43 protein-coding genes, 3 pseudogenes and 2 other annotated features (1 of these 48 running past the window's edge) are annotated in these 57,671 nt (G+C 47.2%); of the genes and pseudogenes, 30 read left to right on the top strand and 16 right to left on the bottom strand.

Annotated elements, in window-relative coordinates:
• Nucleotides 1-2,064 carry the 5' end (the start) of a glutamate synthase large subunit gene (gene gltB / locus PUN32_RS09015; RefSeq protein ID WP_274722795.1) on the bottom strand. Its footprint begins 2,481 nt before the window's first position, so 2,064 of the gene's 4,545 nt are visible here — the first part of the coding sequence; it begins with the start codon at nucleotides 2,062-2,064; its stop codon lies beyond the left edge, outside the window.
• 574 nt (nucleotides 2,065-2,638) lie between these two features.
• Between gltB and PUN32_RS09010 the strand changes: the two genes are divergently transcribed.
• Both PUN32_RS09010 and arcB read left to right on the top strand, forming a co-directional pair.
• Nucleotides 2,639-3,571 carry a TIGR01212 family radical SAM protein gene (locus PUN32_RS09010; RefSeq protein WP_274722794.1) on the top strand — a complete coding sequence of 311 codons (933 nt, stop codon included), beginning with the start codon at nucleotides 2,639-2,641 and terminating at the stop codon, nucleotides 3,569-3,571.
• Between the two features lie 91 nt (nucleotides 3,572-3,662).
• Nucleotides 3,663-6,014 carry an aerobic respiration two-component sensor histidine kinase ArcB gene (gene arcB, locus PUN32_RS09005; RefSeq protein WP_274722793.1) on the top strand — a complete coding sequence of 784 codons (2,352 nt, stop codon included), beginning with the start codon at nucleotides 3,663-3,665 and terminating at the stop codon, nucleotides 6,012-6,014.
• A gap of 87 nt (nucleotides 6,015-6,101) precedes the next feature.
• Here arcB and arcA read toward each other — a convergent pair whose 3' ends face one another.
• Nucleotides 6,102-6,818, bottom strand: coding sequence for a two-component system response regulator ArcA (arcA, locus tag PUN32_RS09000; protein ID WP_274722792.1), 717 nt, complete (start codon nucleotides 6,816-6,818; stop codon nucleotides 6,102-6,104).
• Between the two features lie 399 nt (nucleotides 6,819-7,217).
• Between arcA and PUN32_RS08995 the strand changes: the two are divergent.
• From PUN32_RS08995 to thrC, 6 genes and pseudogenes are all read left to right on the top strand, one after another.
• A pseudogene (locus PUN32_RS08995) lies at nucleotides 7,218-7,334 on the top strand (DUF3293 domain-containing protein); the annotation flags it as partial.
• Between the two features lie 147 nt (nucleotides 7,335-7,481).
• Nucleotides 7,482-7,967, top strand: coding sequence for a putative 4-hydroxy-4-methyl-2-oxoglutarate aldolase (locus tag PUN32_RS08990; protein WP_274722791.1), 486 nt, complete (start codon nucleotides 7,482-7,484; stop codon nucleotides 7,965-7,967).
• Nucleotides 7,968-8,145: 178 nt separating this feature from the next.
• Nucleotides 8,146-8,272 (top strand): annotated as a pseudogene (thrL, locus tag PUN32_RS14125) (thr operon leader peptide).
• Nucleotides 8,208-8,327, top strand: a sequence feature (Thr leader region). It overlaps the preceding pseudogene by 65 nt.
• 30 nt (nucleotides 8,328-8,357) lie before the next feature.
• Nucleotides 8,358-10,817 (top strand): bifunctional aspartate kinase/homoserine dehydrogenase I, encoded by a 2,460-nt coding sequence (thrA, locus tag PUN32_RS08980; protein ID WP_274722790.1) that lies wholly within the window; start codon nucleotides 8,358-8,360, stop codon nucleotides 10,815-10,817.
• A gap of 20 nt (nucleotides 10,818-10,837) precedes the next feature.
• On the top strand, nucleotides 10,838-11,794 hold the full coding sequence (gene thrB / locus PUN32_RS08975; protein WP_274722789.1) for a homoserine kinase: 957 nt from the start codon (nucleotides 10,838-10,840) through the stop codon (nucleotides 11,792-11,794).
• A complete protein-coding gene (gene thrC, locus PUN32_RS08970) occupies nucleotides 11,791-13,080 on the top strand; it encodes a threonine synthase (RefSeq protein WP_274722788.1) in 1,290 nt (429 codons plus the stop codon). The genes thrB and thrC overlap by 4 nt, the downstream gene beginning before the upstream one ends.
• A gap of 139 nt (nucleotides 13,081-13,219) precedes the next feature.
• Here the strand turns inward: thrC and grcA are convergent, their stop codons facing one another.
• The gene (gene grcA, locus PUN32_RS08965; RefSeq protein WP_166014424.1) at nucleotides 13,220-13,597 is read right to left on the bottom strand and encodes an autonomous glycyl radical cofactor GrcA; all 378 of its coding nucleotides are present in this window, start codon (nucleotides 13,595-13,597) and stop codon (nucleotides 13,220-13,222) included.
• Nucleotides 13,598-13,942: 345 nt separating this feature from the next.
• On the opposite strand from grcA, the gene nfo reads away from it, so the two are divergent.
• From nfo to PUN32_RS08950, 3 genes are all read left to right on the top strand, one after another.
• Nucleotides 13,943-14,791 (top strand): deoxyribonuclease IV, encoded by an 849-nt coding sequence (gene nfo, locus PUN32_RS08960; RefSeq protein ID WP_274722787.1) that lies wholly within the window; start codon nucleotides 13,943-13,945, stop codon nucleotides 14,789-14,791.
• 367 nt (nucleotides 14,792-15,158) lie between these two features.
• Entirely contained in the window at nucleotides 15,159-15,839 is a 681-nt protein-coding gene (ung, locus tag PUN32_RS08955; RefSeq protein ID WP_274722786.1) for a uracil-DNA glycosylase, read from the top strand.
• Between the two features lie 88 nt (nucleotides 15,840-15,927).
• Entirely contained in the window at nucleotides 15,928-16,476 is a 549-nt protein-coding gene (locus PUN32_RS08950) for a hemerythrin domain-containing protein (protein ID WP_274722784.1), read from the top strand.
• 34 nt (nucleotides 16,477-16,510) lie between these two features.
• Here the strand turns inward: PUN32_RS08950 and PUN32_RS08945 are convergent, their stop codons facing one another.
• Nucleotides 16,511-16,690, bottom strand: coding sequence for a DUF3545 family protein (locus tag PUN32_RS08945; RefSeq protein ID WP_166014428.1), 180 nt, complete (start codon nucleotides 16,688-16,690; stop codon nucleotides 16,511-16,513).
• Between the two features lie 689 nt (nucleotides 16,691-17,379).
• On the opposite strand from PUN32_RS08945, the gene PUN32_RS08940 reads away from it, so the two are divergent.
• The 8 genes from PUN32_RS08940 (at nucleotide 17,380) to deoD (ending at nucleotide 26,709) form a co-directional block, all read left to right on the top strand.
• Nucleotides 17,380-18,810 (top strand): alanine/glycine:cation symporter family protein, encoded by a 1,431-nt coding sequence (locus PUN32_RS08940; protein WP_274722783.1) that lies wholly within the window; start codon nucleotides 17,380-17,382, stop codon nucleotides 18,808-18,810.
• A 192-nt stretch (nucleotides 18,811-19,002) separates the two neighbouring features.
• A complete protein-coding gene (gene yaaA / locus PUN32_RS08935; protein ID WP_274722782.1) occupies nucleotides 19,003-19,776 on the top strand; it encodes a peroxide stress protein YaaA in 774 nt (257 codons plus the stop codon).
• Between the two features lie 7 nt (nucleotides 19,777-19,783).
• Entirely contained in the window at nucleotides 19,784-20,563 is a 780-nt protein-coding gene (locus tag PUN32_RS08930) for a TatD family hydrolase (protein WP_274722781.1), read from the top strand.
• Between the two features lie 204 nt (nucleotides 20,564-20,767).
• Nucleotides 20,768-22,024: a NupC/NupG family nucleoside CNT transporter gene (locus PUN32_RS08925; protein ID WP_274722780.1), complete on the top strand. Its 1,257-nt coding sequence runs from the start codon at nucleotides 20,768-20,770 to the stop codon at nucleotides 22,022-22,024.
• A gap of 425 nt (nucleotides 22,025-22,449) precedes the next feature.
• On the top strand, nucleotides 22,450-23,229 hold the full coding sequence (gene deoC / locus PUN32_RS08920) for a deoxyribose-phosphate aldolase (RefSeq protein ID WP_274722779.1): 780 nt from the start codon (nucleotides 22,450-22,452) through the stop codon (nucleotides 23,227-23,229).
• A gap of 87 nt (nucleotides 23,230-23,316) precedes the next feature.
• The gene (deoA, locus tag PUN32_RS08915; RefSeq protein WP_274722778.1) at nucleotides 23,317-24,663 is read left to right on the top strand and encodes a thymidine phosphorylase; all 1,347 of its coding nucleotides are present in this window, start codon (nucleotides 23,317-23,319) and stop codon (nucleotides 24,661-24,663) included.
• A 19-nt stretch (nucleotides 24,664-24,682) separates the two neighbouring features.
• Complete coding sequence (locus PUN32_RS08910; protein WP_274722777.1) at nucleotides 24,683-25,903, top strand: phosphopentomutase; 1,221 nt, start codon at nucleotides 24,683-24,685, stop codon at nucleotides 25,901-25,903.
• Between the two features lie 80 nt (nucleotides 25,904-25,983).
• Nucleotides 25,984-26,709 (top strand): purine-nucleoside phosphorylase, encoded by a 726-nt coding sequence (deoD, locus tag PUN32_RS08905; protein ID WP_166014436.1) that lies wholly within the window; start codon nucleotides 25,984-25,986, stop codon nucleotides 26,707-26,709.
• A gap of 115 nt (nucleotides 26,710-26,824) precedes the next feature.
• Here deoD and PUN32_RS08900 read toward each other — a convergent pair whose 3' ends face one another.
• On the bottom strand, nucleotides 26,825-27,448 hold the full coding sequence (locus PUN32_RS08900; protein ID WP_166014437.1) for a YtjB family periplasmic protein: 624 nt from the start codon (nucleotides 27,446-27,448) through the stop codon (nucleotides 26,825-26,827).
• Nucleotides 27,449-27,550: 102 nt separating this feature from the next.
• Between PUN32_RS08900 and serB the strand changes: the two genes are divergently transcribed.
• Entirely contained in the window at nucleotides 27,551-28,543 is a 993-nt protein-coding gene (gene serB, locus PUN32_RS08895; RefSeq protein WP_274722776.1) for a phosphoserine phosphatase, read from the top strand.
• A gap of 98 nt (nucleotides 28,544-28,641) precedes the next feature.
• Here the strand turns inward: serB and PUN32_RS08890 are convergent, their stop codons facing one another.
• Nucleotides 28,642-30,984: a PilZ domain-containing protein gene (locus PUN32_RS08890; protein ID WP_274722775.1), complete on the bottom strand. Its 2,343-nt coding sequence runs from the start codon at nucleotides 30,982-30,984 to the stop codon at nucleotides 28,642-28,644.
• A 128-nt stretch (nucleotides 30,985-31,112) separates the two neighbouring features.
• Between PUN32_RS08890 and radA the strand changes: the two genes are divergently transcribed.
• On the top strand, nucleotides 31,113-32,489 hold the full coding sequence (gene radA / locus PUN32_RS08885; protein ID WP_274722894.1) for a DNA repair protein RadA: 1,377 nt from the start codon (nucleotides 31,113-31,115) through the stop codon (nucleotides 32,487-32,489).
• 314 nt (nucleotides 32,490-32,803) lie between these two features.
• Nucleotides 32,804-34,891, top strand: coding sequence for an elongation factor G (gene fusA, locus PUN32_RS08880; protein ID WP_274722774.1), 2,088 nt, complete (start codon nucleotides 32,804-32,806; stop codon nucleotides 34,889-34,891).
• A gap of 113 nt (nucleotides 34,892-35,004) precedes the next feature.
• On the opposite strand, the gene murQ is transcribed toward fusA, so the two are convergent.
• On the bottom strand, nucleotides 35,005-35,931 hold the full coding sequence (gene murQ / locus PUN32_RS08875) for an N-acetylmuramic acid 6-phosphate etherase (RefSeq protein ID WP_274722773.1): 927 nt from the start codon (nucleotides 35,929-35,931) through the stop codon (nucleotides 35,005-35,007).
• Between the two features lie 17 nt (nucleotides 35,932-35,948).
• Nucleotides 35,949-37,079: an anhydro-N-acetylmuramic acid kinase gene (locus PUN32_RS08870; protein ID WP_274722772.1), complete on the bottom strand. Its 1,131-nt coding sequence runs from the start codon at nucleotides 37,077-37,079 to the stop codon at nucleotides 35,949-35,951.
• Nucleotides 37,080-37,184: 105 nt separating this feature from the next.
• Between PUN32_RS08870 and nagZ the strand changes: the two genes are divergently transcribed.
• From nagZ to tyrA, 3 genes are all read left to right on the top strand, one after another.
• Entirely contained in the window at nucleotides 37,185-38,174 is a 990-nt protein-coding gene (gene nagZ / locus PUN32_RS08865) for a beta-N-acetylhexosaminidase (protein WP_274722771.1), read from the top strand.
• A 204-nt stretch (nucleotides 38,175-38,378) separates the two neighbouring features.
• Nucleotides 38,379-39,452, top strand: a complete 1,074-nt coding sequence (locus tag PUN32_RS08860; protein WP_274722770.1) for a 3-deoxy-7-phosphoheptulonate synthase — start codon at nucleotides 38,379-38,381, stop codon at nucleotides 39,450-39,452.
• Between the two features lie 12 nt (nucleotides 39,453-39,464).
• Entirely contained in the window at nucleotides 39,465-40,592 is a 1,128-nt protein-coding gene (gene tyrA / locus PUN32_RS08855) for a bifunctional chorismate mutase/prephenate dehydrogenase (RefSeq protein WP_274722769.1), read from the top strand.
• 67 nt (nucleotides 40,593-40,659) lie between these two features.
• On the opposite strand, the gene PUN32_RS08850 is transcribed toward tyrA, so the two are convergent.
• Together PUN32_RS08850 and ettA are read right to left on the bottom strand one after the other, a co-directional pair.
• On the bottom strand, nucleotides 40,660-41,028 hold the full coding sequence (locus PUN32_RS08850) for a PilZ domain-containing protein (RefSeq protein WP_274722768.1): 369 nt from the start codon (nucleotides 41,026-41,028) through the stop codon (nucleotides 40,660-40,662).
• A 227-nt stretch (nucleotides 41,029-41,255) separates the two neighbouring features.
• The gene (ettA, locus tag PUN32_RS08845) at nucleotides 41,256-42,923 is read right to left on the bottom strand and encodes an energy-dependent translational throttle protein EttA (protein WP_274722767.1); all 1,668 of its coding nucleotides are present in this window, start codon (nucleotides 42,921-42,923) and stop codon (nucleotides 41,256-41,258) included.
• A gap of 378 nt (nucleotides 42,924-43,301) precedes the next feature.
• On the opposite strand from ettA, the gene sltY reads away from it, so the two are divergent.
• Nucleotides 43,302-45,236: a murein transglycosylase gene (gene sltY / locus PUN32_RS08840; protein ID WP_274722766.1), complete on the top strand. Its 1,935-nt coding sequence runs from the start codon at nucleotides 43,302-43,304 to the stop codon at nucleotides 45,234-45,236.
• A 54-nt stretch (nucleotides 45,237-45,290) separates the two neighbouring features.
• On the top strand, nucleotides 45,291-45,602 hold the full coding sequence (trpR, locus tag PUN32_RS08835) for a trp operon repressor (protein WP_274722765.1): 312 nt from the start codon (nucleotides 45,291-45,293) through the stop codon (nucleotides 45,600-45,602).
• Nucleotides 45,603-45,681: 79 nt separating this feature from the next.
• On the opposite strand, the gene yjjX is transcribed toward trpR, so the two are convergent.
• The 6 genes and pseudogenes from yjjX to PUN32_RS08805 all read right to left on the bottom strand — a co-directional run bounded on the left by yjjX (nucleotide 45,682) and on the right by PUN32_RS08805 (nucleotide 52,747).
• Nucleotides 45,682-46,200: an inosine/xanthosine triphosphatase gene (gene yjjX, locus PUN32_RS08830; RefSeq protein ID WP_274722764.1), complete on the bottom strand. Its 519-nt coding sequence runs from the start codon at nucleotides 46,198-46,200 to the stop codon at nucleotides 45,682-45,684.
• Nucleotides 46,193-48,524 (bottom strand): annotated as a pseudogene (locus tag PUN32_RS08825) (putative bifunctional diguanylate cyclase/phosphodiesterase). Before PUN32_RS08825 ends, yjjX begins: the two are co-directional and overlap by 8 nt.
• Nucleotides 48,508-49,548, bottom strand: coding sequence for a polyamine ABC transporter substrate-binding protein (locus PUN32_RS08820; RefSeq protein ID WP_274722763.1), 1,041 nt, complete (start codon nucleotides 49,546-49,548; stop codon nucleotides 48,508-48,510). The pseudogene PUN32_RS08825 and the gene PUN32_RS08820 overlap by 17 nt, the downstream one beginning before the upstream one ends.
• A 251-nt stretch (nucleotides 49,549-49,799) precedes the next feature.
• Nucleotides 49,800-50,975, bottom strand: a complete 1,176-nt coding sequence (pheA, locus tag PUN32_RS08815) for a prephenate dehydratase (RefSeq protein ID WP_274722762.1) — start codon at nucleotides 50,973-50,975, stop codon at nucleotides 49,800-49,802.
• Nucleotides 50,976-50,986: 11 nt separating this feature from the next.
• Nucleotides 50,987-51,103 (bottom strand) — a sequence feature (Phe leader region).
• 153 nt (nucleotides 51,104-51,256) lie between these two features.
• On the bottom strand, nucleotides 51,257-51,583 hold the full coding sequence (gene hpf / locus PUN32_RS08810; RefSeq protein ID WP_274722761.1) for a ribosome hibernation-promoting factor, HPF/YfiA family: 327 nt from the start codon (nucleotides 51,581-51,583) through the stop codon (nucleotides 51,257-51,259).
• Between the two features lie 438 nt (nucleotides 51,584-52,021).
• Entirely contained in the window at nucleotides 52,022-52,747 is a 726-nt protein-coding gene (locus tag PUN32_RS08805; protein ID WP_274722760.1) for an outer membrane protein assembly factor BamD, read from the bottom strand.
• A 154-nt stretch (nucleotides 52,748-52,901) separates the two neighbouring features.
• On the opposite strand from PUN32_RS08805, the gene rluD reads away from it, so the two are divergent.
• The 3 genes from rluD to clpB all read left to right on the top strand — a co-directional run bounded on the left by rluD (nucleotide 52,902) and on the right by clpB (nucleotide 57,378).
• The gene (rluD, locus tag PUN32_RS08800; RefSeq protein ID WP_274722759.1) at nucleotides 52,902-53,876 is read left to right on the top strand and encodes a 23S rRNA pseudouridine(1911/1915/1917) synthase RluD; all 975 of its coding nucleotides are present in this window, start codon (nucleotides 52,902-52,904) and stop codon (nucleotides 53,874-53,876) included.
• Between the two features lie 2 nt (nucleotides 53,877-53,878).
• On the top strand, nucleotides 53,879-54,601 hold the full coding sequence (pgeF, locus tag PUN32_RS08795; RefSeq protein WP_274722758.1) for a peptidoglycan editing factor PgeF: 723 nt from the start codon (nucleotides 53,879-53,881) through the stop codon (nucleotides 54,599-54,601).
• Between the two features lie 203 nt (nucleotides 54,602-54,804).
• A complete protein-coding gene (gene clpB, locus PUN32_RS08790; RefSeq protein ID WP_166014458.1) occupies nucleotides 54,805-57,378 on the top strand; it encodes an ATP-dependent chaperone ClpB in 2,574 nt (857 codons plus the stop codon).
• The last annotated feature ends 293 nt before the right edge of the window (nucleotides 57,379-57,671 follow it).

The following is a 57,671-nucleotide window of genomic DNA, read 5'->3' as shown; positions in this document are numbered from 1 at the left end:
ATTGGCGCCATAACCGAGCAGAGTGGCAAAGTGATGGGTTTCACGCGCATCACCGGTTTCGACCACAATGCCACATTTGGAGCGCAGACCTTTGCGGATCAGGTGATGGTGTACCGCGCCGACCGCCAGCATGGCCGGAATGGCAGCATGGTTTGAGTTGGCAGCACGGTCGGTCAGCAAAATAATCGAGTAGCCATCAATTACCGCATCTTCTGCGTATTGACAGATCCGCTTGAGCGCGCGCTCAAGTTTGCCCGATTCATCACTGGCGCGAAATACGATATCTAAGGTTTTGGCTTGCAAGTGCTCGTTATCAATTGCGCGCAGTTTTTCCAACTCAGTGTTAGAAATGACCGGCGATTCAAGCTCGACTTTGCGGCAGTGGGCTGGGGTTTCCGCCAGCAAGTTTTGATCGCGACCAATGTAAGTGTTGAGTGACATCACCATGCGTTCACGGATCGGGTCGATCGGTGGGTTAGTCACTTGCGCAAACAGTTGCTTGAAGTAGTTGGCCAAATGCTGCGATTGATGAGACAACACGGCTACTGGCCAGTCGGCTCCCATTGAGCCAAGTGGTTCATAGCCGGTTTGCGCAAGCGGTAGAATGATGTCATTGACCTCTTCACTGCTCACCCCAAACGCTTGTTGGCGGTGCAGCAGACGCTCTGGCGATGGCTGGCTATGTACGTTGTCAGCCGCCGGCAGTTTTTTCAAACTGAGTAGGTTTTCTTCGACCCACTGTTCATAAGGCTGAGCTGAGGCGATGCCATCTTTGACTTCTTCATCGGAGATGATACGCCCTTGCTCAAGATCAGCGACAAAGATCCGCCCCGGCTGCAGACGACCACGGTACTCGACGTTGGCCGGATCAATTTCGACCACACCAGATTCAGAGGCCATGATCAGAAAATCATCTTTGGTTACGGTATAGCGTGATGGACGCAGGCCGTTACGATCTAATGTGGCACCCACTTGTACCCCATCGGTAAAGCACACCGAGGCTGGGCCATCCCAAGGTTCCATCACGTTTGCGTGATATTGATAGAAAGCGCGGCGTTTGGGTTCCATCGCTTTGTTCTCTTGCCACGCTTCAGGGATCATCATCATCAGAGCATGAGGCAAGCTGCGGCCGGACAGCACCAGCAGTTCAAGCACCATATCAAAGTTGGCCGAATCCGATGCACCTTCTTGGCAGATCGGCAGTAGCATATCGATTTCAGCTTGGGTAAACAGTTTGGATTGTAAAATCGCTTCACGCGCTTTCATCCAGTTCAAGTTACCGCGCACGGTGTTGATTTCACCGTTATGTGCGATGTAGCGGAAAGGTTGCGCCAGTCGCCATTTCGGGAAGGTGTTGGTCGAAAAGCGCGAGTGTACCAGCGCCAGTGCAGTGACCATGGTTGGGTTTTGCAAATCAAGGAAGTATTGTGGTACTTGTGCGGTAGTCAATTGGCCTTTATAGACCAAGGTCTTATAAGACATCGAGTTGATGTAAAAATCATCGCCGATGTTGGAGACGCTTTCTAGGCAGACGCGTACCGTGTAGTTACGTAGCACATACAGTTTACGTTCAAGCTCATCGGGCTGGATGCCAGGGCCACCGGAAATAAACACATGCTCAAACTGTGGCTCAGTACTGAGTGGATCGGCACCAAGCATCCGGTTATCGGTTGGTAGCACACGGTAGCCAATCACATCGAGATCAAGGCGCTTCGCGTTCCGTTCCAGAATATCGCGGCACTGAGCGCGTTTGTGCTCATCTTTCGGGAATAGCACCACTCCCACGCCATATTTTTCAAATGAGGGCAGCTTGATGCCAAGCTTGACCGCTTCTTCGAGTAAAAATTCGTGAGGTTTTTGCAACAAAATGCCTGCGCCATCACCGCTGCGAGGGTCACAACCCTGACCGCCACGGTGTTCCATGCGTGCAAGCATATCCAAAGCTTGAGTGACCACCTGATGGGATTTGCGATTTTTCAGGTGGGCGACAAAGCCGATACCACAAGCATCGTGCTCCAACTCAGGCGTATAAAGACCACGCGAACGTTGCGCTTTATCTACCATAGATACATCCTTCCAGTTATCGAGGACGCAACCGCACTGAAGCGAGCTTCAGTGATCCCTTGCTACCTTAAGCCGTGCTAGCGATCGACTTGGTGCTGGGATGCTGCGTCTTATCCTTTTTTGGTTTTAAGTGAAATCTGCTTAGGCAGCAGATCCGCGTCCTTTCCGTCTCTCACAGGAATTATGTTGTGAGAAAGACAATCCTTAGCGATATTCCTATTATCGAGCCACTTTTCTAGTGGATTCTTTTGGTAGGTGGGGAATATCACCGACAAGTCTACCGCGTTGCTTGCTATTTCATGAGCAAAAAAGCACGGAAAACTGAAAGTATCCTACAATTTTGCTGGGGCAAATTCCAACGAAAACTCTGTGCTTGGGTTTATTTTTTTACCGGAAGATGAACGTTTTGTTTAACTGCTTAGCGGTAAGCGGTGAATGAGGTTTGATTTGTGCCGATTTCTTGATTTGAATCGATTCGAAATTCAACTCAAAAGATTAAAATTCGCCGCCTAAATGATGCGGAATGTAATTTAATTACATGAAATATCGTGAATATTTATTGTGAGTGTTGGACATGCATCTACATCTATTAGTCAATACCATCGGACAAGATTTACAGCGTCGTTATGGTGAAAAAGTTCATAAACTGACGTTACATGGTGGGTTTAGTTGTCCTAATCGCGATGGAACGATTGGCCGTGGTGGCTGCACTTTCTGCAATGTGGCCTCCTTTGCCAATGAAGCCACTCAGCAGCAAACCATCCAGCAGCAGTTGCAAGATCGGGCCGGCGAAATCAAACGCGCCAATAAATATCTCGCTTATTTTCAGGCTTACACCAGCACTTATGCTGAAGTGCAAGTGTTGAAATCGATGTATGAACAAGCACTTGAAGCGGCGGATATTGTCGGTTTATGTGTTGGGACGCGACCAGATTGTGTGCCAGATGCGGTGTTACAGTTGCTGGCCGGGTATGTACAGCAAGGGTATGAAGTGTGGTTAGAGCTTGGATTACAAACTGCGCATAACCACACGTTAAAGCGGATTAATCGTGGCCATGATTTCGCCTGTTATGCAGAGGTCGCTACCAAGGCAAGGGCGCTCGGTATCAAAGTGTGTACTCACTTAATTGTTGGTCTGCCGGGTGAGCATCGTGATGATAATTTGGCAACGTTACAGCAAGTGCTTGAGGTGGGTACCGATGGTATCAAGTTACATGGTTTACATATCGTGGAAGGGAGTACCATGGCCAAATCGTGGCGAGCAGGGCGGTTATCGGTGCTTGAACAAGAGGAATATGTGGCGATTGCTTGTGCGATGATCCGTTCGACGCCACCGCATATTATTTACCATCGAGTCTCTTCAGCAGCACGCCGTCCGACTTTGTTGGCTCCGCTATGGTGTGAGAATCGCTGGGCGGCGATGACCGCGATTGGTCAAACGCTGGCGATTGAGGGTGGGCAAGGTTCGCTACTTGGCACACCTTTTGAGTCTCGCGCACAGCTTTGATGTCGCAGATTAAGTACAAGTGAGCGTGCGTGGCTAACCTTTGCCAAGGAAAAAGGCTAGACTGATGGCTGTTTATCTGACGGAGCAGTGAATGAAACCGATGAAAAATTTGGCCCAATACTATGTGGACTCATTGGCCAAACTAGGGGTGTTACGTTTTTCCATCCTGCTAGCGATTGCCTTGGCGGTACTGGATTTTGTCATTCATCTGGCTTTAACTCTGTTTTTAAAGGGGTTTGTGGATGATATTGATATTCTTCGTTCGGTGTGTATCAGCATTATCATCACCTCGGCGGCGATCTATTTGTTATCCGTGATCGTCGATCAACTGGAAAGCTCGCGCCAACGCCTCTCAAAATTAGTCTCTAAGCTCAAAGAGATGGGGGTGCGTGATCGCGAGTTGAATCAAAAATATCAGCAGAATATTCTCAAATTAAATCAAGAGATCGAAGATCGGATTAAGGCCGAAGAAGCCCGTGAAGAAGCGATGCTCGATCTGGAAAATGAAGTTTATCAGCGTGAAAAGACCCAAGTCGAACTGGCGGAACGGACCTCTTTATTACGCTCATTTATTGATGCCTCACCGGATTTGATCTACTACCGTAATGCGAAAGGTGAATTTTCTGGCTGTAACCGAGCGATGGAAGAGTTGACCGGCAAGCGGGAAAGTGAGTTGGTCGGGTTAACCCCTTGGGATGTTTACAATAAAGAGATGGCGCAATCGTCAGTCGACACTGATCAGCAAGTCTTTGACAGTAATGCCGTCATAACTCATGAGCAGTGGGTGGAGTATCCTAACGGTCGTAAGAGCTTTTTTGAGTTACGTAAAGTGCCCTTGTATGGCAAAGATGGTCAACATATTGGTTTGGTTGGTTTTGGCCGAGATATTACTGAACGCAAGCGTAACGAAGAATCACTTGAAAAAGCCAGTCGCGATAAAACCACTTTTATTTCAACCATTAGCCATGAATTGCGCACTCCGCTAAATGGGATTGTTGGCTTGAGTCGCATGTTGCTGGATACACCGCTTAGTGTTGAGCAGCGCAAACATTTGCAAACTATCAATGTCAGCGCCATCACTCTCGGTAATATTTTCAACGATATTATTGATATGGATAAGTTTGATCGCCGTAAGTTAGAACTGTTCCCCGAAGCGCTTAATTTTGAAGAGTTTGTGGCTGAAATTGAAGTGCTCGCAGCCTTGATGGCTGAGCAAAAAGGTCTGCGCTTTGATTTAGAGCGTTTGACCGAATTGCCTTGTTGGGTCGAAGTGGATGCGACTCGTCTACGTCAAGTGCTATGGAATTTGCTCAGTAATGCGATGAAATTTACTAAAGAAGGTGGCGTAGTGATGACGGTCAGTGCTGAGTGCCATGAGCAGCAAGCCGAAATCACCCTTGAAGTTGAAGATACTGGGATTGGCATTTCTGAAGCGGAGCAGCAAAAAATCTTTGCCATGTATTATCAAGTGAAATCCGGTAAAGATAACTTACATGCGGTAGGTACTGGGATTGGTTTAGCGGTATCACTCCAGTTAATTCAATTGATGGGGGGCGATATTAGTGTGGCTAGCGAACAAGGTTTCGGCAGTACTTTTACGGTTAAGATCACGGTGCCACTGTTGGAGCAGGCTCCGGCTAGTATTGAGCCGCCAGCATCGCCCACTCAGCTGAAAATTTTTATGGTAGAAGATATTCAGTTGAATATTACCGTGGCGCGTTCGCTATTGGAGAGTATGGGCCATCAAGTGACGGTGGCGATGACGGGAGAAGAGGCGATTGAGCGCTTTAACCCAACCGACTACGATTTGGTTTTTCTGGATATTCAGTTGCCGGATATGACCGGATTTGATATTGCTCAGCACTATCGTGCGACGTATACCTCTTTGCCGCCTTTAGTGGCGTTAACCGCTAATGTGCTAAAAGATAAAGAAGAATACCGTCGTAGAGGTATGGATGCTGCGCTCAGTAAGCCACTATCGGTGGCAGCGGTGCGTAAAGTGATCGCTCAAATCACCGATCAGCGAGAAACGCTTGCCGTTTTACCCGATCCTCAAGTGACGGTACAAAAACCGATCCAAGATATGTATCGCAAGCTATTGGATATTGAGATGTTGCAATCTTATATCGATATTGTCGGCCGTCAGCCAGTGCTGGATAGTGTCAGTTTATTTGAACAATCGATGCCCAGTTATGTGAGTGTGTTGGATTCCAATATGATTGCCAAAGATCAAGAGGGGATAGTCAATGAAGCCCATAAAATCAAAGGTGCCGCTGGATCGATTGGGTTAAAACGGATCCAGATGATTGCCCAAAAAGCGCAATCACCCGACACGCCAGCGTGGTGGGAAAATATCAGCGATTGGGTAGAAGAGATTAAAAATGAGTACCCATCGGATATTGGGCTTTTGAAACAGTGGTTAATGCTGCCAGAAAAAAATTGATTAACCAGGGAAATATCAGTCGGTTAAAAAAAGACCCTAGCGATTAAGCTAGGGTCTTTTTGGGTATCACTTTTGGCTACACAACGATTAGTCTTCTAAATCACCGCAGAAGCGGTAACCTTCACCGTGAATGGTAGCGATAATTTCTGGAGTACCAGACACCGATTCAAAGTGCTTACGGATGCGACGAATCGTGACATCAACAGTACGGTCATGTGGCTTCAGCTCGCGACCAGTCATTTTCTTCAGCAGATCGGCACGAGTTTGGATTTTGCCTGGATTTTCGCAGAAGTGCAGCAGAGCACGAAACTCTGAGCGTGGTAGCTTGTAGTTTTCACCATCAGGGCTGACCAGTGAGCGGCTGTTGATATCCAGTTCCCAGCCATTAAAGGTGTATTTCTCAACACTACGTTTTTCTTCTTGTGCGTTGCCCGTATTCATTGAACGGCTGAGTAGATTACGCGCGCGAATGGTTAATTCACGTGGGTTAAAAGGCTTCGTGATGTAGTCATCCGCGCCAATTTCTAGGCCGAGGATCTTATCGACTTCATTGTCACGTCCAGTTAAAAACATCAGTGCAACATCGGCCTGTTCACGTAATTCACGTGCAAGCAGTAAGCCATTTTTTCCTGGTAGGTTGATGTCCATAATCACTAAATTGATTGGATAATCAGACAGCAATTGGTGCATTTCTTCACCATTATTGGCTTCAAAAACAGCGTATCCCTCTGCTTCAAAAATACTCTTAAGAGTGTTGCGAGTGACTTGCTCATCTTCGACGATAAGGATCTGCGGGGTTTGCATTAGCGTTACCTAAACTTGTAAAAAAAACGTGCTAGTAGAAATCATTCTAGGCAAAAAGATCACATTTTGGTGGGTTATGTTAATTAATAAGATGAAAATTAATAAACATTACTGCTTTTTGTCCGCCATCCTTGATGTAACTCGCATTGAGGGTTCCCATTCTCAACAGGCTCTACCAGTCTATGGGGCGGGATTTTATAATGTTAACAGCATGCTAACAATGCCCGTATGTTAATTCCCATCACTTTGTTGATTTATATCAAGAGTTATAATGTAACAGATATTAAGGATTATCACGATTTGTAAACCGAGTGAGTTATGCAACTAAGCGGTTGTTCAACCCTTGGTGAGCCTAATGAGAGTGGTGTTTTTTCTGGATGAAATTCATGATTTGGTCGTTTTATTTGCATAACTACCACATGGAACCCTGAGCGTTTGCACTTGTCATACAATGAGAATTGCGTAAATAATCAACGTTTACAGCTAGACTCAATTGATTATGATGGGATAAAAGTGACACTAGAGGGGGTTTGTACGCGGCTTAGAAAATACTTTCCGCTGGATAATAGTGCTTTTCAATAAGCCCGATGATTGGTGATAGCGAGTTTTATCTCGGGTTAATCCCAAGTCAATAAATCTAAAACAGATAATCATGGAGGAATGATGAGAGATATAACCCCGGATCTTTGCGATAAGTATGAATCGCAAGTCACTTTGCTTAATCTGCCATTGCAGAATTTTGGCCAACGTTGTGCCTTTTGGGGCGAAATAGTGACCGTACGTTGCTATCACGATAACTCGCAAGTGGCTGAAGTGCTTAGTCAAAATGGCAAGGGTAAAGTACTGGTTGTCGATGGGCATGGTTCGTGCCAAAAAGCGCTGATGGGCGATCAACTGGCGATTCTGGCCATCAAAAATGGTTGGGAAGGCGTGATTATCTACGGTGCGGTGCGTGATGTGGTGGCGATGGCGGAGATGGACTTAGGCATCAAAGCCCTGGGTTCTAGCCCATTTAAAACCGAAAAGCGTGGTGCTGGCCATATCAATGTCACCTTGACCATGCAAAACCAAATTGTTGAACCCGGTGATTACCTGTATGCGGACTGGAATGGTATTGTCATCTCCGAGACGCCGCTTGACGTGTTTTGAGCGCAGGGATTAATGACGGCTTGCTGCGATGGCTATCCAGTGTTTGGTTAGCCAGTTCGGCAGGCTAAGTCACTGCTTAATTGCATCAGAAATTTTATTTCATCGCCTCACTGAACACGGATATAGATATTTAAAATCACAAATAAAAATTAGATTTTCGTTGACGAATTGAACAAAAATAGGTTACACGTATTCGCACGCAAACATACAGATAGACAAATGGACTTATGTTGAATCACAGCCTGATCGTAATGACCACCATTATTACCATTACCGACACATCGCATGTTGGGGCAGGCTGCTGAGCGAAAAAATTCACAAAAAAAGGCCTGTATCCCAACCGATACAGGCCTTTTTTTATACCAGTTTTAAATACGTTTGGAGGAAGGGATGCGAGTATTAAAGTTTGGTGGTTCATCATTGGCCGATCCAGAGCGCTTTTTGCGCGCGGCAGACATTATTGCCAATAATGCACAGCAAGAAGAGGTGGCGGTGGTGTTGTCGGCACCAGGTAAAACCACCAATAAGCTGGTGGCGGTGATTGAGAGCGCTTTGTGCCGTGGTGAGGTAGAAGCACAAATTGTCGAGCTTGAAGCGGCATTTTACGCGTTGCGCGATGGTCTCCATCAGCAACTGCCCAATTTAGAAATGGCGGCTTATAACGCTCAAGTACAGGCATCCATGTGCCAACTGCGTCAGTTTGTACAAGGCATTACCCTGCTTGGTATGTGCCCTGATAATGCCAATGCACGGATCATCAGTAAAGGTGAGCGGATCTCAATTCAACTGATGAAAGCGGTGATTGAAGCCAAAGGTTTACCGGCTAATCTGATTGATCCGGTGCAATATTTATTAGCCAAAGGCGACTATCTTGAAGCAATGGTCGATGTTGAAGCTTCGACTCAGCGTTTTCGACACTCGCCACTGCCGCAGCAGCACGTCAACATTATGCCGGGGTTTACCGCTGGTAATGCGCAAGGTGAATTGGTCTGTTTAGGGCGTAACGGCTCTGACTATTCAGCAGCTGTTTTGGCGGCTTGCTTGCGTGCGGATTGCTGTGAAATTTGGACCGATGTCGATGGCGTGTACAACTGTGACCCAAGATTGGTTGATGATGCGCGTTTACTGAAATCACTCAGTTATCAAGAGGCGATGGAGCTTTCTTACTTTGGTGCATCAGTATTGCACCCTAAAACCATCGCGCCGATTGCCCAATTCCAAATTCCGTGTCTGATTAAAAACAGCTTTAATCCACAAGGCGCTGGTACGCTGATTGGTCAAGATACAGGTGAAGATAAGCTGGCGATCAAAGGCATCACCACGCTGAGCAATTTGACCATGGTCAATGTGTCAGGGCCGGGAATGAAAGGGATGGTTGGCATGGCGAGTCGGGTATTTGGCGCGATGTCGGCGGCAGATGTCTCGATTGTACTGATCACCCAGTCTTCTTCCGAATACAGCATCAGTTTCTGTATTGATGGACAGCATAAAGCATTGGCTGAGCAGGCGCTGGCTGAAGCTTTTGAACTGGAACTCAAAGATGGCTTATTAGAGCCGGTTGAGTTTGTCGATGATGTGGCGATTATCACCCTGGTGGGTGATGGGATGCGCACTTCGCGTGGGGTGGCCTCACAATTCTTTGCCTCTTTGGCTGAAGTACACGTCAATGTGATTGCCATTGCACAAGGCTCTTCAGAGCGCGCTATTTCGGCGGTGATCCCAGACGATAAGATTGCAGAAGCGATCAAAGCGTGTCATGAAAACCTGTTTAACTCGAAACACTTTTTAGATGTGTTCGTGATCGGAGTCGGTGGCGTCGGTGGCGAGTTGGTTGATCAAATTCAACGTCAACAAACCAAATTGGCAGAAAAAGGTATCATCATGCGGGTATGTGGCTTGGCCAATAGCAAAGGTATGTTGGTGGATAGTGCTGGCTTAGCGCTTGAGCAGTGGCGCGATCGAATGATCAATGCTGATCAGCCGGTCAGCGTTGCCCACTTAACTGACCTAGTGCAGCGTCATCATATTATTAACCCGGTATTGGTCGATTGTACCGCCAGTGATGAGATTGCGAACCAGTATGCGGATTTACTCGCGGCTGGATTTCATGTCGTGACGCCGAATAAAAAAGCCAACACGGCCAGCATGAGCTATTACCATCAACTGCGTGAGGTGGCGCGTCACTCACGACGTAAATTGATGTATGAAACCACCGTCGGCGCAGGTTTACCGGTGATTGAAAACTTACAAAACCTGATTGCGGCAGGCGATGAGCTAGAAAAATTCAGCGGGATTCTTTCTGGCTCGCTGTCGTTTATGTTTGGCTTACTCGATGAAGGCATGAGTTTGAGTCAAGCGACCTACTTGGCTAAACAGAAAGGTTTTACTGAACCGGATCCACGTGATGATCTATCGGGAATGGATGTCGCGCGTAAATTGCTCATTTTGGCGCGGGAAGCCGGTTATGAGTTGGAGCTGAGTGATGTGCATGTTGAACCCGCATTGCCTGCCGGCTTTGATGCTTCAGGCAGTGTTGAAGCCTTTATGGCGCGCTTACCCGAAGCCGATGCGGCATTTGCAGCTCGGGTTGCTGAAGCCAAAGCGCAGGGTAAAGTGTTGCGTTACGTGGCGCAAATTGAAGATGGCCAATGCCAAGTGCGAATTGTGGCGGTGGATGAGCACGATCCGATGTTCAAAGTTAAAAATGGCGAAAATGCCTTGGCGTTTTACAGTCGCTACTATCAACCGATCCCACTGGTATTGCGTGGCTATGGTGCCGGAGCACAAGTCACCGCCGCTGGGGTTTTCTCCGATGTCATGCGTACACTGGGTTGGAAATTAGGGGTTTAACAGAGATGAGTGCAAGTGACATGAGTGTTGTGGTTTACGCTCCGGCATCGATTGGTAATGTCAGTGTTGGATTTGATGTATTGGGAGCGGCAGTGTCACCGATCGATGGTTCACTGCTTGGCGATCGGGTTAAGGTTGAGCATGGTGCGCAACCTTTTGAACTGAAAACGGTGGGTCGCTTTGTCGATAAGTTACCGAGCCATCCCCAGCAGAATATTGTGTATGATTGCTGGCAAGTCTTTGCCCGTGAGCTAGACAAAAAAGCGCTGCCGCTGAAACCGTTGATCATGACGCTGGAAAAAAATATGCCGATTGGTTCAGGGCTCGGCTCTAGTGCTTGTTCGATTGTGGCGGCTTTGGATGCGCTCAACCAATTTCATGGCAACCCGCTTGATCAAACCGAACTGTTGGCACTGATGGGCGAGATGGAAGGGCAGATTTCGGGCAGTATTCATTATGATAACGTCGCGCCTTGCTATTTAGGTGGCGTACAGTTGATGCTCGAAGAGCTCGGTATTATCAGTCAATCAGTGCCAAGTTTTGATGATTGGTTCTGGGTGATGGCTTATCCGGGGATTAAAGTCTCAACCGCAGAGGCACGCGCGATTTTACCGGCTCAGTATCGCCGGCAAGATATTGTCGCGCACGGTCGCTATTTAGCGGGCTTTATTCACGCTTGTCATACCCAGCAGCCTGAATTAGCCGCCAAAATGATCAAAGATGTGATTGCAGAACCTTACCGTGAGAAACTACTGCCCGGTTTTGCCAAGGCGCGTAGCTATGCAGCAGCCGCTGGAGCGTTAGCCACCGGAATTTCAGGCAGTGGCCCAACCCTATTTAGCGTATGTAAAGAACAAGCCGTTGCTGAGCGTGTCGCCAGTTGGCTTGAGCAAAATTATGTTCAAAATCAACAAGGATTCGTGCACATTTGTCGGCTAGACAAGCAAGGCTCGAAACGAACAGGAAGTGAGTTATGAAGCTGTACAACATAAAACAAAATGATGAACAAGTCTCTTTTGGCCAAGCGGTTCGTCAAGGATTAGGCCGTAATCAAGGACTGTTTTTTCCGGCACATTTGCCGAAATTAGATGATATTGATGCACTGCTCGCGGAAGATTTCGTGTCACGTAGTAGCAAGATTCTCGCTGCTTTGATTGGTGATGAACTGCCGGTTGAAAAAGTTCGTGTTATGGTCGATGCTGCGTTTCAATTCCCCGCCCCGATCAAAAAAGTTAAACCAGGGGTGTATGCGTTAGAGCTGTTTCATGGTCCGACCTTGGCATTTAAAGATTTCGGTGGCCGGTTTATGGCGCAATCTTTGGCGGCGGTCTCTAATGGTGGAAAAATCACTATTTTAACCGCAACATCGGGGGATACTGGTGCGGCGGTAGCGCACGCGTTCTATGGTATGCCAGATATCAATGTGGTGATCTTGTATCCCAAAGGTAAAATCAGTCCGCTGCAAGAAAAGTTATTTTGCACACTGGGTAACAACATCCATACCGTGGCGATTGATGGTGATTTTGATGCGTGCCAAGCCTTGGTTAAACAAGCGTTTGATGATGCGCAACTGCGTGAAAAAATTGGCTTAAATTCGGCGAATTCGATCAATATTAGCCGTTTAATGGCGCAGATCTGTTACTATTTTGAAGCGGTTGCGCAGATGAGCAAGGCTGAGCGTGAAAATTTGGTGATCTCAGTCCCGAGTGGCAATTTTGGTAACTTAACCGCCGGTTTGCTGGCTAAAGCGTTAGGCTTACCGGTAAAACGTTTTATTGCGGCGACCAATGCCAATGATACAGTGCCACGCTACTTAACCACCGGGCGTTGGGAACCGAAACCGACCATTGCCACGACAGCCAATGCGATGGATGTCAGTCAGCCTAATAACTGGCCTCGGATTGAAGAGCTGTGTCAGCGTATGGGCTGGGGCTTGGAAACCTTAGGCAAAGGTGCGGTTTCTGATCAGCAAAGTGCCAAAGCGGTACAGCAGTTGTATGAGTTAGGCTACTTATGTGAGCCGCATGGTGCGATTGCTTATCAGCTGCTTACCGAGCAGCTTGCGCCGCAAGAGACTGGGCTTTTCCTGTGCACTGCCCATCCGGCCAAATTTAAAGAGGTGGTGGATGAGATTTTAGCTACGGATATTGAACTGCCGGCACCATTGGCTAAGCATGCGGCGCTCGATCTATTGTCTCAAGAGTTGGATGCAGACTTTACGGCTTTACGAGCCCTGTTAATCGGGATGCAATCATCGCGGTGAGCCGCGTTATTCGGTAAGGTCAAAGTTAGTCAGACAAAAATTAGTCAGGTGAAACTCATTTCGCCTGACTAGTGTTTAGAGATAAAAAAAACGGTGCTCATTGAGCACCGTTTGAGTAACCGGAGTACGGAGTGCTGAATTACAGAGATTCAGTGAAAGTACGTGCGATAACGTCGCGCTGCTGCTCTGCAGTCAATGAGTTGAAACGCACCGCGTAACCTGAAACACGAATAGTCAGTTGTGGATAGTTCTCTGGATGCGCAACCGCATCTTCAAGAGTCTCGCGTTGTAATACGTTCACATTTAGGTGTTGACCACCTTCGATGCGTGGTGTGGTTTCGATCGCCACTTCACGACTCTCGAACTGGCCTAGTTCATTAATGTTCACCACTTGATCAGCTGTGTAGCCTTGCAACGCAGCAACGCAGCGTGCTTCATTCTTTTCGCTATCGATCAACCAGATAGAGTTCAATAGGTCGTCGTTGGCTGCTTTAGTAATTTGGATACCTTGGATCATCACTTTCTCCTAGTCCACATTGAAGTGGTATTATTGGTGTTAATTTTCAGATCTTGTTGAGCTGGCTATTATATAGCAAATGTCCACATTTTAAATATTGATTTAAGTCAATAAACCACAAGATTGCACTTTCGATTCGGACTTTTATTTTTGATTTGTATCAACAAATGTTTTAAAAATAACAGCAGTTACATTTATTTGAATGATTAAAAAATTTTTAAATTCAAATTTGTTGTTAAATTACTACATTTTTGTGATGTAGTTTGACTTAGAATAGACAAAATCAGCAAGTTAGCTCGATGCAATGAAAGTCGGCAGTGATTAAGTAACAATGAGAGCAACATTATGTATGAGAAGTTAATTGGGGCACATGTTTCGGCGTCGGGTGGTGTAGAGCTTGCGCCAATGCGTGCGCATGAAATCGGTGCCAATGCCTTTGCTCTATTTACTAAAAACCAGCGCCAATGGGCTGCTAAACCGCTGGAAGAAAGTACTATTCGGGCATTTAAAGCCAACTGTGCTAAATGGGGATTCACCAGCGAAGCTATTTTGCCGCATGACTCTTACTTGATCAATTTAGGTGCTCCAGAGCCAGAAAAATTAGCCAAATCACGCGCGGCGTTTATTGATGAGATGCAGCGCTGTGATCAACTTGGCTTGCGCTTACTCAATTTTCATCCCGGTAGCCATTTGCAACAGATTTCAGAACAGGAGTGTTTAGCCTTGATTGCTGAGTCAATTAACTTAGCACATCGGGCGGTGCCGAATGTTGTCGCCGTGATCGAGAATACCGCAGGGCAGGGCAGTAACCTTGGCTGGCGCTTTGAGCATTTAGCCGCGATTATTGAGCAAGTTGAAGATAAGCAGCGTGTTGGGGTGTGTCTGGATACCTGCCATACTTTTGCCGCGGGTTATGATCTACGAACAAAAGCGGCATGCGATGAGACGTTTGCTGAATTTGCACGCGTGGTCGGTATGCACTATTTACGTGCGATGCACATTAATGATTCAAAAAGCAAGTTAGCCAGCCGAGTCGATCGCCATCATTCACTCGGCATGGGCGAGATTGGCTGGGAGTGTTTCGAATATATTGCAAAGGATGCTCGATTCAATGGTATCCCTTTGATTCTAGAAACGATTGATCCAGAGCTCTGGGCGATGGAGATCGCAACTTTGCGGAAATTTTTACAATAAAAGTTTAATTAATTGGTGAGTTTCACAGATTTGGCATATTTCTTTCTTCATGATCCGTGCCAGTTTGTCAGAAGGATGCTGTTATGAATTCGTTCCCCAATTCAATTTCCCCCGCCCCCCGACCTGCCGCTCGTCGTCCGGTGCCTAATCGACATGTTAATGGACAAGGCCATCACCGTGCGCCACCACCAAAACCGCATTAATTGATAAGGCTATTGTTGTTTTCAAGATTGGATTGAACTTGCCGTTCATACCATTCGCTTGTGTTATTCAGTGTGTGATCTGTGACAAGGTTACACACTCGTCTGCAACTGTGCTTAATTTGGGTATACAATGCGGTAGGAAAATTGAATTTTAAGGTATTGATATGTCTCAATCTCTCACTTGGCATGATGTGATTGGCCAGCAAAAGCAGCAGGAGTATTTTCAACAAACCCTGCAATTTGTCGAAAGCCAACGCCAAGCTGGTAAGGTGATTTATCCCCCCGCCAAGGATGTATTTAACGCGTTTCGCTTTACTGAATTTAGCGATGTTAAAGTGGTGATTTTGGGTCAGGATCCTTACCACGGGCCAAATCAGGCACATGGCCTATGTTTTTCCGTATTACCGGGGATTAAAACGCCACCCTCTCTGGTCAATATTTATAAAGAGCTCGCGCAAGATATTGCTGGCTTTCAAATTCCACCACACGGTTATCTGCAAAGTTGGGCACAGCAAGGCGTGTTGTTGCTCAACACTGTACTCACTGTCGAGCAAGGAATGGCCCATTCTCACGCCAAAACTGGTTGGGAAACCTTTACTGATCATGTGATTGATGTGCTTAATCAGCAGCGTAGTGGGTTGGTTTTTTTACTGTGGGGCTCACATGCGCAGAAGAAGGGACAACGCATCGATCGTCAGCGTCATCATGTGTTAATGGCTCCTCATCCGTCGCCACTCTCTGCACATCGAGGCTTTCTCGGTTGTCAGCATTTCTCACAAACCAATCAGTTATTACAAGCGCAAGGCATGGCTCCTATCGAGTGGCAGCTACCGCAGGTGATCTAATTCGGTTGGCGTTTTTTCGATCCGCCTCAAAGCTGGCATCGCGATCCATCTCTACACTGTTGCCTAGTATGATAGGGAGATTGAAACGATGATAATGGAGCAGATCCAGCGTGAACACCGTTACATGGTGCGTTTGTTGTCGATGTTAGGCCAAAAATTAGCGCGTGTGAAAAATGAGCAGCCGATTAACTACCGCCTGCTGAAAGAGATAGTTGACTATTTAGCCAGCCATAGTGAGCAAGTACATCATCCCAAAGAAGATATTTTGTACCGCTATTATTTGGCGCACTATGCTGATCCGCTGATCGCCAATCTTGCACAGCAGCATCAAGCTTTAGCGCAAATGAGCCAGCAGTTTTTAGAAGTCACGGTGATGATTTTACATGACGCCGTGGTTCCTCAGGCGGTGCTGGTGGAATTATTGCAAACCTTTATCGATCAGCAGACTCAGCATCTTGAGCTGGAGGAGCAGTCGATTTTACCGCTGATCCGGCAAAGTTTCAGTGGTGATGATTGGCGAAGTGTCGAGGCTCAATGGCAGGAAAACCTGGATGATCCTGTATTTGGTGACACGATTGCTGAGCGTTATGCCCATTTGGCTCACCGAGTGCGCACAAGTGAATCCGAATCCATTTAAGTGGAGCAATCGTCAGTCGCGGTTGAGTGGTTAATTAAATGGTGATGTCTTGCAGCTCGAGACACACATCCATCTCTAACAGCTCTTTTTCTAGCCGTTTTCGATCTCGAATTGCTTCGATTTCTCGCCACATCCGTTTGACAGGCTTGGTGCGGGTGTGACGGATTTTAGAGAATTCGAGTTCTAATAGTTCATCAAAGCGTAGTTCGTCCATAAATAGCCTCACTAGATGGTCATCATTCCCTGAGTGCTTTCTAAATAGCACACCTTAGCGAAGCGTAACTATGATTTATTTCTCATTTGTTTCGATTTAATGAAGCTTTGGTTGGTTTTTAAATGGAAATTCACATTTTGCGGTATCTTTTTTGATGGAATAGTAACCTAAAGATAAACGCAAACGATTAAATTGCGCCGTTTGCTGTGTTGCTTAAATGTTATTTTTTAAGTTGTGGCGATTAGTTTGGCTGAGTTTTTGTGCAAACGGTCACAAAAGACAGACTTGTTTTACTCTAAGACATAGGTCAAACAGAAATACTCTGATTCTCAGAGGCTGAGATTTCGTTTGTATAACCAGTAAATGATGATTAATAACTAAACATTCTTGTGATTATTTCGCGTCTGTATTGTGCTTGTTTTGTTATTGGAATGGTTTTGTTTATGTTATGAGAGCGTGATTCTAAGGTGAAAAATAACATTTTAACGAAATTATGTTCATATTGATTTTTGTGGGTTGAGATTGCATTATCCGCTCGTCAAAAAACAGGCTGGGTGCTATTGAGGGCCTTTATTTGCTCAATGGCGCTACGAGTGCACGGCAAAAAGATAATATTAATAGCCTATCCGTGTAACAGAAACTTTTACTCATCGGAGTAAAAGCAGCCCATCACTCAAGACGAGGTTCCTGTGACAGACTTAATTAATTTAATGAATGACCTACTATGGGGCTCCATCCTGGTGTACCTATTAGTTGGGGTTGGTATCTATTTCACATTGAGATTGGGTTTTATCCAATTTCGTCATTTTACCCATACGTTTAGCGTGCTAAAAAACAGCCGTAAAGCCGATAATGCGGGTATTTCTTCTTTCCAAGCTTTATGCACCAGCTTAGCGGCTCGGGTTGGAACAGGGAATATGGCCGGGGTGGCCGTCGCTTTAACCGCCGGTGGCCCTGGGGCGATTTTCTGGATGTGGCTGATTGCCATGCTGGGGATGGCGACCTCTTTTGCTGAGAGCACGTTGGCACAGCTGTATAAAACCCGTGATAAAGATGGCAATTACCGCGGCGGCCCCGCTTACTATATGGAAAAAGGGCTGGGTATGCGTTGGATGGGCGTACTGTTCTCCATCTTCTTGATTATTGCGTTTGGTTTAGTGTTTAACGCGGTGCAAGCTAACTCGATTACGGGGGCGATGAAAACCGCATTTGGCCTTGAGCCTATCGCGGTGGGGCTAGCGCTGGTGCTACTCAGTGGCTTCGTGATTTTCGGTGGCATTCGCAAAATTGCCCGTACCGCAGAGCTGATCGTGCCTTTCATGGCATTTGCTTACTTGGCGATTGCTCTGTTTGTGGTCGTGATTAACTTCGATAAAGTGCCTGGTGCGATTAGCCTGATTTTCAAAAGTGCTTTCGGGTTACAAGAGGCGGCAGCCGGCGGCCTTGGCTATGCGATTGCACAAGCCATGATCAATGGTGTTAAGCGTGGTTTGTTCTCTAACGAAGCGGGTATGGGTTCGGCGCCTAATGCTGCGGCTTCCGCGACGCCTTATCCTCCACACCCGGCTTCACAGGGCTATGTGCAGATGTTGGGCGTATTTATCGATACGGTGGTGATCTGTACGGCAACCGTGGCGATTATTTTGGTCTCAGGTGAATATGTACCGCACGGTGAGTTGACTGGAATTGAGTTGACTCAGCGCGCATTAAGCTCACAAGTCGGTGAGTGGGGCAGCATTTTTATTGCCTTTGCGATTTTCTTTTTCGCTTTTACCTCGATCATTGCTAATTACTCGTACGCAGAAACTAACTTGGTTTTCCTAGAACATAACAACAAAAAAGGCTTAGTGCTGTTTCGTTTAGTGTTCTTAGGCATGGTGATGTTTGGATCGCTGGCCACTCTGCCGACCGTATGGGCGATGGCGGATGTGTCGATGGGGCTGATGGCAATTGTCAACTTAGTGGCGATTTTGCTGCTCTCTAGCATAGTGATTAAGCTGGCTAAAGATTACAACCGCCAATTAAATGCAGGTAAAGTGCCGACCTTCGATGCGAATGATTATCCAGAATTGAAGTCTCAACTTGAAGATGGGATTTGGGATAACCAAAAAGTATCGTAGAAAGAAAGCATTCTAGCTAGAGATCAACATCGAGATCTCCGATGTGAGCAATTGAAAAAGCCATGCAGACAGTGCATGGCTTTTTTTGTACTCTATTTTAGTCTGCTTATGCTTGCCGAAATGATCTGGCGAGACGCGCCGTCACCGCGACCTCCGGCCAAACATAAGTTCAATTGAACCATAGGAATTATTATGCTGATTGTTGTTTCTCCGGCGAAAACCCTCGATTATGCCTCACCGGTTGCTAGCTCAACGTTTACCCAGCCTGAGCTTGTTTCCCATGCTGCCGCTTTAGTTGAGATTTGTCGCACTTTATCACCAAGTGAGATTGCCGCTCTGATGAGCGTGAGCGATAAAATCGCCGGACTCAATGTGGCACGATTTGCTGAGTGGAGTGAAACCTTTAGCTTGGACAATGCGCGTCAGGCGATTTTTGCTTTCAAGGGCGATGTGTATACCGGGTTAGACGCGCAAACCTTATCGGCCAGCGATTTGGATTATGCTCAGCAACACCTGCGCATGCTTTCTGGTTTATATGGCGTACTGCGTCCATTTGACTTGATGCAGCCCTACCGGCTAGAGATGGGCACCAAATTGGCCAATTCACGGGGCACCAATTTATATCATTATTGGGGCGATATTATTACTGAGCAGCTCAATCAGGCGCTGCACGCGCAAGGGGATCGGTTATTAGTCAACTTGGCATCGAATGAATATTTCAAAGCGGTTAATCCACAGCGTTTAAACGCTCAAATTGTCACGCCGATTTTCAAAGATGCCAAGCAGGGGCAATATAAGATTATCAGTTTCTTTGCTAAAAAAGCGCGCGGCATGATGGCACGCTACATCATTGAACATCGAATTGATTCGATTGAGGGGTTACAGGCTTTTAACAGCGCAGGCTATTATTTTGTTGCCGAAGAGTCGACACCGACTGAGTTAGTCTTTAAACGTGAAGAGGGTTAATTCAACGGTGTGGCCGTTATTTGATACTCATTGCCATTTTGATTTTGCCCCCTTCGTCAGCGCACCAGAAAGGGCGCTGCAACGTGCGGCTCAGCAAGGGGTTAAACATCTGCTGGTGCCTGCGATTGGGCCGCAAAATTGGCACCAGGTAGCCGAGCTTGCCCAGCGTTTTCCATCCAGCATTTCTTACGCTTTAGGTTTTCATCCGCTCTATTTAAATCGAGATTCGGTTACCCATTTAGCTGAATTAGAAACCGCGCTGAGCCATGCAGATGCCGCTTGTGTGGCGCTAGGCGAGTGTGGTTTGGATGACGCGATAGAGGTGGATGCTCAGTTGCAACAGCAGATGTTGAGTGCCCAACTAGCTATTGCTGCCCAAGCCAAGTTACCAGTGATTTTACACAGTCGGCGTACGCATAACCGATTGTTGCAGTTATTGAAACAGCAGCGTTTTCAGCAGGGCGGTGTGCTACATGCCTTTACTGGCAGCTTGCAACAAGCGCAGCAGTTTATTGATTTAGGCTTTAAAATCGGGGTGGGTGGGGTTATCACTTATCCGCGAGCCAATAAAACGCGCCAAGCGATCGCCGCTTTACCCACCGAGCACTTAGTGTTGGAGACCGATGCGCCAGATATGCCGCTCAATGGCTGGCAAGGAGAGGCGAATCACCCCGCTCAATTACGTTTAGTCTTAGCCACATTGGCGAAGTTAAAAGGAGTTGCTGAGGAATCGATTGCGCCAATTCTGTGGCAAACCAGTCAAAATCTGTTTGGTTTGTGTAAATAAAATCTCAAAAACATGTGGTTATTTTGCGTAACCTTAACAAAAAGCATGATGGCTATCACAGAAATTAGTGAATGCGTGATGAATCTTATCCAAAACTGTGAGTCTGGCATTACTTTCTCCCTGTGCCCATGAGTATAATTGCCTCCGCTTAATCGCTCCATTTTGTCACACGCCAACATTAAACTAATAAGGAAGTCATAAACCATGAGCCTGTTTATGAGCCTAATCGGCATGGCAGTTCTGCTGGGAATCGCAGTACTTCTGTCAAGTAACCGTAAAGCTATCAATTTAAGAACCGTGGGTGGCGCTTTCGCTATCCAATTTTCACTGGGTGCATTCATTTTGTATGTTCCTTGGGGCCAAGAGCTACTACGTGGCTTCTCGGATGCCGTCTCTAACGTCATTAACTACGGTAACGATGGTACTTCGTTCCTGTTTGGCGGACTGGTATCAGGCAAGATGTTTGAAGTGTTTGGCGGCGGCGGCTTTATTTTCGCATTCCGCGTATTGCCAACGCTGATCTTCTTCTCTGCGCTGATCTCTGTTTTGTACTACTTGGGTGTGATGCAGTGGGTTATTCGCATTCTGGGTGGTGGTTTGCAAAAAGCCCTCGGCACTTCACGCGCAGAATCAATGTCTGCAGCAGCGAACATTTTCGTTGGTCAAACCGAAGCACCATTAGTGGTGCGTCCATTTGTACCAAAAATGACTCAGTCTGAGCTGTTTGCCGTGATGTGTGGTGGTTTGGCTTCTATCGCTGGTGGTGTACTGGCGGGCTACGCTTCTATGGGCGTTAAGATTGAATACTTGGTTGCGGCGTCATTCATGGCGGCTCCAGGTGGTTTGCTGTTTGCAAAACTGATCATGCCAGAAACTGAAAAGCCACTCGAAAACGAAGATGTGGTAATGGATGGCGGTGATAACAAACCAGCTAACGTTATCGATGCTGCGGCAGGCGGTGCTTCTGCTGGTCTGCAACTGGCGCTGAACGTGGGTGCGATGCTGATTGCCTTCATTGGTCTGATTGCTCTGATCAACGGTATGCTAGGTGGCGTGGGTGGCTGGTTCGGCATGCCTGAGCTGCGATTAGAAATGCTGTTAGGTTGGGTGTTTGCGCCACTAGCGTTCCTGATCGGTGTGCCTTGGAATGAAGCAACCGTAGCGGGTGAGTTTATCGGTCTGAAAACCGTGGCTAACGAATTTGTTGCTTACTCGCAATTTGCTCCTTATTTGACTGATGCTGCACCAGCGGTGCTGTCAGAGAAAACCAAAGCGATCATTTCGTTTGCTCTGTGTGGTTTTGCTAACCTGTCTTCTATCGCAATCCTATTGGGTGGTCTGGGTAGCCTGGCGCCTAAGCGTCGTGGTGATATCGCACGCATGGGTGTTAAAGCGGTTATTGCTGGTACGCTGTCTAACCTGATGGCGGCGACTATCGCTGGTTTCTTCCTCTCTTTCTAATCATTAGAGATAGAGTTTAGAGCAACAATGCGATAGACACGTTTAAAAACACCCCGTAGCAAGTGATTGCTGCGGGGTGTTTTATTTGTGGGCTAGCTCGATGGTGATCTCACCTATCACTGGTGAGTTTTCGAACTTAGACCATTATTCAACAATGGGTTAGCGTAAAATATTGGCCCATTTTTTTTGAGATGCAAACCGTTTGCTCCTCGCGTATCACTACCGTCTAGCCGCAAACCTCTATACTGTAGTGATCGCGATACAACCGGTGACCCAAACGGGTACTGTGCGGTGACAAGGATTGCAATTGGTGCTTGAGCACCAAGTCTTCAAGGAACCAAGTCCGTTTATTTGTGGCTGTTTAGCGAACCAAGAATCGACTAAGCAGTAAAATAGATGACTATATTGATCGGAGATAGAGAGAAATGAGCGAATTGAAAGTAGCAGCTCTACGTGCACTTAAACTGATGGATCTGACGACCCTGAATGACGATGATACCGATGCCAAAGTGATCCAACTTTGTCGTGACGCGAAAAGTCCAGTCGGCAATACCGCCGCCATCTGTATTTATCCTCGCTTCATTCCGATTGCTAAGAAGACACTGCGTGAACAAGGCACGCCTGAGGTCCGTATCGCGACAGTGACTAATTTTCCACACGGTAATGATGATATTGAGATTGCAGTCGCTGAAACCAAAGCAGCGGTGGCTTACGGCGCTGATGAGGTGGATGTGGTATTCCCTTACCGTGCGCTTATGGCTGGCAATCCACAAGTGGGTTTTGAGCTGGTGAAACAGTGCAAAGCGGCTTGTGGTGAGCGGGTGCTGCTGAAAGTGATCATCGAAACCGGTGAGCTGCAACAAGCAGCGCTGATCAAACAAGCATCGCAAATTTGTATTGAAGCGGGTGCGGATTTTATCAAAACCTCAACCGGTAAAGTCCCTGTCAATGCGACACCAGAATATGCTCGCCTGATGCTGGAAGTGATCCGCGATATGGGCGTTGCGAAAACGGTAGGTTTTAAGCCGGCTGGTGGGGTACGCACTGCACAAGATGCCCAACAATATCTGGCGATGGCCGATGAGATTCTCGGTAGCGATTGGGCCGATAGCCGTCATTACCGGTTTGGTGCTTCCAGCCTACTTACCAACCTTCTGAATACATTAGAAGTCACAGACCAAAAGGCCGATCCTGCCGCTTACTAATATTCACTGTGTCTGATGGCAGCGCGAGTCTTCGCGCTGCTTTACCTCTTTACACTACGCAGTTTCATTTGGAACTGGGAGGCGACTATGTATTCATCGCAAACAAAATATTTACCTCAAGAAATCATCCGCAGAAAACGTGATGGTGAAATCCTCACTAATGAGGAGATCCAATTTTTCATTCAAGGTGTCGCCAATAATACCGTTTCGGAAGGGCAAATTGCGGCCTTTGCGATGGCGATTTTCTTCCGTGAAATGACCATGCCAGAGCGGATTGCACTGACCTGTGCGATGCGCGATTCCGGGATGGTGATCGACTGGCGGCCGATGCACTTTGATGGCCCTGTCGTCGATAAACACTCAACCGGTGGTGTAGGGGATGTGACCTCATTGATGCTTGGCCCAATGGTGGCAGCCTGTGGTGGCTATGTACCGATGATTTCTGGGCGTGGTTTGGGTCATACCGGCGGCACGCTGGATAAATTGGAAGCGATCCCCGGTTATAACATCACGCCAAGTAATGAGCTATTTGGCCACGTCACTAAACAAGCTGGAGTGGCGATCATCGGTCAAACCGGTGATTTGGCGCCTGCGGACAAACGAGTATATGCCACACGTGATATTACCGCCACGGTCGATAACATCTCGCTGATCACCGCTTCAATTCTTGCGAAGAAATTGGCTGCTGGGCTCGATTCATTAGTCATGGATGTCAAAGTGGGCTCTGGCGCGTTTATGCCTACTTATGCTGCCTCTGAAGAGTTAGCCAAATCGATTGTCGCGGTCGCCAATGGTGCTGGTACCCACACCACCGCGATTTTAACCGATATGAACCAAGTGCTGGCTTCTTCTGCGGGTAACGCCGTTGAAGTGCGTGAAGCGGTACGTTTCCTGACGGGCGAATACCGTAACCCTCGCTTGCTGGACGTTACCATGGCGTCGTGTGCGGAAATGCTGGTACTTGGCAAATTAGCCAAAGACACCACACAAGCGCGTGACAAGCTGCAAGCTGTGCTGGATAACGGTCAAGCGGCCGAGCGCTTTGGCAAAATGGTGGCAGGCCTTGGTGGCCCAAGCGATTTTGTCGAGAACTACGATAACTACCTCGCCAAAGCTGAGATTGTGCGTCCGGTATACGCGCAGCAGTCCGGTATTATTTCTGCGATGGATACTCGTGCGATTGGTATGGCAGTGGTCGCTATGGGCGGCGGTCGCTGGGTCGCGAGTGATCAGATTGATTACGCGGTCGGTTTTGACCAATTTATCCGTCTGGGTGAAATCGCTGACCCTCATAAACCTTTAGCCATCATCCATGCACGCGATGAACAGCAGTGGCAACAAGCGGCTAATGCGTTACATAGTGCGATCAAAGTGGGCGGTGATTATGTGCCAACACCGGATGTTTACCGTCAAATTCGTGCGCAAGACGTGTAACCACGGGGAGAAGTGAACAATGAAAAGAGCTTTTATTTTAGTATTAGATTCCTTTGGGATTGGCGCGACAGCAGATGCAAGCGCATTTGGTGATGTGGGGGCTGATACCCTAGGCCATATTGCCGATCACTGTGCGCAAGGACTGGCCGATAACGCCCAGCGTACCGGTGCCTTACAGCTGCCAAACTTGTCTAAACTCGGTTTAGCTATGGCGCATAAAGAATCGACAGGACGTTTTGCCGCAGGGCTGGATCAGCGTGCTGATATCATGGGTGCTTATGCTCATGCGGCGGAACTCTCTTCCGGCAAAGATACCCCATCCGGTCACTGGGAAATTGCTGGTGTGCCTGTATTGTTTGAATGGGGCTACTTTAGCGATAAGCAAAATAGCTTTCCAAAAGAGCTAACCGATCGCATTTTAGCCCGGGCAGGACTGGATGGCTTTTTAGGCAACTGCCACGCCTCAGGGACACAAGTGCTGGATGAGTTGGGCGAACAGCACATGCGCACTGGTCAGCCGATTTTCTACACCTCAGCCGATTCAGTATTCCAAATCGCCTGTCATGAAGAGACGTTCGGTTTATCGCGTCTGCTTGAGCTATGCCAAATCGCCCGTGAAGAGCTGGCGGATTATAATATTGGTCGTGTGATTGCGCGTCCATTTATTGGGACGGGTAAGGGGCAATTTACCCGCACTGGCAATCGACGCGATCTGTCGCTTGAACCACCTGCGGCGACGGTGCTGCAAAAGCTGGTCGAAGAGAAGCAAGGCCGCGTGGTGTCGATTGGTAAAATTGCCGATATCTACGCGAACTGCGGCATCACCGATAAAGTGAAAGCGACGGGTATTCCTGCCCTGTTTGATGCGACCTTGGAGCAGATCACACAAGCGGGTGATAACACTATCGTGTTCACCAACTTCGTTGACTTCGATTCTGCTTATGGTCACCGCCGTGACGTGGGGGGTTATGCTGCGGCATTGGAGTATTTTGATCAGCGTCTGCCGCAAGTGTTGGCGCTAATGCAGGAGCAGGACATTTTGATCCTCACCGCCGATCATGGCTGCGACCCAACATGGCCGGGAACCGACCATACTCGTGAACATATTCCGGTATTGGTGTATGGCAAGCAAGTTGCGCCGGGTTCGTTAGGCCGCCGTGACACCTTTGCTGACATTGGGCAAACGCTCGCCAGCTACTTTGGCATTTCGCCAATGGATTACGGTAAAAAACTTTTCTAACACGCATATTCAAGGGCTAAATTTAGCCGTTGGGTTTTGTTAATGATGGCTGATAGCCAACAAACCAAAGGAACGAAAACATGGCAACTCCACATATTAATGCGCAAATGGGCGATTTCGCTGACGTAGTATTGATGCCGGGTGATCCACTGCGCGCCAAATACATTGCAGAAAAATTCCTTGATGATGTGGTTCAAGTGTGTGACGTGCGTAATATGTTCGGTTACACCGGTACTTATCAAGGACGTAAGATCTCTGTGATGGGACACGGGATGGGTATCCCATCATGCTCAATCTATGTGACTGAATTGATCAAAGACTTTGGCGTGAAGAAGATCATTCGCGTCGGCAGTTGTGGTGCGGTGAATGAAGGGATCAAACTACGTGATGTGGTGATCGGCATGGGCGCGTGTACTGACTCTAAAGTAAACCGCATTCGCTTTAAAGATCATGATTTTGCTGCGATTGCTGACTACAAGATGGTTAAGGCCGCGGAAGAAGCCGCCAAAGCCCGTGGGATTGAGGTTAAAGTCGGTAATCTATTCTCGGCTGAATTATTCTATACGCCTGATCCATCGATGTTTGATGTGATGGATAAATACGGCATCGTCGGCGTAGAAATGGAAGCTGCGGGGATTTACGGTGTGGCGGCAGAATATGGCGCGAAAGCTCTGACTATCTGCACCGTGTCTGATCACATTAAAACCGGTGAGCAAACCACTTCTCAAGAGCGTCAAAATACCTTTAATGAAATGATTGAAATCGCGCTGGATTCAGTGTTGATTGGCGATCAAGCGGGTTATTAATCACTGCTCTGATTTAGCCTGAACTATAAAAAACCTCAGTGCCAACTGAGGTTTTTTTATTTATGATCACGCTTGCTTGGCAGTGATCATTTGCAGAGGGTACTAACGTCGCGTGTTACTCATCCAATGAGGGTTCTGTTTGCTGGAGCAATAGATTTTCACCGGTTGGATTTTTGGCTTTACGGCGCAGCAGTAAGGTGAGCAAAACTCCGCTGACAAAACTCATCAATAGCATCCAATACATATTGTGATCACTTTTACGATAGTGATGGTCAGAAATCGCCGTCACTTTACCAGTTTCAAAACTGATCCGCACAAAACCAATCACACTACCATCATGGATCACCGGCTCGACCAGCTGTTGGCGACCAATGCTCGCCGTATGCAGTGGGGTATCTAAACCGAGCACCTCACGCACACTTAACGCGGCATCACTGGCGGCAAATAACACACCTTCTGAGTCATAAATTGAGGCATCAAACACTAGTCGTTCGGTAGCTAATTGGTTAGTAAGTGCTAATAGACGCTCTTGATCTTGATCGACAATCATGCTGCTGGCCGAAAGAGCCGCTTGTGTGATCAACACTTTAGTCAGGGTTTCCAGTTGGTTGGCTTGAATGCGCTCATTACCTTTACTGATCACCACACTATTTTGAATCGTGATCACAAACATCACTGCAATTGCGAGCATTGTGGTAATACGCGCCACCAGGCGAAATGAAAAAAGTGAACCATCCATGCGGAAACACACCTGCAAAAAAACAACTGCGCTCAGTTTGAGACTTGCGTTTTTAAATTGCAATAGGGTAACGTCTGGCTGTACCGAATAAGGAAAGTCGACATGGATGCTTTAACAATGTTACCCATAAAAAAACACCCTTCGCTGCTCAAGCGTTTCCCTGCCACGCGTGGGGTCAATCCGTTAGCGAAACATCGCGCCAGTTGGATTGTCTATGGCCATTACCTCACTCCCGCTCAGTTTGCCGATATGGATTTTTTTACCGAGCGTTCTGACGCCATTTTAGCCTTGTGGCAAGTGGGTGGTTATCAGGTGGCTTTAATGGCTGGAGAGCTGACGTCTGAGCATGAAACCATTTTGCAAGCTCTGGAGTTGGATTATGCGCGGATCCAAGATGTCCCAGATTTGAGCAAACCCGGTTTGATGGTATTGGATATGGATTCGACCGCGATCCAAATTGAATGCATTGATGAAATTGCCAAACTTGCGGGGGTGGGCGAAGAAGTGGCGCAAGTGACCGAACGCGCGATGCAAGGTGAGCTCGATTTTGAGCAAAGTTTGCGTTTGCGGGTGAGTAAACTTAAAGGTGCGCCAGAAGAGATTTTAAGCCAAGTGCGCGCAACGCTGCCTTTGATGCCAGAGTTGCCAGAGCTGGTGGCTACGCTGCATGCGCTAGGCTGGAAAGTAGCGATTGCTTCAGGGGGATTCACCTATTTTTCTGATCATCTAAAAGCGGAGTTGTCACTCGATTATGCCAAGTCCAATCAACTGGAAATTATCGATGGTAAACTGACAGGTCAAGTGTTGGGTGAGGTGGTGGGGGCGCAAACTAAAGCGGATATTCTGCGCGCTCTGGCGCTGCAATACGATATCGAAATGCATAATACGGTTGCGGTTGGCGATGGTGCTAACGATTTGCTGATGATGGCTGCGGCAGGACTGGGGGTGGCATTTCATGCCAAACCGAAAGTTGAAGCACAAGCGCAAACCGCAGTGCGTTTTGCCGGATTAGGCGGTGTGCTGTGCATTCTTTCTGCGGCGTTAATTGGCCAGCAAAAGCTGAGTTGGCAAGCCAAACCAAAAACGCAGGTGTAACCCAATTCCGGCCTTGATATAGAACCCCGTCAAGCGGTTGATTGCGATCGCTTGGCGGGTTTTGTTATTCCATGCTTGATAGAAGTGGTGAGCGTTAGCTAGCAGGTTAGCTCAAGGCGGATCAGCACTTCCTCGGTAATATCGACAATTTCGCCATAGCCGACTTGTGCCAACATCTCTTTTTCGAGCTGTTTAGCATGCGCTAGGCTAATCGTGGCCAGTTCGTTCAAATCGCTGCGCAGCAAATTGGTGATGGGGGCAAAAACCGGAACGCCACTGATCCTGAGTACATAGAGTTCTCCCATTGTCTGCCCTTGGCGAATGAAGCGGATCCGCTCGCCGGTATCATTAAAATCAGTGAGTAAGCGTGATTCGATGGATTGAATTTGGGTCCCATACTTCACTATGCTCAAGTAAATTTCGCGGTATTGAGGCTCTGCACCTTCAATCCGTTTCATCGGGGTTGCGAGTAGTGAATTAGTGTGGCCTTTAAAAATCGGCTGCAAGGTAATTCGCTGCTCACTGCCTAATTGAGCGAGTAGGCTGAGATAAGCCGGTAATGGGTAATTAACCCCAATCACTTTCGGCTTGAGGTTGCTAGCCACTTTTTCGACAAAAAATGGGCTGCTTACCATCTTATCCAGCAGGATGTTATGCAGGCTTTCGAGTAGTGGATTGCTAGGCAGTATTTCCTCTTTTTTCAATAGTTTGTCTTGGTTGCATTCAATGATGCTATTGAAAAAAGCGATGGTTTTTATCGTTTGAACACTCTCTTCAATCACTAACTGTAAGCTACGCCCTGTCGGATCGATGCGCACCACTTGGTAAGGGGTATTGCCCAGTGGCAGCGTTTTGTCATACAGCTTGAGCTCAAGATAGTCGACCCAAACTTGATCATTGGCTTTGACCGCTAAGGGGGCCTCTAATTGCAGGCTTAAGCCCCGTTTGGATAGATCGACGGTCGCTCCTGTGACACTGTGTGTGCCGTTACTCACTTGTACTGGGGTTCGAAAGCGATAACGCGGCTCTTTACGCCGCGAACGAGCGTCAAAGTAGATGCCCATCGGATTGCCCATCACTTGGCGAGGATGGCGAAAATCATTCAGCGCACCAGTGGCCAGATTCGGTTTGTCGGCCAGCAGATAATCATGGCCAGTCTCACTATTACCAATTTCTTGCAACACGCCACAGTGGGTCAAGGCGCTAGAGTGATCGGCAAGTTCACTCGAATGTTGTGCTAAGGCTTGTCTTTCTTGAGCGGATAACTCAAATACAAATAAGCGAAACGCTCGCCAACTGTCGCGCTTGGCTCCGATATGCCAAAACAGCTTACGTTGTTCTTGGCTGGCCTCAGGCATCAGCATCGAAAAAAACAGCGTTTTATGTTGATGCTCATGTTTAAATGCATAGAGCACGTTATTGCTGCCACGCACGCCTGGAGCGGCTAAGTACGCCATACGTTCTGGTTTGAATAACGAGCCGAGTGCCTGTTGATTCCGTTCGTCATGCCAATATTGCCAAATCGGCCGATTATTTTCGGTCAGTAGTGCCAGTTTGAGCTCGTTGTGACTAAAAAACAGCGGCAAGTTACTGGTGTGTTTGAGGTACATATGCTCATAACCGCGAGTGCGTGCGCGGATGATTTTATCTTGATTGTCATGGCGTGCTTTTTGAGTATTGGTTTGAATCGCCTCCTCAATCACTTGTTCAATCACATCGCTATTATTGAGTTTTAGTACGCGCAAAAATTTAACCGCATCACTGTCATGGGCTTCATCAATACCGAGAATGCGATATTCAAGACCTTGCTGCAGTCCAGTCACCATCGAGGCGCTATGCAGTTCAGCAAAGTAGATTTGAATAATTTCGCCAAGCTTGTAGTCAAAGGCGGCAGGGACTTTTAATTTGGCTCCGGAAGGCGAGAGATCGACACTTAAGCCATGGATCAACTGTTCGTTTGGTAATCGAATCTCAATTTGGGTAGCGATCTTTAAGCGATTTTCTTGACGCTTGAGGTCGTAGCCGAGTTTGAGTGGTTCAACCTCAAAGCTGGTATCTTTCGGCTGGTCATTTTTCGGTGCCAATTTGCCTTGCTGCTTCATGACTCGAAAATTATTGCGCGTGTTATTAACCGCTTCCCATACTCCCTCTGTATAGCCGCCAAATTTCTTCATATTTTTATGGTAGGCGTTGAACGCGACATCATCGAGCCAATGCTGGCGATTATCGAACGCATACTCCCGACACTCACCTTGCACCTTGCCGCGTAAATCAATGCTTTTGCTGCAAGGAGCCATTAGGCGGTTCAGCTCCATTTTCACCAATAACTTGGTGGATGGCGGTTGTCCATCGGTCATATGAGTTAAAAGCTTATCGAGTTCACCAGAATGGTAAACCGAGATAAGCCTTTCCGCGAGAGAGAGAATTTCGATTTGCTGCATACTTTTCTGTTAAAGTGTCTTCTATTGTGATGCATCGGCGGTCAGTGACATTTCTTTAGCGATATGTGGTTGCGATGCCTTTTTGTTAAAGTATTACGCTTGATCAGTGAGTGCAAGTTCGAGGATGAATAGTGAAAGCAAAACGCGCCTATGTATGTAACGAATGTGGTGCGGATTTCCCGCGTTGGCAAGGGCAGTGTAACGCCTGTGGTACATGGAATTCGATCTCGGAAGTACGTCTTGCTGCTTCACCACAAGTTGCGCGTAATGAACGGCTCGTCGGTTATGCCGGCGCTCTTGAGGCCAAAGTACAAACCTTGGCGGATATTGATTTACAAGAGGTGCCTCGTTTTAGCAGTGGTTTTAAAGAATTGGATCGCGTGCTCGGTGGCGGTATTGTGCCCGGGGCGGCGATTTTGATTGGCGGCAGTCCTGGTGCAGGCAAATCGACATTACTGCTGCAAACCATGTGTTTGCTTTCTGAGCAGATGCCAACCCTGTATGTCACCGGTGAAGAGTCACTGCAACAGGTGGCGCTGCGTGCAGCTCGGCTTGGTTTGCCGAAACAGCATCTAAAAATGCTCTCAGAAACCAATGTAGATCGCATTTGCCAAATCGCAGAGCAAGAAAAGCCACGCATTATGGTGATCGATTCCATTCAAGTTATGCATATGGCAGATGTGCAATCCTCGCCGGGGAGTGTGGCGCAGGTGCGTGAATCGGCCACGGCACTCACTCGCTATGCCAAACAGAATAATGTGGCGGTATTTATCGTTGGTCATGTAACCAAAGACGGCACGCTAGCTGGGCCTAAAGTGCTGGAGCACATTATTGATTGCTCGATTTTACTGGATGGTGATACCGATAGCCGCTTTCGTACCCTGCGTAGCCATAAAAACCGCTTTGGGGCGGTGAATGAGCTGGGGGTGTTTGCCATGACCGGACAAGGGATGCGCGAAGTGAGTAACCCTTCGGCGATTTTCCTATCTCGCGGAGAGGAAGCCACCTCCGGTAGTTCGGTGATGGTGGTTTGGGAAGGCACTCGCCCGCTGTTAGTGGAAATTCAAGCGTTGGTCGATTACTCACAGTTGGCCAATCCAAGACGTGTGGCGGTCGGTTTAGAGCAAAACCGCTTGTCTTTATTGTTGGCAGTGCTGCATAAACACGGTGGTTTGCAGATGGCGGACCAAGATGTGTTTGTCAATGTGGTCGGTGGGGTTAAAGTCACCGAAACCAGTGCCGATTTAGCGCTGTTGATGGCGCTGCTCTCCAGTTTTCGCGATCGACCTTTGCCTAAAGATGTGGTGATTTTTGGTGAAGTGGGCTTGGCTGGTGAAATTCGGCCAGTTCCCAGTGGCCAAGAGCGGCTCAATGAAGCCTTTAAACATGGTTTTAAGAAAGCGATTGTGCCGATTGCCAATTTACCCAAAGGTGGTGTAGCGGGAATGCAAATTCATGGCGTTAAGAAACTGGCGGATGCGATTGCTGCTTTTGATGAGTTGTAATCCTAAGCTAGTGCGGCTAAAAAAATCTGCTTGGAACCTCGCGAGTCGTGGGCGGATCACCTATAGTTTGTCTGCGACAGGCGATAGTTAATGGCACCTTAAAGATTTGCAGTTGTAGTGGGTAGCGGCGCGGTTTACACAGCATAAATCGAAGAGTTTTGCTCGGTGGATGAGCGTCAGCGCACTCGTGATTAAGCGATGATTTCAAGTCGGTTAAGGATATTTTTTATCAGCAGGTGTAAGCAAGGGTATCAGTCTTGACAGATTGTGATATACTCTGCGCGCACTTTATACCTTATTAACAGAGTAAGACAATGGCAGATTTATCATTATATAGAAACATTGGTATTTTCGCGCACGTTGACGCGGGTAAAACCACTACCACTGAGCGTATCCTGAAGCTGACTGGTAAAATCCACCGTTTAGGCGAAGTACATGACGGCGCTTCAACGATGGACTTCATGGAACAAGAAGCTGAGCGTGGTATCACTATCCAGTCTGCTGCGACTACCTGTTTCTGGAAAGGTCACCGTTTTAACGTAATCGACACCCCGGGACACGTTGACTTCACAGTTGAAGTTTACCGTTCTCTGAAAGTTCTTGACGGTGGTATCGGTGTATTCTGTGGTTCTGGCGGTGTTGAACCTCAGTCAGAAACTAACTGGCGTTACGCGAACGATTCAGAAGTATCTCGTCTGATCTTCGTAAACAAACTAGACCGTATGGGTGCTGACTTCTTCCGTGTTGTTGAACAAGTGAAGAAAGTTCTTGGCGCAAACCCACTGGTTATGACGCTGCCTATCGGTCGCGAAGATGAATTCGTTGGTGTGGTTGATGTTCTAACTCGTCAAGCGTTCGTATGGGATGACTCAGGTCTTCCAGAAAACTTCGAAATCAAAGAAGTTCCAGCAGACATGGTTGATCAGGTAGAAGAATACCGTGAAATGATGATCGAAACTGCTGTTGAGCAAGATGACGAGCTGATGATGGCTTACATGGAAGGCGAAGAGCCAACTGTTGAGCAAATCAAAGCATGTATCCGTAAAGGTACTCGTGATCTCGCGTTCTTCCCAACTTTCTGTGGTTCTGCATTCAAAAACAAAGGTATGCAGCTTGTACTTGACGCAGTAGTTGATTACCTACCTTCTCCAACAGAAGTAGAACCTCAACCACTGACTGATCCAGCAACTGGTGAGCCGACTGGCGAAGTAGCAACAGTATCTGTTGATGCGCCTCTAAAAGCGCTTGCGTTCAAAATCATGGATGACCGTTTTGGTGCCCTGACCTTCGTTCGTATCTACTCAGGTAAGATTAAGAAGGGTGATACCATTCTTAACAGTGCAACTGGTAAAACTGAGCGTGTTGGCCGTATGGTTGAGATGCACGCAAACGACCGTAACGAGCTAGAATCTGCACAAGCAGGTGACATCATTGCGATCGTTGGTATGAAGAACGTTCAAACTGGTCACACTCTATGTGATCCTAAGCACGAATGTACTCTTGAGCCTATGATTTTCCCAACCCCAGTTATCTCTATCGCTGTTAAGCCTAAAGATAAGAACGGTTCTGAGAAAATGGGTATCGCGATCGGTAAAATGGTTGCAGAAGATCCATCATTCCAAGTTGAGACTGACGAAGATTCAGGCGAAACCATTCTGAAAGGTATGGGCGAACTTCACCTAGACATCAAAGTAGACATCCTTAAGCGTACTTACGGTGTTGAACTTGAAGTGGGTGCTCCTCAAGTTGCTTACCGTGAAACTATCACTAAAGCAGTTGAAGATAGCTACACGCATAAGAAACAGTCTGGTGGTTCAGGCCAGTTCGGTAAGATCGATTACCGTATCAAGCCAGGAGAGCAAAACTCTGGTTTCACCTTTAAGTCAACGGTTGTTGGTGGTAACGTTCCTAAGGAATTCTGGCCAGCAGTTGAGAAAGGCTTCAAGTCTATGATGGACACCGGTACTCTTGCTGGCTTCCCTGTACTTGACGTTGAAGTTGAACTGTTCGACGGTGGCTTCCACGCAGTTGACTCATCTGCAATCGCATTTGAAATCGCAGCGAAAGGCGCATTCCGTCAGTCAATTCCAAAAGCGGCTCCTCAGCTTCTTGAACCAATCATGAAAGTGGATGTGTTCACTCCTGAAGATCACGTTGGTGACGTTATCGGTGACTTGAACCGTCGTCGTGGCATGATCAAAGACCAAGAAATGGGTCTGACAGGCGTGCGTGTTAAAGCTGACGTTCCACTATCTGAGATGTTCGGTTACATCGGTTCTCTACGTACAATGACTTCTGGTCGTGGTCAGTTCTCTATGGAGTTCTCTCACTACTCAGCATGTCCAAACAACGTAGCTGAACAAGTAATTGCTGAAGTTAAAGAGCGTAACGCGAAGAAGTAATTCTTTGTTTTAAAGCTTTAAAAAGCCCCGTAAGTGAAAGCTTACGGGGCTTTGTTGTTTTGGCGAGTACCGTGACAAACGGTTAATCACTGAGCCGTGATATATTCGGTGAGTTACGACTGTGTATGCTGCTGTACTGCGCGGCGTAAGAATCCTTCCGACTGGCAAAGCTTGGCAGCTGCCTGTTGATAGCTCATACCGGTTAAATACATCAAAATTGCTAGCTTAGCGTTATTGCCACTCTGTTCAAGTAGTGTTTCCGCTTCATGGCGTTGGCAGTCGGTGGCTTGCATCACAATCCGGATCGCTCTGGCAATCAGTTTGCGATTACTTGCCCGCACATCGACCATTAAGTTTTGATAGCTTTTGCCAAGCCGGATCATGCTGGCCGTGGTCAGCATATTGAGTACCAGTTTTTGTGCGCTACCCGACTTGAGACGAGTTGAACCGGATAATGCTTCAGGTCCCACTACCGGCGAAATCGCGATTTGGGCAATTTCCGCAATCGGTGAATCTGGGTTACACGAGAGAGCAATGGTGGTTGCCCCGATATGATTGGCGTATTCTAAAGCACCCAGCACATAAGGGGTACGGCCACTGGCTGCGATACCGACCAATACATCTTGGGCACTAAAGTGGATTTGCTGTAAATCATATACGCCAAGGGTTGGGTTATCTTCCGCACCTTCTTGCGCAGTAAACATCGCCTCTTTACCTCCGGCAATCAGACCGATCACCATCTGGTCGCTGACCCCAAACGTTGGAGGACACTCTGAGGCATCTAATACACCAAGCCGGCCACTCGTTCCCGCGCCAAGATAAACCAAGCGCCCACCTTGTTTAAAGGCAGCAGTAATTTTATCGACCGCTTGAGCAATTTGTGGCAGGACCGCTTCTACCGCAAGTGGGACCTGTTTATCTTGCTGATTGAGGCGTTCGACAATCTCTTGGGCCGAGAGCAAGTCGATATCCATCGTATCTGGATTGCGTTGTTCGGAAACCAAATGAGATAGGGCGGCGATAAGAGCATCGTTAGTCATAACAATTCCTGTAGCGATTAATCAGGGTAGTAAATCACACCAAGGCTAGCATGGCGTGATGCGCCGGTCACACTCGGTAAATTACTTGGTAAATTATGGATCCGTCGCTGAGCTAGCCAAGCGAAAGCCATCGCTTCCATATTATCCCCATCAACCCCCATTTGCGTGGTTGGAGCTACCTGCCAATCGGGCAGTAAAGCTTGCAGGCGTTCCATTAACAGTGGGTTCTGCGCGCCGCCACCACAGACCAGCAGTTGTGGCTGTATACCTGCGGCAAATAGGTTGACTTGTTCGGCAATGGTTTGTGCTGTGAACTCACATAGCGTACGTTGTACATCGGTTGCATTAACCGTATTGGCTAAATGCATTGAAAATTTGCTCAGCTTCGCTTGCAACCAAGGTAGATTAAACCGCTCGCGGCCTGTGCTTTTCGGCGCTGGTAATGCAAAGTAATGGTCTTGTTTTAGCTGAGCCAGCAAAGCGTGATTGGTTTGGCCTTGTTTGGCCCATTTGGCATCTTGATCATAGGCTTGGTTATGTTGTTGCAAGATCCAACTATCCATCAACATATTACCGGGGCCAGTATCGTAGCCGATCACTTCACCATTCGGTTTAAGCACCGAAATATTAGCAATTCCCCCGATATTGAGTACCACCACGGTCGATTGTGCCGCATGAAAAATAGTGCGGTGAAACGCGGGGACTAACGGGGCGCCTTGTCCACCAAGGGCGATATCTTTGCGTCGAAAATCGGCCACGGTCGTGATGCCAGTACGTGTGGCGATGATATTGGCATCACCGATCTGCAGGGTAAAAGGTTTCGCTCCAGTCGGTTGATGGAACACGGTTTGCCCATGACAGCCAATCGCTCGGATCTGGGTGGAGTGATAACCACTGTGCTCAAGCAAAGCCAGCACCGCATCACTGAACAGATGACCGAGATCGTGCTCTAACTCACCCATCGCAATCAAAGTGGTGGGTTGGCCGATACAGATACTAAGTAACCGCTGTTTGAGGTTGGCTGGCATCGGGTAATCATAGTGGGCGAGCAGTGTAATATGATCGCCTTGTAGGGCAACCAATGCGGTATCAACGCCATCCAAACTGGTTCCTGACATCACTCCAATGTAGAGCTCGCTTTCCGCCATCTGATCCGCCTCTTGTGATATTCAAACAAAGGCATTGTAATTGAAAAATAAACTGAATAACCTCGTGGCTTGTGACAATTTTGCCAAATTTTTCAAGGAGCAAACATGGGACCACTTTGGTTGGATGTCGCCGGTTATGAACTGAGTGGCGAAGATCGCGAAATTCTACAGCATCCGACGGTAGGCGGGGTGATCCTGTTTGGCCGTAACTATCATGACAATCAGCAACTGTTAGCGCTCAATCATGCGATTCGCCAGGCCGCCAAACGGCCGATTTTGATTGGTGTTGATCAAGAAGGCGGGCGTGTACAGCGTTTTCGCCAAGGTTTTAGCCGTATTCCTGCTGCTCAATCTTATGCTCGGGCAGATAATGGCGTTGAATTAGCGGAGCAAGGCGGTTGGTTAATGGCCGCAGAGTTGATTGCCCATGATGTGGATTTGAGCTTCGCACCAGTACTCGATATGGGATTTGCCTGCCAAGCCATCGGTAGTCGATCTTTTGGTGAAGATGTGACAACGGTGCTCAAGCATAGCAGTGCTTATCTACGTGGCATGCAAGCGGTTGGCATGGCCACCACCGGTAAACATTTCCCGGGGCATGGAGCGGTAGTGGCCGATTCGCATCTGGAGACGCCTTACGATGAGCGTGAAACGATTGCACAAGATATGGCGATTTTCCGAGCTCAGATTGAAGCGGGGGTACTCGACGCGATGATGCCGGCGCATGTGGTCTATCCACATTATGATCCACAGCCTGCCAGTGGTTCGAGTTACTGGTTAAAGCAAGTCTTACGTCAAGAACTCGGTTTTAAAGGCATTGTTTTTTCAGATGATCTGAGCATGGAAGGTGCGGCAGTGATGGGCGGGCCTGTCGAGCGTGCTCAGCAAGCGTTGCTGGCGGGCTGTGACATGATTTTGCTGTGTAATCAACGCCAAGCGGCGATTTCAGTATTGGATAATTTACCGATTATTGACGTACCGCAAGCCGAAAGCTTGCTGAAAAAGCAGCAGTTCAGTTATCGCGAATTGCAGCGTTCCGAGCGTTGGCGGCAGGCGGCCAATAATATGCAGCGTCTCATTGAGCAATTTAGTTGATGACAAGCCAGCGGGTTATTTATCCCCTTACGAGTTGAATCCAGCCTCGTGTTAGTGAGCTCTAAAGATCTGTAAACTTAAATTTACAATTATTGTTGTGTTAAATTTACACTTGCAATGTTTTTAAAGCCTGTTAACGTGTTTTCTGTTGAGTTTTTCGACATGCTATCGATGGCGTGTAAATAATAAATTACAGGAAATGCGATGAAGAGAAGTGAATTGAGCGATGTCAATATCAGTGATGAACAGATCTTGCTCACCCCTGAGGCTTTAAAGAGCAAAATTCCGCTGAGCGATGCCGCGCGCGACTTTATTCGTCAATCACGCCAGACGGTGGCGAATATTATCCATAAGCGCGATCCACGTTTGTTGATTGTATGTGGTCCTTGCTCAATTCATGATATTGATGTGGCCAAAGAGTACGCGCAGAAACTCAAAGCGCTGGCTGCTGAGTTGAGTGATCAGCTTTACATTGTCATGCGGGTTTATTTTGAAAAACCGCGTACCACAGTCGGCTGGAAAGGCTTGATTAATGATCCGCATCTGGATGGCAGCTTTGATATTGAGCACGGATTGCATGTTGGGCGTCAGCTGTTAGTGGATTTAGCGGAAATGGGCATTCCGCTTGCCACCGAAGCGCTCGATCCGATTAGCCCACAATATTTGGCGGATACGTTTAGCTGGGCGGCGATTGGCGCACGTACCACTGAGTCGCAAACTCACCGCGAAATGGCCAGTGGCCTTTCGATGCCGATCGGTTTTAAAAATGGCACTGATGGTAATTTAGCCACTGCAATCAATGCGATGCAAGCCGCCTCATCCAGTCACCGTTTTATGGGGATTAACCGCGCAGGCCAAGTGGCACTGCTCACCACTCAAGGTAATCCTAATGGGCATGTCATTTTACGCGGCGGCAAACAGACCAATTATGATTCGGTATCGGTGGCGGAATGTGAGCAAGAGATGCAGCAACAGGGGTTAGCGCCATCATTAATGGTGGATTGCAGTCATGCCAATTCACGTAAAGATTATCGCCGTCAGCCTTTGGTAGCGGAAGATGTGATCCATCAGATCCGTGAAGGTAACCGCTCGATTATTGGCTTGATGATTGAGAGCCATCTCAATGCGGGGAATCAGTCGTCTGACTTGGCACGTGATCAAATGCAATATGGTGTGTCCATCACTGATGGTTGCATCAGTTGGTCGGCCACCGAAGCGTTGCTGCGTCATGCTCACCAGGAGCTGATCCCGTTTTTGCACAACCGCTTACAACCATAACAAGGATAGAATATGGCATTAGAGTTGGATCAGTTGCGAGAGCAAATTGATCACGTTGATCGGCAAATGGTTGAGCTACTCGCTCGCCGTTTGGCCTTGGTTGAACAAGTCGGCGAGGTAAAAAGCCGTGCAGGTTTGCCGATTTATGCCCCGGATCGGGAAGCGGCAATGCTGGCTTCACGCCGAGCTGAAGCGCAAAGCAAAGGTGTGCCACCACAACTGATCGAAGATATTTTGCGCCGCACCATGCGTGAATCTTATGCCAGTGAAAAGGATGCGGGTTTTAAATGCCTCAACCCTCAACTGCGTTCGGTGGTGATCATCGGCGGTCATGGTCAACTTGGTCGCTTGTTTGGACGAATGTTTAAACTTTCAGGCTATCAAGTCAAAGTGTTAGGCAGCCAAGATTGGCATAAGGCCGATCAGTTACTGCACGATGCCGGATTAGTGATGGTTACGGTGCCGATCCACTTAACGCTTAGTGTGATTGAAAAGCTCGGCCAACTACCGGCAGATTGTATTTTGTGTGATTTAACCTCGATCAAAGCCAAACCGCTCGCAGCGATGCTGCAAGTACATGCTGGGCCAGTGGTGGGGTTACACCCGATGTTTGGTCCGGATGTGCCAAGTTTGGCTAAACAGGTGGTGGTTCATTGCGATGGGAGAGGCGCAGAACATTACCAATGGCTGCTGCAGCAATTGGCGATTTGGGGAGCCAGTTTGTGCCCCATTGATGCGGCAGAACATGATCAAGGTATGACGTTGATCCAAGCGCTGCGTCACTTTACTTCTTTTGCTTATGGGCTGCATCTGCGTAAAGAAAACCCGAATTTGGCGCAATTGCTTAAATTAAGCTCACCGATTTATCGTTTAGAGCTGGCGATGGTGGGACGCTTATTTGGGCAAGATCCGCATTTATATGGCGATATTATTCTCTCATCCGCCGATAATATTGCGATGATCCAGCGTTTTCAGCGCAGCTTATCTGAGGCGGTAGAGTTGGTCAGCATGGGGGATAAGGCGAGTTTTGTCGAACAGTTTGTGCGAGTTAGCCAGTGGTTTGGTGATTATTCCCAGCAGTTTATGCACGAAAGCCAGCATCTGCTCAAGCAAGCTAATGACACACTCCAGCGCACTTAGCCGACCGGCAAGTGCGATTGGCGGTGGCAAAAGGCATGTTAAATCGGGGATGATTAAGGTAGATCAATTAAGGCTGCTCAAGATAAGAGAGATGTTCTAAATTGCGATGCAGTAAGCTGTCATCACCGAGATTCCACTCTACTAAACGGCGCAAATGGGCAATGCTATCGATATCAATATGATTGATAGCCATGCGTAGAATGCGCTCTTGTACGCTAATGATCTTAGCGGTCAAACGCAAAGTTACATCACTGTCTGGTAGCGTAAAAACGACTTCCACTAGAGCGTGTCCATCCAGCTTGGGTGGCTCTTCGCACCACAGCAGTAAGCCATGCAATGACAGATCTTGAATACACGTTGCCAATTGTTTATCACCTTGGTTTAAGGTGGCAGGCGCTTGGTACAAAATCCGTGAAAAACGGCGTTTTTCGATCATAGCGTTCTCCTAGACAAATACGGTAGATAAATCAAGCATAGCAAACCAGCACCTAACTCTCTGAAGTCGAGCAATAATCGGTTGGTTTGATCACACGCTATCCCCTTCCTACTTGAAGCTGCAGCAATGTTGGCGACGTTCGTTCACCCCAATCACATAGTTTGCCTATGCTCATGGTAAAGAGCAAAGGTCGCATTGCGACCTTTGCCATAACCTGCACGAAGGTTTTATTTGGTCATACGTTTATACTTGATCCGGTGTGGCTCAGCAGCTTGTGCGCCAAGCGTTTGTTTCAGCCACTCCATATATTCGGTGTAGTTACCTTCGTAGAAGTTGACTTTACCTTCATCACGGTAGTCAAGAATGTGAGTTGCGATACGGTCAAGGAACCAGCGGTCATGAGAGATCACCATCGCGCAGCCTGGAAATTCCAATAGAGCTTCTTCCAAAGCACGTAGCGTTTCAACGTCCAGATCGTTTGTAGGTTCGTCGAGCAACAGCACGTTACCACCAGCTTTGAGCAGTTTGGCTAAATGCACACGGTTACGTTCACCGCCGGACAGTTCACCAATCACTTTTTGCTGATCAACGCCTTTGAAGTTAAAACGAGAGCAGTAAGCACGCGCAGGGATTTCAAAGTTGTTGATGCGAATAATATCTGCCCCTTCAGAGATCTCTTGGAACACGGTGTGCTTATCATTCATACTGTCGCGGAACTGATCCACTGATGCAAGTTTCACTGTATCACCCAACTCAATACTGCCTGAATCCGCTTGTTCTACACCGCTGAGCATTTTAAACAGCGTCGATTTACCGGCACCGTTAGGACCGATAATGCCCACAATCGCTCCTTTTGGCATGCTAAATGACAGATCGTCAATCAACACTCGGCCATCAAACGATTTGGTCAGGTTTTTGACTTCAACCACTTTATCGCCTAAGCGTTCACCTGGTGGAATGAACAGTTCGTTGGTTTCATTACGTTTTTGGTGATCGGTATTTTGCAGCTCTTCAAAGCGTGCCATACGCGCTTTCGATTTCGCCTGACGACCTTTTGGATTCTGGCGTACCCATTCCAGCTCTTTCTCAATGGTTTTTTGGCGCGCTTTTTCTTGCGAAGCTTCTTGCTTCAAGCGCGCATCTTTTTGCTCTAGCCATGACGTGTAGTTGCCTTGCCATGGAATACCCTCACCACGGTCAAGCTCGAGAATCCAGCCTGCGGCATTGTCGAGGAAGTAACGGTCGTGGGTGATCGCGACAACAGTTCCTGAGTAATCAACCAAGAAACGCTCTAACCAAGCGACGGATTCCGCATCCAAGTGGTTGGTTGGCTCATCGAGTAACAGCATGTCTGGTTTTTCAAGTAACAAGCGGCAGATAGCAACCCGGCGACGCTCACCCCCTGACAAGAATTTGATTTGCGTATCCCATTCTGGCAAGCGCAGTGCATCCGCCGCGCGCTCCAATACGTTTTCTAAGTTATGGCCATCTTTGGTTTCGATAAGTGCTTCAAGCTCACCTTGCTCTTTAGCCAGCGCATCAAAATCGGCTTCAGGCTCAGCGTAGGCCGCATACACTTGATCGAGGCGCTTAAGGGCGCGTACCACATCAGCAACAGCTTCTTCCACCACTTCACGTACGGTTTTACTCTCATCCAGCTTTGGCTCTTGCGGCAGGTAACCGACGTTTAAGCCAGGTTGTGGGCGAGCTTCACCATCGATGTCTTTGTCAATGCCAGCCATGATCCGCAGCAGGGTTGATTTACCTGCGCCGTTAAGGCCCAAAACACCGATTTTTGCGCCTGGGAAGAAACTCAAAGAGATGTCTTTTAGAATTTGACGCTTGGGTGGCACAATTTTGCTCACCCGAGACATGGTATATACGTATTCAGCCATTGCCGATCGTTCCTAATCTTTCAAACGGAATAAAGTGATTATTCTATATCAAAGCAAGCCGCTTTGTTACTAGAGCGCCCGCTTTTTGGGGGGCGAAACATTTCTTGAGACTTTCTTATTTAATGGGAGTGAGCCGCGCGCGGACGAACGTGAGCCATTACAATCGGCCTAGAGCGATGGGTGTACGGTTTGGTCTTCGTGGCCAGCAATACTTAATAAAATGTTGCATTATTTGCATTAAGTTTACTTCACTGCTATTGAGAACTCTGGTGAGAATCCGTTCAATAGTCGGTATTACCCAGATAGGTGGTGTTAGCTTCTTTTTTGGTTGTGCTTATCGCTAGCCACAATTGCCATTGATTTTAAGGATGAGATCTTATGATGTCTGTGACGCGACTTAAGCCGGGTAGCCTCGTGTCAGTCTTCATGTTAACCGCCTGTGCTGTCAGCGCGAATATTGCGGATTTAACCGTACAGCGAGAGCAATATGAGAAAGTGCAGCTTAGCTTGAATCATCAGGATCTCGCACTATACCAGCGAGTTCGCCAACAAATTGATGACTATCCATTGACTCCTTATCTCGATTACCGTGCTTTTCTGATTGATATTGGCAATAAGCCGCCGCTAGTGGTGCGCAATTTTATTGATAGCCACCAAGAATTTCCCTTTGCCGCGCGAATTGCTGCACCGTATTTAGATGCACTGGCGCGTGATAAAAAATGGGTAACGTTACTTAAATTCCAAACCGAATTACCCAACGGGGAGACTTATCAGTGTCACTATTACTATGCCAAGTTACAAACCGGTCTGCGTAATGAGGCGTTCGCTGGCGCGAAAAAATTGTGGATGAGTGGGGCGAGCATTGCTGATGCATGTGACCCACTGTTTGCTGAATGGCAACGGGTGGGGGGCTTAACCGATGAGTGGCGACTCAAGCGGGCTTTATTGGCTTTTGAGGGGCGTAATCGAAATCTGATTGTCTATCTGCAAAAAAAATTGCAGGGTAAAAAATCCCAAGCTAAAGCTCAAGCGATGCTCGAACTGTTTGATAAACCGGAGCGAGTATTGGCTTACAGCCGCAAAGCTGCGCAAGATCCGTTTAATCAACAACTGGCCGAATTGGCGCTGCAAAAGTGGACCAGAGCTGAGCCGTTAAAGGCCCAAGCGGTGTTGAATGACGTTGCGAAAGCGCAAGCTTGGCCTCAAGCGCAAAAAAATCGAACCGCTCGCTTTATTGCAATCCGTCTGATGGATGTTCAAGAGCCTGCGATAACCGAATGGCGCGATCAGGTGATTCGCGATAGTCATGAGGTGCGTTTGATTGAAGCGCGCATTCGTTTAGCACTGCGTGAAAATGATTGGCGTGATTTAGCCAAGTGGATTGCGCGGTTGCCGGAGCAAGAGCGCAAGACATTGCGCTGGCAATATTGGCAAGCGAGAAGTGAGATTGCTCTTGGTCAGCCACAGCAAGGTCGTGAGCGCTTACAAGCTTTGCTTGGGCAGCGCCATTTTTACAGTGTTGCTGCCGCTAAATGGTTGCAGCAAGCGGTGAATTATCCGACCAGCACCCTAGTGCTTGATCAATCGATGCTTAAAACCCATCACAAGGCGTTAGCTCGGATCAACGAGCTGGTCTTGCTGAATAAAATGACTGCTGCAAACAGTGAGTGGCGCTGGTTATTGGCCCGGGTTAGTCCAAGTGAGCAAGCGATGTTAGCTGCTTATGCTGCCAGTGTTGGCTGGCACCAGATGACCATTATGGCGACGATTGCTGCCAAGTTATGGGATAACAATCAGTTGCGTTTCCCTGTGGTCCATCAAGATTTATTTACTCTGCATGGACAGCAAAATAGTATTGACCCTATCACTTTGATGTCATTAGCCAGACAAGAGAGTGCGATGAATCCGAATGCTCAATCCCCCGTTGGCGCGCGAGGTTTGATGCAGATCATGCCAGATACAGCGCGTTATACGGCAAGCAAATACCAGTTGAGTTATAGCCATCCTGAACAGCTATACCAAGTGGCTAAAAATATCGAAATTGGTAGCCGCTATCTCAGTAGCTTACTTGAGCGCTATGATCAGAATCGGATTTTAGCGTTCGCAGCCTACAATGCCGGACCGAGCCGGGTTGATAATTGGCGGCAGCGTACGCAAGGCAAGTTGGATGTGTATGGCTTTATTGAGGCGATCCCATTTGCTGAGACGCGCGGCTATGTACAGAATATTTTAATGTTTGAAACCTACTATCGAGATTTAATGGGGGTAGAAGGCCATTTTCTTAGTGAACGAGAGTTAAATACAAAGTATTGATTCCTCAATCGGCTGCACTACAATAAGTGGGTGTATCACTTAATGAGTACAACTATGCTAGCACAACCTTATTACACGCAGTGGCAGCAAGTGTTAGATCTGGTTCAGCAGGCGGTGCAGCAAGATCAGCATGAATTGTTGCTGACGTTGCTGATGACCCTCGATGAACGCGAAGCGCTGGTTGCGCGAGTCAATATTGTGCATGAGTTGTTAAGTGGCGAGATGTCACAGCGACAAATTAGCCAGATGCTGGGGGTGGGGATTGCGACGATTACGCGAGGATCGAATGAGCTTAAATCCCGTACCGAACAAGACAAAACGGCGTTGGCACAACTATTGGCTCCGCCATCTTCACCAGTCCGTTAACTCGGATCCTAACCTGGATTGAGAAAACAGTTCGTCGTATCAGTGACTTGATCATGCGATCAAGTCATGCTGGTTACGCTTAAGGGTAAAGATCAGGATGGAGGAATGGGGTCAGAGCTAGAATCAAAGCTTGGTGATAAACCGAGCTACGGGTCAGGTGATGAGCGGTTAATAAGCCAATCGCTCCACCTTGCTGCTTAATATTTTCGGTGCCAAAGACTTGATCCATCACATCGCCTAATTCTGTGCCAGAACCAAGCTGTTCAAGCACCAATGGCGGCAACATTAAGCAAGCACTGCGTGATTCACCTCGTTGCTCGCTCGATTCAATAATCATCCAGGCAAAGGTTTTGTTATCTTCAATGCCGGCTTCTATACCGACGTAATAGTTTGCACCAGGATATTGTTGTTTGGCATTTCGCACTCGGTTGAGAGCACCTTGTTTGGTTTCGGTGTCACTCATCGGTTGCGCGGCGACATCACTGGGCACTGATATGCCAATAAACTCACAGTTATGATCGGCAAATACGGTGCTAAATGCACTTTGCACCGCATTTATTTTGGCCGGGTTTTGTGAAGCAATAATTATCTTAAGCATAACTCTTTTTATCACGATGGTAACGAGGCCAGCCAGGGGCTAATATCGGTGACGCTCATTGGATGTCCCAAGTAGAAACCTTGCATATAATCGCATTGGCAATTGGCTAACCATTGATGAGTTTCTTTATTTTCAATCCCTTCGGCAGTGACTTTGATCGATTGTGAATGGCAGAAGCTAATGAGCGGTAAAATGACATCCTGTTTGTTAGTGGCTATTAGTGTATCCAAAAATTGGCGATCAAGCTTTATTTTTTGTATCGGATAGAGTACGAGCTGAGTGATGGAAGTGTAGCCAGATCCAAAATCATCAATGGTTAACCCATAGCCGAGGCGTGAGAGTTCGTGCAAAAGATGGATACTTTGTGAGTCAGCGGCAAAGGTTTCGGTAATTTCAAAATCAATCCATTGCGGATCGACCTTATACAAATTAGCTTGCTGGTGGATAAATTCAGCTAACTTTTGGGAGTTAAGTTCAGCGGAAGAGAGATTAATCGAAATCTGCATCGGATCACTGCTTATCGCTTGCAGAAGGGCAAACTCTCGGAATGTTTGCATGATAACCCAGCGGTCTATGGTGCCATAGAGTCCAATTTGTTCGGCTATCGGGATAAATTCATCAGGAGAGATTTCTCCGAGCGATTCAGACTGCCAACGTAGTAACACCTCAAAACCGGCTAAGCGTCCATCAGAGCAAGTAAAGTAGGGTTGGTAAACCAAATTCAACTCTTTTTCAAATAAACCTAAGCGTAAAGCACGCTCAATATTATTACGTCGCTGTACTATTTGGTCTAAAGCTTGCGAGTAGTAGGCGATCTGATTTTTCCCAGCATTTTTGGCTTGATACATTGCCGTATCGGCATTCAGGAGTAATTTTTCGATATGAGTACCATCATTGGGAAAGGTAGCAATGCCAATGCTAGCGGTCACAGGGAAATCGCTGAGTATCGGATGTTCTTGGTTTTGAATTGGGGCTAATAATTGTTGGGCGAATTGATTGGCACAATCATTAAAGCGTTTTGGGGCTACGAGCAAAATGGCAAATTCATCGCCGGATAAGCGAGCGGCAATACTGAAGGTATTGTGGCTGACTTCAAAGCTTTTACACAGTTGATGAACATGACTAGCAAAGCTGACTAATAGCGAATCCCCCACTTGGTGGCCATATTTGTCATTCACATATTTGAAGTTATCGAGGTCGATATACATTACCCAGATCTGTTGAGTGGCATGATAGCGGGAAAGTAGCAAATTGGCTTGTACTTGAAACTGATAGCGGTTGGCCAGTTTAGTGAGATGATCATTTTCAGCTAAGGCTTTGGTACGTTGATACGTCGAGTTTAATTCGGTGTACATAGCGTAAAAACGTGAGGAGAGTCGGCCAATCTCGTCGTTAGTTTTCAGTGGTTCAATATTTTTGCGTTGATGATTCTCCACTTCTTTTAACTGTTTATCCAACTTAAGTATGGGGTTAATTACATGACGATAAAGTAGCATCAGCAGTAGGAGAACAGTAACCAAGGCTGAGATACCAAAAGAGAGTAACAGTCGAAACTGAATTGCGCCTAGTTTGGTATTCAGTATTTGTGGGGCGGGGTTTAATGTCGCGTAAAACCCGGGTTGTAGCTCAACAGATTGTGTGAATTGATTTTGATACGTTGGTGGAGTATGACTGAAAAGAATGGGGCTTTGGTTATCAAATTCAATTTGTTGCCGCAGTCGGCTGAACTGCTCTAATACCACATACACCACCACAAAAAACACATCTTGCCGATTGTAACTGAGTGGCGTTAATAAGGTCTGTTGATCTAATAGATCATAGCGAACCAGTATATCTTCACCAACGGAATTGAGTGTGTAACTAATGTCGGAAGTTTTTTGGGTGGTTGAAAAACGTTGTGTGACGTAGTCCTGCACCTGAGGGTCGATGGTTGTAAATGGATCGGCACTATTTTCTGCATAGTAAAGCAGTTCTTGATTACCATTTAGAATCGATAGTGCAACGAACTGTTGCTCATTCGGTTGTAAAATATCTAAGGTTTCCCGCAGATTATCCACTAATGCCAGTTCTTGATACGGATTATTTTCTAGCGCGAAATAGTGCCGCATGATGTCGCTTTTGGCTAAGGTAAAAGCGTAGCTACTCACCAATGCTTGTGCTTGTTGATAATGGTTAGCTAATTTCTCAATATTCAGTTGCAGATAACTCTCAGTTCTTTTGATCAGCGCGTTTTTCTGACTGGTATAAATCATATGGCTTGAAACAGCGGCACTGAGCAGGATCACTGGGGTGATCAGTAATAGAATTCTATGGTTTAGTTTCATAGTGATGAGTCACACTGTTGATGATTTTGGCGCGTAGATTGAGATTTTTGGCTGACAGCTCACTGTCGATAAGCGCCACTGCGAGACGTGGCTCCGGCAGATAAATCGAACTGTCTTCACGATGCTCTGCAGGAAGCAAAGCTCGTGCTTTATAGTTTGGACTTGCGGTTTGGATATATTCAGCGTTAATCGCTGCAATATTGGGTTGCATTAGGAAATCGAGAAAAGCTTTGGCTTGGGTGACGTTGGTTGAGGAACTATTTACCGCTAGACAGTCTACCCATAGATAAGCTGGGCCTTCTGGTACCACAAATTGCCAATCTTGCTCGTTCAAGAAACGGTTGAGTGAGTAGTGATCACCACTATAAGTCACCGCCATGTGCAAATTGTCCGGTCGAGGATGACTGCGCACATAACTTAGCGCATATTCATAAGTCAGAATATTAGGCTTGGCCGCTTCGAGTAGGTGGTAGGCTTGCTTTAAAAGATCAATCGAATCCGTGAGCGGTGAGGCGTTGAGCATCGATAGTGCAGGTAATAACGTTTCGACACTGTCTTTGAGCATCCCGACGTGGCCACGGTGCTCTGGTGCAATATCGATTACCTCGCTCCACTGACTGGGAGGCGTACTAAATCGGCTCTTACGATAGGCGATCCCCACTGCGCCCCAAAAATAAGGGATCGCGTGTGTGCCACAGGTCTGTAGCCAAAGTGGGTCATTATTATTGCGATTGGGTAGGTTTGTGAGATCTTCAAATTCATTTTGGCGTGAGAAAATCGATGCGGAGACGTTATCTAACATCACAATATCGAATGGCAGCTGAACACTTTTTAGCATCAGTAAGCTGCGTTGATCATCGTTATCAAAATGGTAAAGATTAATTGAAATGCCAGTTTGTTGCTGCCAAGTATCGATGATACTTGGGGCAATGGTATCTTCCCATAGATAGATATTGAGTGGTGAAGCGTAGGTGTGAGCACAGGCCGTGTTCAACATGATCAGCGAAAAAATGCGTTTAATCATTGGCCAATACGATCTCCATTCGTGATGGCTTTTCTTACTATCAGCAAGAAAACAACATGAGCAAGAAAACAACATAAGCAAAAATAAGAGTCAGTAAACCGCAGTAAGCAAACAGCAGCAACAAAATGAATCACTTCGCGTTAGGTTATCGGCGACATGCTCTGTTTCGGCGAGTTAAGGCTATGTTTAATCGCGGAGTATTGTAATTAAATCTTATGCAACTGTCAGCTTAGTTGGTCAAATTTGTCGCTTCAAATAAATTTCACTTGGATTGGTTTGATATTTTCACTTGGGTAACAACCGAGTACTTTCAAGTGGCGAGTCAGTTGGGTAAGTTCGACTAACGCTTGCTGCATAGCTTGTGAATCAATGTGCGCGGCTAAATCGACATAGAACATCTCTTCCCAAGGATTGCCCATAATCGGCCGCGATTCGAGCTTGGTCATATTGATCGCATAACGTTGTAATACCAGAAGTGTCGCAACGAGTGACCCGGCTTCTTGTGAGGTCGACATAATTAACGTGGTTTTGGCTGGGATCTGTGGTGAGACTTCAACAGGCTTGCGTGCTACCACAATAAAACGAGTATGGTTTTCAGTTTGGTTAGCAATATTGGCTTGGATCGGTTGTAATCCGTAGAGCTTACCACTGGCTGAATTGCCAATCGCTGCCACATCGGCGCGATTAAGCTGCTGCACTTTTTTCATGGCATCGGCGGTGCTGGCGCAGCTTTCTAATTTCACTCCTTTTAAGTGACTCAGGAATTCACTGCACTGTTGGTGTGGCTGGGGGTGGGAATAGAGCACTTTAAGATCTTCTAAGCGAATATCTTGGGTGGCGACTAAACAGTGTTCAATCGGTTGGGTCAGTTCACCAACGATGTACAAGGTAGTGTGTTGCAGCAAATCGTACACTTCATTGATTGATCCTGAACTGGTATTTTCAATGGGCAGCACACCGTAATCGGCATGACCCGATTCCACCGTACTGGCAACTTCTTTGAAACGATCGCAATTAAGCTCAATTAATTCGGTATTTTTACGGCTGAAATATTCGCGAGTAGCAAGGTGTGAATAGGAGCCTTTGGCTCCTAAAAAGGCAACTCTAGCCAATGGCTTACGACTTTGTGGATTGGCTAAGTTTTGCAAATAGGCTTGTTGCAGCAATACTGAATCTTCAATGATAGTGTGAAAAATCTTCGTGATGTACTGCGCATCTAGCTGGTATTTGTTTTTGCCTGCGTTGATCAGCTTGACCAATAGTTGTTGTTCACGCGCTGGGTCACGTACCGGTTTGGCGGTTTCGACTTTACTTTTTGCGACCTCAATGCTCATTTGGCGACGCTCTGACAGCAGGCTAAGCAATTGGTCGTCCAGTTCGTTAAGGCGTGAGCGAATATCATCGAGTGAGCATGGTTTGTCGGTCATAAACTTATCCTTATAAAAAAGCCCCCTAAAGAGGAGGCTTTCTGTTCGTTTTTGATTTGTCTTTAGAGCATCTGCGAGTTATGTGCACGATGGAAAAATAAATCAAAAAAGCACAGCTAATTAGCGTGAACAATGAATAGTTATCCAGTTTATTGTGCATACACAATAAGCAAGCCCCTACAGAGCGTCAAGCGAAAAAATAGCGCCTTGAGGCGCTATCTGTCGATTATCTTAATTGTCAATCGTCGCAACGGTGAATGGTTTTGGCGATCAATGGCTGTTTATTCTAGCTCTTCACTAGGTTCTGGTTTATCGGCTCGACGAGCTTCGGGTTTGTGGCGCAGTTTGTTTAATTGCCGTTCAAGTTTCTGCTCGACCTCATTAATGGCAGCATACAGATCTTCGTGAATGGCGGAGGCAACCAGTTGGCCACGTGGAATGCTCACTACGGCTTCAAATTTTTTCTGCTTATTCGGTTCTTCACTAAAACTGGCCTGACAACCAATAATGTCGACTTGCCATTTCTCTAATTTTTTGAATTTACCCTCAATATGATCGCGGATTGCAGAGGTGATATCGATATTTTTGCCAGTGATGTTGATCTTCATAATGCTTATTCCTCTGTGTCATCCCTTATGGGTTGCTTTCAGATTAGCGTGCTGAATGGGAAATAATGTGATCATTGTCACTTTTGATGCGGCATTTTTTTTGCTCTGAAATAAACGTGATCTATCGCAAAGCTTATGTCAGTCAGAGCTATAAAAAGCTTGTTATCTCTTATAAAAGCGCTAAATTCGAAAGAAGCAAAAACTAAAAACTGCCGATTTTTTAGTGCCTTGCTGCGACTTAAAATACCGAAAGAATAAAAAAACACCACTTTGAGCTTGTGATTATCATCACGTTACATAACGGGATGTTGTAATAGTAAAAAGCAACTTGAAGCGGTAACTGTGACGAATGGAATTAGCGCGTGATGGCGATAATCCATTACGATAGAAAAAGAGCCACTTTTGAGTGGCTCTTTTTGTGTCAGTGAGAAGTTTAGCCTATAGCGGGTTTAGCTGGATCAACTGCTTAGTCCGCTCAACAGCATCGGTTAAGCCGAGCTGTTGGTAAGCTTTAAGCTGAATTTCTAATCCTTTACGTGCCGCTTGAGTATCCGGATAGGTTTTTTGCAGCTCTTGGGTGCGATTGATGGCGGCAATCCAAGCTTCACGGCGCAGATAGAAATCGGCCGTGGCTAAGTCATATTCGGCTAAACGATTTTTTAGCGCGAGCATGCGCTGCTGAGCATCTTGGGCGTAAGGGCTATTTGGATAGCGCTGGAGCAGTCGTTTAAAATCATTGAAAGCGGCTTTTACCGGTTCAGGATCGCGATCATGACGATCAATGTTGAACAGGTCATGCATAAAGTTGCGATCTTGTGCCATATGCGTCAAACCACGCATATAAAATACCCAATCCATCTTTTCATGGGTTGGATTGAGGCGGATAAATCGCTCAATCGTGGCCAAGCCTAATGCCAAGTCATCATTTTTGTAGTAGGCATAGATCAAATCAAGCTGTACTTGTTCAGAATACGCCCCAAATGGGTAGCGAGAATCGAGCGCTTCTAATTTCTCAATAGCGGTTAGCCAAGAGCCACTTTGCAGTGCGGTTTGTGCTTGCGAGTAAAGTTCAGATGGTGGCACATCCGGCACCACTTCTGGAGTGCTAGAGCAACCCCATAACAGGGATAACGCGAGTAGGCCTGATAAAGTTTGGTATTTCATGTCAGGGTGGAATTCCTTGCAAATGTTGCTTTTCAATAAGTGCGTAAGCCGCGCGCAAATCGTTTCGTTACTTTCTCAGCAGTAACAGCTACAATGTCGGGGTATTTTTCCATACTAGTGACTATTAGTCTCACGGTTTTTTAAAAAGTTCGATATGGCTCATCAGATTGAATTAACTCAAACAGTAAAAGATAGCCAGCTTGGTCAACGTCTTGATCAAGCTGTAGCTGAATTATTTGCCGACTTTTCTCGCTCACGTTTAAAAGAGTGGTTGCTGGAAGGCAAGATTGTCGTGAATGGTGAAGTTGTCACCAAGCCACGCACCAAAGTAATGGGTGGCGAGGTGATTACCGTTCAGGCTGAATTAGAAGATGAACAGCGCTGGGAAGCGCAGGATTTGCCACTGAACATTGTGTATGAAGATGACGATATTATCGTGATTAACAAACCGCGTGACTTTGTGGTGCATCCTGGTGCCGGTCAGGCGGATGGCACAGTGCTCAATGCGCTGTTATTCCATTATCCGCCGATTGCAGAAGTGCCGCGGGCGGGGATTGTCCATCGTCTCGATAAAGATACGACGGGCTTAATGGTGGTTGCGAAAACCATACCCGCACAGACCCACTTAGTGCGTGCATTGCAAAAGCGCGATGTGACTCGTGAGTATGAAGCGATCGTGATTGGCACCATGACCGCAGGCGGCATGATTGATAAGCCGATTGGTCGTCACTCGACTAAGCGCACTTTGATGTCGGTTTCGCCAATGGGCAAGCATGCGGTTACTCATTACCGTGTCGCGGAGCATTTCCGTGAGCATACCCGTTTGCGTTTGCGTCTAGAAACTGGGCGTACACACCAAATCCGGGTGCACATGGCATATTTGCAGCATCCTCTATTAGGGGATACCGCTTATGGTGGCCGCGCGCGCATCCCGAAAGGGGCGAGTGAAGAGCTAACGACAATGATTCGTCATTTTGACCGTCAAGCGTTGCATGCGGTGATGTTGAAGTTTGAGCATCCAATCACAGGAGAAGAGCTCGAATTCCATGCGCCAGTACCGGATGATATGGTGGAGATGACCCTCGCTCTGCGTGAAGACACTCAGCTAAATCCTACGGAAGAGTACTAAGCATGATTCTCCCCAACTGGAAAGCGCCAAAGCAAGTTCGAGCATTCAGTTCGACTCGTACGGGTGGTTTTTCACAAGGTGTGTATCAGGGTTTAAATCTTGGTATGCATGTTGGGGATGATCCGAAGCTTGTACTACGTAATCGGCAATCGTTGGTGGAAACATCAGCTTTGCCCTGCTCACCGATTTGGCTAAACCAAACCCATTCTACGATGGTACTCAATGTCGATGCTCCGACCGAACAAGTGCTAAACGCCGATGGTCTGATAACCTCGACTCCGAATGTGGTGTGTTCGGCGATGACGGCAGATTGTTTACCTGTGCTGATGACCAATCAGGCAGGAACTCAAGTTGCGGCTGTTCATGCTGGCTGGCGTGGTTTAGCCAACGGGATTGTTGAACAAACTGCAGCAAAAATGAGTGGCGATGTGATGGTATGGCTTGGCCCTGCGATTGGTGCGCAAGCGTTTGAAGTGGGCGACGACGTGTTTTCTGCCTTTGTTGCTCATCATTCCGATGCTGAACAGGCGTTTACTCCTCAGGCGCAGAAAGGCAAATGGCTGGCGGATATGGGTCAATTAGCCAAACTGCGTTTGCATGAACTGGGCATTGATCAAGTGTTTGATAGTGGCAGGTGTACTTATCAAGACTCAACAAATTTTTATTCTTATCGCCGCGATGGTGTGACCGGTCGTCAAGCGACATTTATTTGGCTTGAAGAGTAATCTTGCACTAAACACGATATTTCCCACTAAACACGATATCTTCCACTAAATACCCTATCTCCCACCGCTATTGTCTATTCCTTATCTTTTTACAATCCATTTTCTGCCACAAAGTTTGCCCCACTTACCTTGAAAATCTAGCCGTTGATAACCATCTTAATAGACAGATTTAGTTCATCTCAGATGAGATTAGGAAGGTTGATATGCGTCTTGATAGATTTACCAGCAAATTTCAGATCGCGATTTCTGATGCTCAGTCATTAGCGCTTGGGCGTGATCATCAATATATCGAACCGGTACACTTAATGATGGCGCTGCTTGATCAAAATGGCAGCCCGATCCGTCCACTACTTACCATGCTGAATATTGATGTGATGCAGCTACGTTCTAAGCTCGGCGAACTGCTCGATCGCTTACCGAAAGTCAGTGGTATTGGTGGTGATGTGCAGCTCTCTTCTGCTTTAGGTTCGTTATTTAACCTGTGTGATAAAGTGGCGCAAAAGCGCCAAGATGCTTACATCTCATCTGAAATCTATCTACTCGCCGCGCTGGAAGATAAGGGGCCGCTTGGGCTTTTGTTGAAACAACTTGGCCTCACCGAGAAAAAAGTGTCTGATGCGATTGAAAAAATTCGTGGTGGGCAGAAAGTCAAGGATCCGAATGCGGAAGAGTTACGCCAAGCATTGGAAAAATTCACCATCGATCTGACCGAGCGGGCAGAGCAGGGCAAACTGGATCCGGTGATTGGCCGAGATGATGAAATTCGGCGCACCATTCAAGTGTTACAACGGCGTACCAAAAATAACCCAGTGATCATTGGTGAGCCAGGGGTGGGTAAAACTGCGATTGTCGAAGGCTTAGCGCAGCGTATCATCAATAATGAAGTACCAGAAGGCTTGCGTGGTCGGCGGGTGTTATCTTTGGATATGGGCGCGCTGGTGGCGGGGGCTAAATATCGTGGTGAATTTGAAGAGCGTTTAAAATCGGTGCTCAATGAATTGGGCAAAGAAGAAGGCAACATCATTCTGTTTATTGATGAGCTGCATACCATGGTCGGCGCGGGGAAAGGCGAAGGTTCGATGGATGCTGGCAATATGCTCAAACCGGCTTTGGCGCGTGGAGAATTGCACTGTGTTGGTGCCACCACACTGGATGAGTATCGCCAATATATAGAAAAAGATCCCGCCTTAGAACGCCGCTTTCAAAAAGTGCTGGTCGATGAGCCAAGTGTGGAAGATACCATCGCCATCTTGCGTGGTTTAAAAGAGCGTTACGAGCTGCATCATCATGTGGAAATCACTGATCCGGCGATTGTCGCTGCGGCGAGTTTATCGCATCGTTATGTTTCGGATCGGCAATTACCCGATAAAGCGATCGATTTGATTGATGAAGCAGCATCCAGTATCCGGATGCAAATTGATTCCAAACCGGAAGCGCTGGATAAGCTGGAACGTAAAATTATTCAACTCAAGATAGAGCAGCAAGCACTGTCAAATGAGCATGATGAAGCCAGTACCAAACGGCTGACACTCTTAAATGAAGAGCTGCAAGAAAAAGAGCGTGATTACGCAGAGCTTGAAGAAGTGTGGAAAGCCGAAAAAGCCGCGCTTTCTGGTACCCAACATATTAAAGCAGCATTAGAGCAAGCGCGGCTAGATCTCGATGTGGCGCGTCGTGCTGGTGATTTAAGTCGCATGTCAGAACTGCAATATGGCCGTATCCCGGAGTTAGAAAAGCAGCTTGATCTTGCCGCGCAAGCTGAAATGCAGGAAATGACCCTATTGCGTAATAAAGTCACCGATGCCGAAATCGCTGAAGTGCTGTCTAAGCAGACCGGGATCCCAGTTTCAAAAATGCTGGAAGCCGAGAAAGAAAAATTATTGCGCATGGAAGATGTACTGCATCACCGGGTGATCGGTCAGCAAGAAGCGGTTGAAGTGGTCGCCAATGCCATTCGGCGCAGTCGGGCTGGTTTGTCGGATCCGAATCGTCCCATCGGCTCATTCTTATTCCTTGGCCCAACAGGGGTTGGTAAAACCGAGCTGTGTAAGACACTCGCCAATTTCCTGTTTGATAGTGAAGATGCCATGGTGCGAGTCGACATGTCGGAATTTATGGAGAAACACTCGGTGGCTCGTTTAGTCGGTGCGCCTCCTGGTTATGTTGGCTATGAAGAAGGCGGTTACTTAACCGAAGCTGTGCGTCGTAAACCTTATTCAGTGATTTTGTTGGATGAAGTAGAAAAAGCCCATCCTGATGTGTTTAATATTTTACTGCAAGTTTTGGATGACGGACGATTGACCGATGGCCAAGGTCGCACGGTGGATTTCCGTAATACCGTGGTGATCATGACTTCTAACTTAGGATCAAGCCGTATTCAGGAGAATTTTGCTAGTTTGGATTATCAAGGTATCAAACAGCAGGTCATGGATGTGGTCACTAAACACTTTCGTCCAGAGTTTTTGAACCGAGTCGACGAAAGTGTGGTATTCCATCCGTTAGGTCAGCAGCATATTAAGTTGATCGCCTCGATTCAACTAGGCCGCTTGCGTCAACGTTTGGCAGAGCGTGATTACCCACTAGAGGTGGATGATCAAGCGCTTGAGCTGATTGCTCATGTCGGTTTCGATCCTGTATATGGTGCACGCCCACTGAAAAGGGCGATCCAGCAAAATGTTGAGAATCCTCTGGCGAAATCGATTTTGGCCGGAAAATTTTTACCAGGCTCACCAATTAAATTGTCGGTAAAAGACGGTAATATTTTTGCAACTCAGTAGTTGAGTTAAAAATGAGCTAGCAAAACAAGCACCAGAGAGCCATGTTTAGTGGTTCTTTGGTCTGTTTCACCGTTCATAATGGGGTGTATTGGTGTTTTTTGCTGGTTATTTGTCCGCTTGAGTTTGAAGTATAGAAAAAAGTGCATTTAGGGTCTTGCCAGAAATAAAATCATCCCTATAATTCGCCCTCACTGACACGGCAGACGCCGCAAGGCTTCAGGGCCAGTCAGCTAGGCAAAACGCTTCGATGCAAAAAGATGAAAAAAGTGTTTGACACTGACAATTATCTCGCT

The organism is Vibrio chanodichtyis, from assembly GCF_028863985.1.
Taxonomy (GTDB): domain Bacteria; phylum Pseudomonadota; class Gammaproteobacteria; order Enterobacterales; family Vibrionaceae; genus Vibrio; species Vibrio chanodichtyis.
This window is presented reverse-complemented; position numbering and strand designations above follow the sequence as displayed.

Bases quoted from the DNA above. Each gene is read 5' to 3' on its own strand.
- PUN32_RS09010 (WP_274722794.1), top strand. From the start codon at position 2,639: ATGCATCTACATCTATTAGTCAATACCATCGGACAAGATTTACAGCGT.
- arcB (WP_274722793.1), top strand. From the start codon at position 3,663: ATGAAACCGATGAAAAATTTGGCCCAATACTATGTGGACTCATTGGCC.
- arcA (WP_274722792.1), bottom strand. From the start codon at position 6,818: ATGCAAACCCCGCAGATCCTTATCGTCGAAGATGAGCAAGTCACTCGC.
- PUN32_RS08990 (WP_274722791.1), top strand. From the start codon at position 7,482: ATGAGAGATATAACCCCGGATCTTTGCGATAAGTATGAATCGCAAGTC.
- thrA (WP_274722790.1), top strand. From the start codon at position 8,358: ATGCGAGTATTAAAGTTTGGTGGTTCATCATTGGCCGATCCAGAGCGC.
- thrB (WP_274722789.1), top strand. From the start codon at position 10,838: ATGAGTGTTGTGGTTTACGCTCCGGCATCGATTGGTAATGTCAGTGTT.
- thrC (WP_274722788.1), top strand. From the start codon at position 11,791: ATGAAGCTGTACAACATAAAACAAAATGATGAACAAGTCTCTTTTGGC.
- grcA (WP_166014424.1), bottom strand. From the start codon at position 13,597: ATGATCCAAGGTATCCAAATTACTAAAGCAGCCAACGACGACCTATTG.
- nfo (WP_274722787.1), top strand. From the start codon at position 13,943: ATGTATGAGAAGTTAATTGGGGCACATGTTTCGGCGTCGGGTGGTGTA.
- ung (WP_274722786.1), top strand. From the start codon at position 15,159: ATGTCTCAATCTCTCACTTGGCATGATGTGATTGGCCAGCAAAAGCAG.
- PUN32_RS08950 (WP_274722784.1), top strand. From the start codon at position 15,928: ATGATAATGGAGCAGATCCAGCGTGAACACCGTTACATGGTGCGTTTG.
- PUN32_RS08945 (WP_166014428.1), bottom strand. From the start codon at position 16,690: ATGGACGAACTACGCTTTGATGAACTATTAGAACTCGAATTCTCTAAA.
- yaaA (WP_274722782.1), top strand. From the start codon at position 19,003: ATGCTGATTGTTGTTTCTCCGGCGAAAACCCTCGATTATGCCTCACCG.
- PUN32_RS08925 (WP_274722780.1), top strand. From the start codon at position 20,768: ATGAGCCTGTTTATGAGCCTAATCGGCATGGCAGTTCTGCTGGGAATC.
- deoC (WP_274722779.1), top strand. From the start codon at position 22,450: ATGAGCGAATTGAAAGTAGCAGCTCTACGTGCACTTAAACTGATGGAT.
- deoA (WP_274722778.1), top strand. From the start codon at position 23,317: ATGTATTCATCGCAAACAAAATATTTACCTCAAGAAATCATCCGCAGA.
- PUN32_RS08910 (WP_274722777.1), top strand. From the start codon at position 24,683: ATGAAAAGAGCTTTTATTTTAGTATTAGATTCCTTTGGGATTGGCGCG.
- deoD (WP_166014436.1), top strand. From the start codon at position 25,984: ATGGCAACTCCACATATTAATGCGCAAATGGGCGATTTCGCTGACGTA.
- PUN32_RS08900 (WP_166014437.1), bottom strand. From the start codon at position 27,448: ATGGATGGTTCACTTTTTTCATTTCGCCTGGTGGCGCGTATTACCACA.
- serB (WP_274722776.1), top strand. From the start codon at position 27,551: ATGGATGCTTTAACAATGTTACCCATAAAAAAACACCCTTCGCTGCTC.
- PUN32_RS08890 (WP_274722775.1), bottom strand. From the start codon at position 30,984: ATGCAGCAAATCGAAATTCTCTCTCTCGCGGAAAGGCTTATCTCGGTT.
- fusA (WP_274722774.1), top strand. From the start codon at position 32,804: ATGGCAGATTTATCATTATATAGAAACATTGGTATTTTCGCGCACGTT.
- murQ (WP_274722773.1), bottom strand. From the start codon at position 35,931: ATGACTAACGATGCTCTTATCGCCGCCCTATCTCATTTGGTTTCCGAA.
- PUN32_RS08870 (WP_274722772.1), bottom strand. From the start codon at position 37,079: ATGGCGGAAAGCGAGCTCTACATTGGAGTGATGTCAGGAACCAGTTTG.
- nagZ (WP_274722771.1), top strand. From the start codon at position 37,185: ATGGGACCACTTTGGTTGGATGTCGCCGGTTATGAACTGAGTGGCGAA.
- PUN32_RS08860 (WP_274722770.1), top strand. From the start codon at position 38,379: ATGAAGAGAAGTGAATTGAGCGATGTCAATATCAGTGATGAACAGATC.
- tyrA (WP_274722769.1), top strand. From the start codon at position 39,465: ATGGCATTAGAGTTGGATCAGTTGCGAGAGCAAATTGATCACGTTGAT.
- PUN32_RS08850 (WP_274722768.1), bottom strand. From the start codon at position 41,028: ATGATCGAAAAACGCCGTTTTTCACGGATTTTGTACCAAGCGCCTGCC.
- ettA (WP_274722767.1), bottom strand. From the start codon at position 42,923: ATGGCTGAATACGTATATACCATGTCTCGGGTGAGCAAAATTGTGCCA.
- sltY (WP_274722766.1), top strand. From the start codon at position 43,302: ATGATGTCTGTGACGCGACTTAAGCCGGGTAGCCTCGTGTCAGTCTTC.
- trpR (WP_274722765.1), top strand. From the start codon at position 45,291: ATGCTAGCACAACCTTATTACACGCAGTGGCAGCAAGTGTTAGATCTG.
- yjjX (WP_274722764.1), bottom strand. From the start codon at position 46,200: ATGCTTAAGATAATTATTGCTTCACAAAACCCGGCCAAAATAAATGCG.
- PUN32_RS08820 (WP_274722763.1), bottom strand. From the start codon at position 49,548: ATGATTAAACGCATTTTTTCGCTGATCATGTTGAACACGGCCTGTGCT.
- pheA (WP_274722762.1), bottom strand. From the start codon at position 50,975: ATGACCGACAAACCATGCTCACTCGATGATATTCGCTCACGCCTTAAC.
- hpf (WP_274722761.1), bottom strand. From the start codon at position 51,583: ATGAAGATCAACATCACTGGCAAAAATATCGATATCACCTCTGCAATC.
- PUN32_RS08805 (WP_274722760.1), bottom strand. From the start codon at position 52,747: ATGAAATACCAAACTTTATCAGGCCTACTCGCGTTATCCCTGTTATGG.
- rluD (WP_274722759.1), top strand. From the start codon at position 52,902: ATGGCTCATCAGATTGAATTAACTCAAACAGTAAAAGATAGCCAGCTT.
- pgeF (WP_274722758.1), top strand. From the start codon at position 53,879: ATGATTCTCCCCAACTGGAAAGCGCCAAAGCAAGTTCGAGCATTCAGT.
- clpB (WP_166014458.1), top strand. From the start codon at position 54,805: ATGCGTCTTGATAGATTTACCAGCAAATTTCAGATCGCGATTTCTGAT.